Here is a 57,671-nt window from a genome sequence, read left to right as displayed (position 1 = left end):
AGCTGCGCGCGACATCAGGACAGTTCTTCATTTGGCGGTTCTGGGCGCACGGACTCTGGTGGCAGGCGCACCCGTTTTCCCTGTCCTCCGCCCCGAGCGGGCGGGGCCTGCGCATCACCGTGCGCGGTCTCGGGGACGCCTCCCGGCAGCTGCCCCAATTGGCGCGCGGCACCCGGGTGAGCTTCGAAGGCCCGTATGGCCTGTTCACCGAAAACGCCCGCACGTCGCCGCGGGTCGTGCTGATCGCGGCCGGCATCGGCGTGGCGCCCATCCGCTCCCTGCTGGAAACCGTCTCGTTCGCGCCGGGCCACGCCACCGTGCTGCTCCGCTCGCACTCCGTCGGCGACACCTACCTGGTCGACGAACTGACGGACCTCTGCCGGTTGCGCGGCGCCCAGCTGCGCGTCATCGCCGGCAAACGACCCAAGGGAGTCAGCACCTGGCTGCCAGCGGATGCCGCCAAAGCCGGGATCACCCTGAAGAAGATCGTGCCGGAACTGACCAGCAGCGACATCTATATCTGCGGCCCCCGGCCGTGGACCGACGCCGTCGTGCGCGACGCCCGTTCCGGCGGGGTTCCCAAGAAGCAGATCCACTACGAAAGGTTCGACTGGTGAGAGCACGTGCAGTAGCCCTGGCCACCCTGGCCTCCGTCTCGATCGTCGGAATAGGCTGGCAGCTGGGCTCCCAGGCGATCGACGCCTCGCAGAGCCTGACCGCCTCCACCGGCGGCACCGCGACGGCTGCGACAGTGACCGCCACAACGGATGCCGCGGCGCAGGCCGCCGCCACCGCCAAAGCGGCCGCTGATGCCGCAGCTGCCGCGAAGGCTCAGGCCGCCGCCGCGAACACTGCAGCGTCAGCCCAGGCTGCAGCGGATGCCGCTGATGCCGCCACCGCCGCGGCGAACACTGCCGCCACAGCCCAGGCCGCCGCGACAGCCGCTGCCGCGTCAGCGGCCGCGCAGTCCGGAACCTTCACCGGCGCGGTGGTGCAGACCCAATTCGGCAACATGCAGGTGTCGGTGATCATCGCCAACGGCGCGATCACCGAGGTCACTCCGCTGCAGCTGACCAACCGCGGCGGCCGATCGGTCGCCATCAGCAACCAGGCCGCGCCGATTCTGCGATCCGAGGTGCTCGCCGCGCAGTCCGCGAACGTGCAAAGCGTCAGCGGCGCCACCTACACGACCCAGGGCTACCTGCGGTCCCTGCAATCCGCCCTCGACACGGCGGGCTTTTAAACGTGGCCGCCATCGGATCCGATCACGAACGCACACTCGCCAGCTCGCCGGTGCGTCCCACGCCCGTGCTGCCGCACGCGGTGGAGTTCGCCCGGGTGGCAGCCCGCACGGCCGCCCGCGCATCGGTCGATCGCACCTGGCCAGCGCTGACTTTCGAGACGATGGGCACGATGGTGAGCCTGCGGCTGGCCGATTCCGATGCGCACACAGTGGGGGAGAGCGCTCGGGTCGAAGCCGCAGAACTCGCCAAGGCGATGTTTCGGCGCTGGGATGAGCGGTTCAGCCTGTACCGGGACGACTCGGAGCTGAGCCGGATCGCGCGTGGGGACATCCGTTTGACGGATTCGAGTGCGAGTGTGCGGGACGCTTACGCGCTCGCGCTGACCTGGCGCGACCGCAGCAATGGCGTGTTCACACCGCATCGCGCCGATGGTGTGATCGACCTCTCCGGGGTGGTGAAGGCGCTTGCGATAGCTGAAATCGGTGCGGCGTTGACCTCTCGGGGTCTGCTCAACTGGTCCATCAATGCGGGCGGCGATGTTCTGGTCAGCGGCGAGCCGGAAGGTCGGTTTGAAGCGTGGGAATCCGCCGACGGCGCGATGTCGACCGGGCACCGGATGGCCGCTCCGGCAGTGGTCACCGAGCATCCCGAGTGGGTCGTGGCGATTGTCAATCCGGCCGACCGAGGTGACGTGCTGGCCAGCGTGCCGCTGCGGCATCCGCTTCGCGCGGTAGCGACGTCGGGCAGCGCGGAACGCGGCGAACACATCTGGACGGCGCTGAACGGGGAGTTATCGCCGTTTCGTCAGGTGAGCGTGTTCGCCGCCGACATTGTCACGGCAGATGTGCTCGCGACGGCGATCGTGGCCGGCGGCGAAGCGACGCTGAACGAGATGACCGCGCGGTTCGCCATCGACGTGCTTGCCGTGCTGCGCGACGGCCAATTGCTCGCGACACCGGGGCTGCGCCGTGCCGAGTAGACCGGCCCGGACAGATAGCTCGCCCTGCTTGAAGCCCCATGGGCGTGAGGCGCCGTGACTTGCGAAATATCCGCGCTCACGTCAAAGAGAGGCAGATCATGAGCGATGCCAATGAGTTCTGGAGCGACGAGAACCGGGAAATCGACGATCTCGACAGTGACCTGGAGCGGGAGAACTACGACAAGGATCTGGCAGGGCCGGATTGAGCAAGCACACGCAGGAGAATATCCTTGCGCAGCCGGGCGTCGCCATGTCGGCCCAGGCCAACCAGTCCAACTCTGACGTGCTGCAGCTTCTCCAGCGGCTGCGGTGTGTTCCTGCCACTGCCCCGTCGACTTCGGTCGGCGGGGTAGTGGTGTTCCTAGGGTGGTATTTCTGCGTGCTACCGATGGCTGTCGTCTACGCTGAATGATATGGCCGACTTGTCGAAATACCTGCCGCTCAGCCAGCGACGTGTCGGTGACGAATCCGGTGCCAACTCGAACTGGCGCGACTATCTGGTGACCACGCTCACGGCGAGCGCCGACCTGCTCGCCGGGCTCACTGCCGAGCAGTGGGAGACGCCCAGTCTCTGCAAGGACTGGCGGGTTCGGGATGTTGCCGGCCACATCGTGTGGCGGGTGGGTAGCTCCAACCGCGAGCTGGTCAGCACCGCGGCACGCGCCTATCTCGGACACTCAATCAACCCCAACCGAGCCATCGATGTGCTGAGCCGTGCTGCCGCCGAAGCATCCCCGGCCGAACTCGTCGCGCAGATCAGACAGATCGCCGCGGACAAGGCTGCCGGCCACGGGCGCCACGGCATTACCGAGCTCACCGAGGCCGTGGTGCACGGCCTCGACCTGGCGCATCCGCTCGGCCTCACACTGTCGGTGGCGCCGACGGTATCGGGCGCGGTAGCCCTGCGTCAGAGCTTGATCGCGCCGACAGCGATCAAGGCCATACTGCGCGTTCGCACGTTGGTGGCGACGGATGCTGACTGGCGCGTCGGTCGCGGCCCCGAACTCCTCGGAACGGCAGAGGCGCACCTGCTGTTCCTGTTCGGTCGCCCCGGCGGTTCGCTTGCAAGGTCGCTCTAGAAGGGTGTGCTGGCCCAGTCGTGGTTGGGGTCGGTGAGGTCGGCCCAGATATCGACGGGCTGCTTGGTGGTGTCATCTGCTGGGCTGCGTTCGCTCGCGGCGGCGGCGGAGTTGGGACCGAGCCGGGTGGCGGGGTGGGTCGCGTAGTGTTTGCCGGCTGGGCTGATCCAGTGCAGGATGCCGTCGTTGCCTTGCTGCACGTCCCAGCCGGACTCGGTTTTGAGGCGGTGTCCGCGTTTGCAGAGGTGGGCGAGGTTGTCCCAGCGGGTTTCGCCGTTGTATTGCCAGTCGTGGGTGTGGTCGACTTCGCTGTGCCGGGCTTGCCGGGTGCAGCCGGGGAACCGGCAGGTGCCATCGCGAATCTCCAGCCACTTTTTCAGGTCGGCCGGGACCTTGTAGCGGGTTTTGCCGACGCTGAGCACGACGCTGGTCTCCGGGTGGATCAGGATGCGGGTGAAGCTCTTCGCGGTGGCGGCGACTCGGCGGGCGGTTTCCGCGTCGATGGGTCCGAACCCGTCGAGAGTGCCGGGCTCGTCGCTGAGGCCCATCAGGGTCAGCACCGGCACGGTCACGTTCACCAGGCCCTGTACTCCGGCGCCGAGCCCGGTCTCCGTGACTCCGGTCAGCAGGAGGTCGACGGCCACGTCGAGGCGTTGCTGGCCGAGCGTTCGGCTGTCGACGGGCTCCACTGCGGCGGCGTTGTGCAGGCTGCGCGCCACGGTGTCGACGCGGTCGCTAATCGCGGCGGCGTCTTCCTGGCTGAGGATCATCTCCAAACAAGCCATGCCGTCCTGGGCGGGAAGGACCGAGAACCATCGCTCGCACAGTGCTTTCTTGTGCCGCTTCACGATCGACTCGGGGTGGGAAAGTTCCCGCACGGTGATCGCCCGCTTCTTCAACTGCCCGACCGTGAGGTCTTCCACCCCGGTGAGGGCGTCGGCTTCGAAGGTGGCCCAGGCGCCGTCGGGCAGCGACAGGGCGTTATTGACAATGATCTCCACATGTCGGTAGCTGATCGTGCCGTCGGCGAGCCTGGCCCGGGTAGCGGGGAGGTCGTGCTGCAGCAGCTTGCTGACACACAGCAGATTTCGCGCCGTGTTCTCATGCACCCGGAGCAGACAGCCGAGCTCAGCGACAAGGCCCTCCTCGGCCGCCTTCTTCTCCGACCAGCGCTGCAACGGCCGGCCCTCCTCGCCGGCCGCCTGGGCCTCCCGCGCCAGGAGCGCGTGTGGCAGCGGCCGGCCCGTGACAGCGGTGTTCGCCACCCGCCGGGCGACCTCGTCAATCGCCGCCGCCCGCGCGGCGTGGGCCCGATTGATCGCGAGGTCACACTCCCGCACCGCGTCGAGCAGCCGCACCTGCTCCGCATCCACCGGACGCGCCTTCCAATCCTGCAGCGACGCCGAGACCACATAATCCAGGGCTTTCACCCCAGAGATCGTCTTTCCCCCCACCGACCGCCTCGCCCAGGAAGACTTCGACGCCGGGCCCTTTTCGGCAGCAGCGACCGATCCCGCAGCGACCGGCTCATCAACTCCCCGCTCAGCACCTGCCCGCTCAGCAGCTCTCGAATCGGCCACTCTCGATTCAGCAGCTACCGATTCACTCCTCGCGCCACTGTCCGCTTGAGCTACCCCATTTTCGACGCGACTCGCGCTCGGAGGCTCCGGACTCGGAGGTGGATCGTCGTTGATCTCCATGCCTTCATTATCCCACTAATCGAACAAAAAAGCGAGACTTCCTGACCTGTTCTAGGAATATGCGCTCGCGAGTCTCGTAGGTAAAGACGAGAAACCGCGGCGAATTAGCTGGGGTGGGGCATCCGTCACAGGGAACGCGACGGACCAGCAGATCAGGCCGGGGCGGGCATCCGTTTGCGAGAGAACCGACGCACCAGCGCGGCGATGGCGCGCCAGCCGAGCAGGAAGATGCCGAGCACGATGGTCGTGACGATCGCGAAACTGAGCTGAACGCCCTGGCCGCCGGCCAGGCGCAGCAGGAGGCCGCCGGCCACGGTAGCGATCCAGATGCCGAGGCCGGTCCAGACCACGCTGAGCGGGTGGCGCCAGGCGCGCAGCAACAGCCAGCCGATGATCAGCCCGCCGAGAAATGGCCAAGCAGTCACGCCCAGGCCGGCCAGGGTCTCGCCGTGGCTCAGCCGACCGATCGCGGCGAACAACAGCACGAGGGCGGCGTCGAGCACACCCGCGGTGACGATGGATTGTCGAGACATGGTTTCAGCCTAGGTGCGCTAGACGTTGCCGCCGATCAGTGCACCGATGACATAGGTGACCGCGAGGGCGAGGATGCCGCCGATGACGATTCGGGCGATCGCGCGCGGCTTCGGGCTATTGCCGAGGTGCGCGCTGAGCCAACCGGTGACAACGAGGGCGATCAGCACCGCGACGAAGGTGGCCGCGATGCGCCATTCGGCCGGGGGCAGCAGGACGGCGAGCAGGGGGAGCGCCGCGCCGACGGTGAAGGCGATAGCGGATGCGTATGCTGCGTGCCAGGGATTGGATACGTCCTGCTCGGTGATGTGCAGTTCAACCTCGAGGTGCGCGGCGAGGGCATCATGCTCGGTCAGTTCGACCGCGACCTGCTGGGCAGTCTGGGGCGACAGGCCCTTGGCCTGGTAGAAGCCGGCGAGTTCGGCGAGTTCCTCGTCGGGCTCGTTTTCAAGTTCCCAGGTTTCCTTCGCGATCAGGGCGCGTTCGGAGTCGCGCTGGCTGCTCACCGACACGTACTCCCCGAGCGCCATCGAGATCGCCCCGGCGAGCAGGCTCGCGACACCGGCGATGAGGATGACGTGGGAATCCGTGGTCGCGGCGGCGACACCGACGACGAGGGCGGCGACAGAGACGATGCCGTCATTCGCGCCGAGAACTCCGGCGCGCAGCCAGTTCAACCGTGAGGCAAGGCCGGCGGCGTGTGGTTCCACCACGTGAGACAAATTGGTCATGAGTAAGGATAGGCAGGGTGTCGAGGCCTGGTCCAGCAAGGTGTGGCTAGCCTTGCGCGGGCGGTTGGCGTGGGCGGACGCGGATTCAGGGTGCGACCCGACGCCTGATTCACGCGATAGAGTTTCAGATGGTCGGTATGTCTTGATGTCGAGCTATTTTGCGGCAACGACTGCTGTCACCAACAATCTCAATTACCCATCATCATGTAGCGATCTACCGGCACCGGCAGGTGATCGCCACGACGCGGATTGGAAGAGCAGCGTGGACCTTTACGAATACCAAGCGAGAGACCTCTTTGAGGAATATGGTGTACCGGTTCTGCCGGGCATTATCGCCGATACCCCCGCCGAAGTGCGTGCAGCGGCCGAGAAGCTCGGCGGCGTTGTCGTCGTCAAGGCGCAGGTCAAGGTCGGCGGCCGCGGCAAGGCCGGCGGCGTCAAGGTAGCCAAGACTCCGGATGACGCCGAGGCCGCAGGCCAGGGCATCCTGGGCCTGGACATCAAGGGCCACACCGTGCACCGCGTCATGGTGGCGGGAGGCGCCCGCATCAAGCAGGAGTTCTACTTCTCCGTGCTGCTGGACCGGTCCAACCGCTCCTACCTGTCGCTCGCCAGCTACGAGGGTGGCGTCGAGATCGAAATTCTCGCCGTCGAGAAGCCCGAAGCGCTCGCCTACACGGCCATCGACCCCGCGGTCGGCATCGACCTCGCCGTCGCGAAGCAGATCGCGATCGACGCAAAGTTCCCGGCCGAGCTCGTCGACAAGGTCGCTCCGGTCTTCGTCAAGCTCTACGACGTATTCACGGGTGAAGACGCGACCCTGGTCGAGGTCAACCCGCTCGTCCTCACCGAAGAGGGCGACATTATCGCCCTCGATGGCAAGGTCACGATCGACGAGAACGCCGATTTCCGTCACCCCAAGCACGCCCTCCTCGAGGACGCTGCCGCGGCTGACCCGCTCGAAGCCAAGGCAAAGGCCGCCGGCCTCAACTACGTCAAGCTCGACGGTGAAGTCGGTATCATCGGCAACGGTGCAGGCCTGGTCATGTCAACCCTCGACGTTGTCGCCTACGCCGGCGAGAACTTCGGCAGTGTCAAGCCGGCCAACTTCCTCGACATCGGGGGCGGAGCATCCGCTGAGGTCATGGCTGCCGGCCTCGACGTCATTCTCGGTGACCCGCAGGTCAAGAGCGTGTTCGTCAACGTCTTCGGCGGCATCACCGCCTGTGACGCTGTCGCCAAGGGTATTGTGGGCGCGCTCGCCGAGCTCGGAAGTGCCGCCAACAAGCCGCTCGTGGTGCGCCTCGATGGCAACAACGTCGAGGAGGGTCGTCGTATCCTCGCCGAGGCGAACCACCCGCTCGTAACACTGGCCGCCACCATGGACGAGGGCGCCGCCAAGGCCGCCGAACTCGCCCACGCAGCGAAGTAAGGGACAACAATGTCAATCTTCCTCAACAAGGATTCCAAGGTCATCGTTCAGGGCATCACCGGAGGTGAGGGCACCAAGCACACCGCCCTCATGCTCAAGGCCGGTACCCAGGTCGTCGGTGGCGTCAACGCCCGCAAGGCCGGCACCACCGTCGTGCACGGCAACGTCGAACTCCCCGTCTTCGGCACGGTCAAGGAAGCCGTCGAGAAGACCGGCGCCGACGTGTCGATCATCTTCGTACCGCCGGTGTTCACCAAGGACGCCGTTATCGAAGCGATCGACGCCGAGATTCCGCTGCTCGTCATCATCACTGAGGGTGTCCCGGTGCAGGACTCGGCCGAGTTCTGGGCCTACGCCATCAAAAAGGGCAACAAGACCCGCATTATCGGCCCGAACTGCCCCGGCATCATCACGCCCGGAGAAGCACTCGTCGGCATCACTCCGGCCAATATCACCGTCAAGGGCCCGGTCGGACTCGTCTCCAAGTCGGGCACCCTGACCTACCAGATGATGTACGAGCTGCGCGACCTCGGCTTCTCCACCGCGATCGGTATCGGTGGCGACCCCATCATCGGCACCACGCACATCGATGCCCTCGAGGCCTTCGAGAACGACCCGGAGACGCTCGCCATCGTCATGATCGGCGAAATCGGCGGCGACGCTGAAGAAAAGGCCGCCGAGTACATCAAGGCGCACGTCACAAAGCCGGTCATCGGCTACGTGGCCGGTTTCACCGCCCCCGAGGGAAAGACCATGGGCCACGCCGGCGCCATCGTCTCCGACGGAGCCGGAACCGCTCAGGGCAAGAAGGAGGCCCTTGAGGCCGCCGGAGTCAAGGTCGGCAAGACGCCGAGCGAGGCTGCGACCCTGCTGCGCGAGGCACTTGCCGCACTGTAAGTAGAACGTTTGAGGGGCTCGCCGGGTGACCGGCGGGCCCCTTTCTACGTGCGGCCTTGGCAGGCATTGCCACCGGGGCGATATAGGCTCACAACGGATGAACCGCATAACGACCGCCCTGCTCGCCGCTCTTGAGGCATTACTTGTTGTTGCCATCGGCATCGGCATCGCCATGGTGCCGCTCACCGTACTCTGGGCCGCCCACTTCGGCCTGTCCGTCGAATGGTTCGTGTTCTGGCGGGCCGCGGCCGATATCTGGCTGCTCGGCAACGGTGTCGACCTCACGGTGCAGCTCGGCCCGGACGTGGCGGCCGCGCTCGGCCTGGCGGGTGCCGACACCCCTTTTCTGGTCACCGTCGTGCCGCTCGGCTTCGCCATGCTCTCCGTGCTCATGGGCATGCACACCGGCCGTCGCGCCGCCGAAACCCCGCACCGCTGGACCGGCGTCGGCGTCGCCGTGGGCACCTACGCCGTCCTCGCCGCGCTGGTGACCCTGTCCGCCGTCTCGGAGACGGTCACGCCCAACCAACTGCAGGGGCTTCTGCTGCCGACGCTCATCTATGCGGTCGGCGTTGTGGTCGGGGCGGAACTGGGGCGGCGCCAGACCGTGGAAGTGGCGGAGCGTCTGGATCCGGTGAGCCGGCGCATCCGCTCGTGGTATCGAAAGCTGCCGCAAACCACCCGCATCGTGATCGCCGGGTCCCTGCGCGGCGGAACCGCTGCCGCCGCGGGGGTGCTGATCGTGTCGGCCGTGACCGTGGCCGTGCTTATCGCTCTCAACTATGCGACCATTATCGGGCTGTATGAGGCGGTGCAGGCCGGGGTGTTCGGCGGCGCCACGATCACCCTCGCGCAGCTCGCGCTCATTCCCAACCTCGTCATCTGGGCCGCAGCCTGGTTCATCGGCCCGGGAATCGCGATGGGAGTCGGCACCAGTGTCTCGCCGATCGGCACCGTGGTGGGCACCTTGCCCGGCCTGCCCATCTTCGGCGCGCTGCCACAAGGCACGCCGGCCTACGGATTTATCGGGCTGCTCGTTCCGGTGTTGATCGGCTTCGCATTCGCGGTCGTGACCCGGCAACGGCTGGATCTCCCCGATGTGCCCGAGCGACGGGTGGCCGAACGAAGTGCGATCGAACACATTCTCACCGGCCTCGGCATGGGCGTGGTCGCCGGAGCGCTGCTCGGGCTGCTCTCCTGGTGGTCGGCCGGCGCGATGGGCCCCGGCCGCCTCGTCGAGGTCGGCCCGAATCCGCTGCTGGTCGGCGCGCTCGCCGCAGCCGAAATCGGTGTCGCTGCGGCCCTCGGCATGCTTGCCGGCCGGGTGCGAGTCCCGTCGGGGCTCCCGGTCAAACGGTAAGCTCAAACGGTGCTGTCTATTGTCGTGCTGATCTCCGGCGGAGGATCCAACCTGCGAGCCCTGCTCGAGGTGTCCGAAGACGCCGAATTTCCGGCGCGAGTCATCGCGATCGGCGCCGACCGCGACGCCGACGGGCTGGAGCTCGGGATCGAATTCGGAATCCCGGCCTTCTCCGTTCCCTTCTCGTCGTTTAAAGACCGGGCGGCCTGGGGCGACGAACTGCTCGCCCAGATTCAGCAGTGGCAGCCCGACCTGGTCATACTCAGCGGCATGATGCGACTGCTGCCGCCCCGCGTCGTCGCCGCGCTGTCGCCGAACCTGATCAACACGCATCCGGCCTATCTGCCCGAATTTCCGGGCGCCCACGCCGTGCGTGACGCCCTCGCCGCCGGCGCCGTGCAGACCGGCGCGAGCATCATCGTCGTTGATAACGGCGTCGACGAGGGCCCCATTCTCGTCCAGGAACGCGTCGATATCGAGCCCGGCGACACCGAAACTTCCCTGCAGAATCGCATCAAGATCGTCGAACGACGCCTACTCATCCAGGCCGTGCTCGATATCGCAAACGGACATATGAACCTCAAGGAGAACTCCAAAGCATGAGTGGACACACCAACGCGCCCAGCACGTACCGTAACCGGGACCAGATCACCATCGAGCGCGCACTCATCTCCGTGAGCGACAAGACCGGCCTGCTCGACCTGGCCGCCGCCCTCAAAGCGGATGGCGTCGAAATCGTTTCCACCGGATCCACCGCGGCCACGATCCGCGCCGCCGGCTACGACGTCACCGACGTGTCGGCCGTCACCGGGTTTCCGGAATCACTCGACGGCCGGGTCAAGACCCTGCACCCGGGCGTGCACGCCGGCATCCTCGCCGACCTGCGCCTCGAAACCCATGAAGCGCAGCTGGCCGAGCTCGGTATCAAGGCCTTCCAGCTCGTTGTCGTCAACCTGTATCCGTTCGTGGAAACCGCCGAGAGCGGTGCCGAACCGGCCGATGTGATCGAGCAGATCGACATCGGCGGACCGGCGCTCGTGCGGGCATCCGCTAAAAACCACGCCAACGTGGCGATCGTCGTCGACCCGGCCAGCTACGGTGAGATCATCGAGGCCGTCGCTGCTGGCGGTTCGACTCTCAAGCTGCGCCAGAAGCTCGCCTCGCTCGCCTTTGAGCACACCGCCGATTACGACCTGAGCGTGTCGGCCTGGTTCACCGAAAACGTCTACGACCAGTGGCAGGACGACGTCGAGGCGCTCGATGAGGACGTCGAGTTCGCGGCGGCCGACGACGACGAGGATGAGGAAGAGGCGCCGTTCCCCGAGGGGCTCGGCATCGAGGTCACCCGCGAAGCAATTCTGCGCTACGGCGAGAACTCGCACCAGGCCGCCGCGCTCTACGTCGGTGAGGGTGGCCGCGGCATCGCCCAGGCCCGACAGCTGCACGGCAAGGAAATGTCGTACAACAACTACGTCGATGCGGATTCCGCGGTGCGGGCCGCCTTCGACTTCAGCGAGCCGGCCGTCGCGATCGTCAAGCACGCCAACCCGTGCGGAATCGCCATCGCCAAGCCCAACGCGCCGGACGGAATCGCTTCAGCCCACCTGCGTGCGCACGCCTGCGACCCGATCTCCGCGTTCGGCGGCGTGATCGCTGCGAACCGCGTCGTCACGCTCGCCATGGCTGAAACGGTCAACGGAATCTTCACCGAGGTGCTCGTCGCCCCGGGATTCGAGCCAGCTGCGGTCGAGCTGCTCACCCAGAAGAAGAACATTCGCCTGCTCGAGCTGCCGGCCGACTACGAGCGTTCCTCGCTCGAACTGCACCAGATCTCGGGCGGCCTGCTCGTGCAGCAGACCGACAGCTTTGAAGAATTCAGCTCGGCCGGCTGGACCCTCGTGGCCGGCCCCGAAGTGGATGCCGCCACTCGCGCCGACCTGGAATTCGCGTGGAAGTCCTGCCGTTCCGTGAAGTCGAACGCCATTCTGCTCGCGCATGCCGGGGCATCCGTCGGGGTGGGAATGGGCCAGGTCAATCGGGTCGACTCCTGCCACCTCGCCGTGAGCCGCGCCGGCGAGCGGGCCGAAGGATCGGTCGCCGCCTCTGACGCATTCTTCCCCTTCGCTGACGGGCTCGAAGTTCTGCTCGCCGCCGGAATCAAGGCCGTCGTGCAGCCCGGCGGATCGGTGCGCGACCCCGAAGTCATCGCCGCAGCCACCGCGGCCGGCGTCTCGATGTACTTCACCGGAGAGCGCCACTTCTTCCACTAGAGCGCGCGCAGAGCACCCTGAATCTCGCAGTCAGGGTGCTTTTTGCGTACCCGGGCCGCGCAGGTGTTCCCCCCGCAGCGCGTGCCAGTTATCCTGTTCGAGGTGGTGCCACATAACGGCGCCACCGCATTCGGCTCACAAGGCCCGACACAACGGAGTTTCCATGACCCTCACGCACCCAGCCGCCGCCCTCGATTCCCTCGCGCAGATTCCACTTTCCCACGAGAAAGTGCTGATCACGACGGGAGAACGCTCAGGGCTCCTGATCACGGTCGCCGTTCATTCCACCCGGCTCGGCCAGGCCCTCGGCGGTGCGCGCCTGTGGCAGTACGCCACCTGGACCGACGCCGTAGCCGACGCCCTGCGCCTTTCTGCCGCCATGACCCTCAAGAACGCGGCCGCGGGCCTCAATCTCGGCGGCGGCAAATCGGTCATCTACTTGCCGCTCGGCACCGTGCTGACCGATGCCGAGAAGCGCCTGGCGATGCTCGATCTCGGCGACGCGATCGAGAGCCTGAACGGCGCGTACATGACCGCCGAAGACGTCGGCACGAGCGCCGAACTCATGGCGATCGTCGCCGAACGCACGAACCATGTCTGCGGGCTGCCCGCCGCGAGCGGCGGCGTCGGCGAACCGGCCGATGCAACGGCGGCCGGTGTCTACGCGAGCATCGAATCCACCCTGGAGGCGCTCTTCGGCAGCCGGGAGGTACGCGGCCGCCACCTCGTCGTCTCCGGACTCGGCCAGGTTGGCGGACGCCTGGCCCGAGCCCTCGCCGCGGCCGGCGCCACGCTCACCGTCACGGATATCAACCCCGACAAGCACGCCCTGGCCGAAGAGCTCGGCGCGAGCTGGGTGTCGGTCGCTGACGCGCACCGCGTGCACGCCGACCTGTTCGTGCCGTGCGGCCTCGGCGGCGTGCTGACGTCCGGCGTTATCGCGGAGTTGAACGTGCTGGGCGTGTGCGGCGCCGCCAACAACCAGCTCGCGGTGCCTGCCGGAGCGGCCCAGCTGGATGCGCGGGGCATCCTCTGGGCGCCGGATTTCGTCGTCAACGCCGGGGGAGTCGTCTACCTCGCCATGGCGAGCGAGCCGAACGCCGACCTCGGCCAGATCGCGGCCCGCGTCGCTGCTATCGGCACCGTGCTGACGCAGATCTTCACGGATGCCCGCGCGAGCGAGATCACGACGCTCGCGGCCGCCGAGATGCTCGCCGCTGCACGTCTGCACGCCGCCCGGTAGCCTCTTCAGTCCTTGGGTGTTTTCAGGACTGCGCCCGAAACGGGTGGCCGCTACGCCGGTTAACGTAGCGGCTGCCGATATCGGGCGCGGCCACGGGCGCGGCGCGGGTTCCGGCCACGAACGGGCCTGCGGACGGCGCCGCCGGCGACTACTCGCGCAGGTCGGCCGGGATGGTCGGTAGTACCCGCGCGGCAGCCCGGCGCTCCTTGAGCGTCGTGCGGGCAGCCTTGGCCAGCTCCGTGAGAATAGGAATGCCGGAGAGCAGAATGATGCCGATGATGAAGAACTCGGAGTACTTGGCGACGAATGCGAACTGGCCGAGGAAGTAACCGACCAGGGTGAGGCCGACGCCCCAGGCGAAGGCACCGATCGCGTTGTAGGTCACGAAGCTGCGGTAGCGCATCTTGCCGACGCCGGCAGCGACCGGCACGAAGGCCCGAAATATGGGCAGAAAACGGGCCAAAATGATCGACTTGCCGCCGTGCTTGGCGAAGAAGGCGTTGGTGCGCTCGACGTTCTTCGGGTTGAAGAATCGGTTCTTCTCTCGCGAAAAGACCGCTGGCCCCGCTTTTCGGCCGATGACATAGGCGAGCTGATCGCCGGCGAACGCTGCCACGAATACGACCAGACAGGTCACCCAGATCGGCAGCGGCACCACCCCGGTCGCGGTGAGCAACCCCACCGTGAACAGCAGCGAATCACCCGGCAGGAACGACAGTACGATGAAGCCGGTCTCGACGAACACAACCACGGCAACGCCCAGAAGCACGAACGATCCAAACGAATGGATCAGCCACTCAGAGTCAAGAAAATCGATTCCGAACAGGGTGGGCAGCATGAAGAATCCTTCCGGGACTCGCGATGGCACAGAAATTGGCATGCCCGCGATAGACGTTGCACCCAGACTACGGGACACCCGCCTGTGAATTGCCGAGTGGGCGACGCGGGGCAAGCGGATGCTGCCGCACCAGAAAATACTTGCCTTCAGCCCCAGGTTCCCATATTCTGGAAGGCTGCCTGATCCGGGGGGCATGAGACACACATAACTTCCAGGCGCCCAGGAGGCAGACATGACAAAGACAGCACCGATCACGCTCGCACTGATTGCGAACGACGGCGCTCACTTTGGCGCCGGTGCCCCCGTCCCCGCCGCAACTGCGTCCCTCGTCGACTAGCCACCTTCTCGTCGCGCTCGGCCTGGTGCCGACGCCGGCATCGATCTTGTCCCGTCAGCATTCACTGATCACGGCCGCTGGGCACCCCGCTGACGCGTTCGTAGCGCCGATAAGTGTCGTCGTTTGCAATTTTCCTGTCGCCGGTACTGTTTGGTCTGGCGACCACAGTCATTCGCTGCACCGCCCACTCTGAAATTCAGGGGGCGCAGCCGCATCATCATCAGGACTGGACCATGACCACCACCGCTCCACTCGTACCGCCGTCCGAAGCAGACGTCCCCGCAGGCCGGGCCAACACGTTCCGCAGCCTGCAACGGCTCTACCCCTACGCCAAGCCGGCCCTGCCGCGCATCTACCTCGGCATGGTGGCTGCGCTGCTCGCTGGTCTCGTAGCCCTGGCCATCCCACAGGTTCTGGCCTGGCTGGTGGACGGCCCGCTGAGCCGGGTCGGCAACGGCGACAGCGCATCACAGATCTGGCCGGCCGTGTGGATCGTGCTCGCTCTCGGTGTGCTCGAGGCCATCATGATCGCCCTGCGCCGCTGGTTTGTGCTGACCCCCGGCACCCACATCGAGGCGCGCATGCGCAACCACCTCTATGCCCGGCTGCAGGACCTGCCGGTGAGTTTTCACGATCGCTGGCCGAGCGGCCAGCTGCTCTCGCGGGCCGTGAGCGACCTCAACCTCATTCGCCGCTGGGTGTCGTTCGGACTCGTGCTGCTCGTCGTCAACTTTCTCACCATCGTCGTCGGCGTCGCCATTCTGCTCTGGATGCACTGGCTGCTCGGCGTGATCTTCGTCGTCTGTTCCATTCCGATCTGGATCTACGGCTACGTCTTCGAGGAGAAGTACTCGGTGATCGCGCGCCGCAGCCAGGATCAGGCCGGCGACCTCGCGACCGCCGTCGAGGAGTCGGTGCACGGCATTCGCGTCCTGAAAGCGTTCGGGCGCGGCTCGTTCGCGCTGAAGAACTTCGCCTCGCAGGCCGAAAGCCTGCGCGGAACCGAGATCGAGAAAGCGCGCGCTATCGCCGGAATTTGGCTCTGGCTGCTGCTCGTTCCCGACGTCGCGTTCGCGCTCTGCCTCGTGACCGGCGTCTGGCTCACCAGCCAGGGCGACCTCAGCGGCGGCGAACTGCTGGCGTTCTTCGCCACCGCAACCGTGCTGCGGTTTCCGGTGGAGTCGATCGGGTTTCTGCTGTCGATGACCTTCGACTCGCGCACCGCAACCGACCGATTCTTTGACATTCTCGATACCGCGAACGAGATCACCGACCCCGACAAGCCGTCCACCCTGACCGCGCCGCTCGGCCGACTCGCCTTCGAGAACGTGCACTTTCGCTACCCGGATTCGCCGGAACGCTTTCCCGACCTGCTCGACGGCATCGACCTCGTTCTCGAACCGGGGGAGACCATGGCGCTGGTCGGGCTCACCGGCTCCGGCAAGAGCACCCTGACCGCGCTCACGACCCGCCTGTACGACGTGACCGCGGGCGCTGTGACGCTCGACGGCGTCGACGTGAGGGCGCTCAGTCGCGAGGAGTTGCGCAGCCACCTGGCCATGGCATTCGAGGATGCGACGTTGTTCTCGGCATCCGTCCGGGACAACGTTCTGCTCGGGCGTGCCGACCTGTCCGAAAACACTCCCGAAGCGGATGCCGCGCTCGCGCAGGCCCTGCAGATCGCGCAGGCCGGTTTCGTGCACGACCTGCCGCTCGGCGTGGACACCCTGGTCGGCGAGGAGGGTATGAGCCTGTCCGGCGGGCAACGGCAGCGCCTGGCGCTGGCGCGCGCGGTCGCGGCGCGGCCATCCGTTCTGATTTTGGATGACCCCCTGTCGGCGCTCGATGTGAACACCGAATCGCTCGTGGAGAACGCACTGCGCGAGGTACTCGTCGACACCACGGCGCTCATCGTGGCGCACCGTCCGTCGACGGTCATGCTCGCCGACCGGGTGGCGCTGCTCGAGAACGGCCGTATCACCGCGGTCGGCACGCACTCGGAGCTGCTGCGCACCAGCCCGCACTACACCTTCGTCATCTCCAGCCTCGAAGACGAAGAACGCAGAGAATCGAACCGAGCGGGAGGATCGCTGTGAGTGTCAGCGGCGTCAAGGGCGAGGAACGCCACGACTTCACCAAGGCCGAAAGCAAACAGATTCGGGCTCGTTCGCTGCGGCTGCTTGGCTCGTTGCTGTTTCCGGTGCGCGCCAAGGTCGTGCTCGCCATGCTGGTCGTGGTCTTCTCGACCGCCGCCCAGGTGTCCGGCCCGGCGCTGATCGCGTTCGGCATCGACCGCGGCTTGCCCGCATTGCTCAAGCAAGACTGGATGCCGCTCGCCGCGACCGGCGCCATCTATCTCGTCGCCGGGGTGCTCGGCGCGCTGCTCATCGCCTGGTACACAGTGTTGAGCGCCCGGGTGAGCCAGGCCGTGCTGATCGACCTGCGCAAGCGGGTGTTCCTGCACACCCAGAAGCTCAGCCTGGAGTTTCACGAGTCGTACACCTCGGGCCGCATCATCTCGCGCCAGACCAGCGACCTCGACGCCATTCGGGAGCTGCTCGACTCGGGCATCAACCAGCTGGTACAGGGCATCCTCTATATGTCGTTCACCGCGATCGCTCTCGTGCTGCTCGACGGCACCAGCGGACTCGTACTGCTCGGCGCGCTGCTGCCGCTGGTCATTCTCACCCGCTGGTTCCAGGTGCGCTCGCAGAGCCTGTTTCGACAGTCCCGGGTCGCCTCGGCGAGCCTGATCGTGACCTTCGTCGAGACCATGACCGGCATTCGCGCGGTGAAGGCGTTTCGCACCGAAAAGCACAACGAAACGGTGTTCGGCAAACTCGTCGAAAGCTACCGCATGGTCAACGCGCGCGTGATTCAGCTGTTCGGAGTGTTTGATCCGGGGCTCGTGCTGATCGGAAACGTGACGGTCGCGGCCGTGCTGCTCGTCGGCGGTTTTCGGGTGGCCGATGGCCAGCTGGCCATCGGCGCGCTGCTCGCGACGCTGCTCTACACCCGCCGGTTCTTCGATCCGATGGAGGAGATGGCGATGTTCTACAACTCCTATCAGTCTGCTGCGGCGGCGCTCGAAAAGATCTCGGGTGTGCTCGAGGAGCGCCCGGGCGTGCCCGATCCGGTCGCCCCGGTCGACCTCTGGGAGGCTCGCGGGCGGGTGCGATTCGACAATGTGCAGTTCGCTTACCAGGTCGATCGGGAGATTCTCCCGCACTTCGACCTCGACATTCCGGCCGGGCAGACCATCGCCCTGGTCGGATCGACCGGAGCCGGTAAATCCACCCTCGCCAAGTTGATGAGCCGCTTCTACGATCCAACGGATGGCCGGGTGCGGCTCGACGACGTCGACCTGCGCGACCTGCACCCCAAGGACCTGCGCCGGGCGATCGTCATGGTCACCCAGGAGGCCTACCTGTTCAGTGGTTCAGTCGCCGAGAATATCGCCATCGGCAAACCGGATGCTTCGGCGACAGAAATTCGCGCCGCCGCGGCCGCCGTCGGTGCTCACGACTTCATTGAGAGTTTACCGAACGGGTACGACACCGACGTGAACAAACGCGGCGGGCGGGTGTCGGCCGGTCAGCGCCAGCTGATTTCGTTTGCTCGGGCTTTTCTGGCGAACCCGGCGGTGCTCATCCTCGATGAGGCCACGTCGTCGCTCGACATTCCCAGCGAACGGCTCGTGCAGGAGGCGCTGCAGACTCTTCTGGCCGATCGCACGGCCGTGATCATCGCGCACCGGCTGTCGACGGTCGCGATCGCCGACCGGGTACTCGTGATGGAACACGGCCGCATCGTGGAAGACGGCACCCCGAACGACCTCATCTCGGGGACCGGCCGCTTCGCGACGATGCACGCCGCCTGGCGCGACTCCCTGGTGTAAGGGCCTCCGGGGCGACGAGCCTCCTCGTCGCCCCGGCCAACGAGTTTGTGCCGCGCTACGGTTGCGCCAATGCGCGGGCCTTCGGGTCCGGCCAGAGCTCCCGCGCCTCGCGAAGCCGGGCAAGTTGTGTAGTCGAGCAGGGCGGGACTCGTCGGGCAGGAGGCCGAGGTATTCATGGGTTTCGGAGATGCGTCTGGCGACATGACGATTATGTCGTGAAGTTTGTATTAGCTAGACACGACATAACTTCATACATAGACATACAGATATGAGCACTTTCTCGTTGATCGATTTAACCAATTTGACGACGTGCACACTGGTGGCGATCGCAATCGTTGCGGCGGCGGCGGCTGTTGCTGCGAGCGACGGAGTGCTGGGCGAGCTGGCGCACCGCATTTTGCGGCTCGTGGTTCACGTTCCCGACGCTCAGCTCGTTGCTGTCACTGTGGGGTGGTGGCGGAGAAGGCTGGCCGGAATGGCAGGCGGTGTTCTTGTCGGAACGGCCGCCGCAAGCACATTTGTCTGGTGGGTCGGCGCGAACCGCAGCCACCCAGTTGTTGATCTGATCGTCGCAGGTGGGATCGCCGGAGGCATCGTTTGGTTCGACGCGCATCCGTCTGGCCCGTTTGTAGGCCTGCTTGGTATTCATCCCCGGCACCTCCATCAGAAGTACCCGCCAGGCCGCGGCGAGTTTCTCGGCGGTGATTGCCTGTTCCAGGGTGCCCAGGCCGCGCAGCAGGGCGTCACCGACCAAGGCAGAAGGTTCAGCGCGAGATGCCGGTGCCGGGCCAGGATTGGGGCCCGGCACCGTTATGTGCGCGGCGACCGCTGTGATTGAGCCGAGCGCGCGGCGCGGCAATCGTGCGCGCTACGTGGGCGGTGACCAGCGCGCGGCGCGGTAATCGACGCGGTAGGCGGCATCCGCTTCGATGGTGCTGGCAGCGGCAGACCGCAGCAACGGCGTGTTCTCGGCCTCGTAGTGCGGCAGCGCCTGGGCCGCATGACCGATCGGCGGATGCCCGCCGGCGCGAATCACGCGCCACCAGGCCACGTCGGAACCGTAGCGGGCCATTACCTGGCCGACGGCACGGGCGGCGCGGGAACCGAGCTGCGCGGCCACGCCGCCGTAGGTCATCACCCGACCCGGCGGGATCGAATCGACCACGCCGAGCACCCGGGAGACGAAGTCCGCGGGCCCACTCACTAAGGAAATTAGAGCTGCAGGGAGCCGATGACCTCGCCGAACTGGGTTTCGCCGACATCGACGAAACCGAGCCGGTGGAAGAAGGCCTCCGGGCCGTCGGCGCCCGGCTCCCAGATGACGTTGACGTGGTCGAATCCGCGTTCACGGGCTTCAGCGGCGAGGGCTTCAGCGGCGAACTTGCCGACGCCCTGGCCCTGGGTCTCCGCGTTGACGTTGATGCGCCAGATGCAGGCGCGAAATTCTTCGTGCTCGGAGTTGGGGTCGAAATTGCCGTGGATGAAACCAGCGACGACGCCGTCGAGGAGCACCACGCGCTGCCACGAGGTGGCCGGGTTGATCACCGAGGCGGCGACCGAATACGAGACCGGTGCAATGAATTGTTCCTGGCCAGGCTTAAGGCTCAGATTGTTGGCCGCGACGATGTTTCGTGCGGATAATTCTTCCAGCTTCAGCTCACCCATGTGTTCAGGCTAACGTGCGTCCGGGGTAGCCGGTAGTCGAGAGGGCGTTTGGCCCCCGCAATTCACCTCGCAAATTTATCTCGATGTCAAGATAGTTGCCGGCCTCTAGTAAGCTTGACGGTGGTCGTGACGGCCACACTGAACAAAGAGGAGATATTTTTGTCGAAGATCAAGGTTGAGGGAACAGTTGTCGAGCTCGATGGCGACGAGATGACCCGTATCATCTGGCACGCGATCAAGGAAACGCTCATTCACCCGTACCTCGATATCGACCTCGAGTACTACGACCTCTCCATTCAGAAGCGCGACGAAACCAACGACCAGATCACGATCGACGCGGCCCACGCCATTCAGAAGCACGGCGTCGGCGTGAAGTGCGCGACCATCACGCCCGACGAAGCGCGGGTGGAAGAATTCGGCCTCAAGAAGATGTGGCTCTCGCCGAACGGCACCATTCGCAACATCCTCGGCGGTACCATCTTCCGCGAGCCGATCGTCATCTCCAACATCCCGCGCCTCGTGCCGGGTTGGAACAAGCCGATCATCATCAGCCGTCACGCTTACGGTGACCAGTACAAGGCCACCAACTTTCGTTTCAAGGGCAAGGGCACGCTCAGCATGACCTTCACCCCGCAGGACGGCAGCGAGCCGTCGACCTTCGAGGTGTTCGAAGCTCCCGGCGACGGCGTCGCCATGGGCATGTACAACCTCGACTCGTCGATCACCGACTTCGCCCGCGCCACCCTGGCTTACGGCCTCGAGCGCAACGTGCCGGTCTTTCTCTCGACCAAGAACACCATCCTCAAGGCCTACGACGGCCGGTTCAAGGACATCTTCCAGGACATCTTCGACGCCGAGTTCAAGACGGCGTACGAAGCGGCCGGTCTCAGCTACGAGCACCGCCTCATCGACGACATGGTCGCCTCGGCCATGAAGTGGGAGGGCGGCTACCTCTGGGCCTGCAAGAACTACGACGGCGACGTTCAGTCCGACACCGTCGCACAGGGCTTCGGCTCGCTCGGCCTCATGACCAGCGTGCTCTCCACCCCCGACGGCAAGATCGTCGAGGCCGAGGCAGCCCACGGTACTGTCACTCGTCACTACCGCCAGCACCAGCTCGGCAAGCCCACCTCGACCAACCCGATCGCGTCGATCTACGCCTGGACCCGTGGCCTGTCGCACCGCGCCAAGCTCGACAATAACGCGGCCCTGGCTGAGTTCGCCCTGACCCTCGAAGACGTCGTCATCAAGACCGTCGAAAGCGGGAAGATGACCAAGGACCTCGCACTCCTGGTCGGCCCGGACCAGACGTACCAGACCACCGAGGAATTCCTCGCCTCGCTCGCTGAGAACCTGCAGACCCGCCTGGCGTAACCCGAACCAGCCCAAAGGACCTCGACCGTTTTCGGTCGGGGTCCTTTTTGCGTACACGAGTGGATGCCGACCCGCTGCGGTACCCGAATCTGCGCGCTGGTGGTGAGCCGGCGGTGCGTCAGCCGGCGAGTGCGCCGGCCGCCTGGGAAACGTCGGAGGTTGTGCAGAGCTGACCCAGACTCCCCGCCTGCGGGACCTGGGGACTGCCCCTATCCGGGGGTCGCCGAGCGCGCTACGGTCACGAGCGAACTGTGCATCGGAACAGTTTTTGTTTCTGTTGTGGAACGAGACCACCTCGCACCCTTATCGGATTGGACACCCACGTGAGTTCTTTCTTCAGGCGCACGATGTCGTCGCCGGATGCTGCGCTGAAGCCAGCGTCAACATCTCGCACACGCCGCCGCGCCACAATCGCCGCCGCCGTCACCCTTGCCCTGGTGGGCGCATCAACACTCGTCGGCGGGGCTCCGCCCGCGCTGGCAGCGTCAGCCGCAACCGGCCTCGCCGGAAGCATCGGCTCGCCCAGCGGGCAGCGGATGGACTTCACCGCGGGCCGTTACATTGTGACCCTGAGCGACGATGCTGTCGCCCTGTATCGCGGCGGAGTCAACGGGTTCTCGGCGACGATGCCGGGCCTGGGCGCCAAACTGGACGCGCAGAGTCGCTCGGCCGAAACCTACCGGGACTACCTGACTCGCCTGCAGAGTGAACTGGCGGCATCCGTTGACGCCACGGTGGGGGCGTCGTACACGCTCGGGCTCAACGGATTCTCGGCAGAGCTCAGCGGTAAGCAGGCGGCGGCGCTCGCCGCGAAGAAGAACGTGGTGTCGGTGGTTCCCGACACCCTCCTGCACCTGACCGCCGAGTCGTCGACCGACTATCTGCGGTTGAGCGGCCCGACCGGGGTCTGGTCCAAGCTGGGTGGCCCGAGCAAAGCCGGCAAGGGCGTGGTGATCGGGGTGCTCGACTCGGGAATCGCGCCGGAAAACCCGTCATTCGCCGGCGACGCGCTCGGCACAACGCCCGGCGACGAGCCGTGGCTCGACGGTGACACGATCACCATGAACAAGGCCGACGGCAGCACCTTCACCGGCACCTGCCAGACCGGCGAGCAGTTCGCTGCGAGCGACTGCAGCACCAAGATCGTCAGTGCGCGGTACTACCTCGACGGGTTCGGCGCCGACCAGATCGGCACGGCCGCGACCGGAGAGTATGTTTCCCCGCGCGACGGCGACGGGCACGGTTCGCACACGGCGAGCACCGCCGGCGGTAACTTCGAGGTCGCCGCCAACGTCAACGGCGTCGACTTCGGTTCCATCTCGGGTGTCGCTCCGGCCGCCAAAATCGCGGCCTACAAGGTGTGCTGGTCCGGCCCCGATGCCACGACAGCGGATGATGACGGCTGCGCCGGCTCCGACATTCTGGCAGCCCTCGACCAGGCGATCGCCGATGGTGTCGACGTGATCAACTTCTCAATCGGCGGCAGCCCGGCTCAAACGACGTTCTCGCCGTTTGACCAGGCATTTCTGGGAGCGGCGGCGGCGGGAATCTTTGTGGCGGCATCCGCTGGAAACGCCGGCCCTGGCCCGTCGACCGTCGACAACGTCGCCCCGTGGATCACCACGGTCGCGGCGAGCACCATTCCGGCCTTCGAAGCCACGGCCACCCTTGGCAACGGTTCGGCCTACGCCGGAGCGTCGATCACCGTGGACCGTACGCCGGGAGCGACGCCGCTGTCGGGTTCCCTGGTTCGGGCCGATCTCGTGTCGGTCGGCGGTTTCGAGCCGGCCGACGCGCTGCTCTGCGCGCCGAACTCCCTCGATACGGCCAAGGTGGCCGGCGCGATCGTGTTCTGTGAGCGCGGCGTCTACGACCGGGTCGCCAAATCGGCCGAGGTTCTGCGGGCCGGCGGCAGCGGAATGGTGCTGGTCAACCGCACCCCGCTCGACGTCGACCCGGACGGGCACTCGGTGCCGAGCATCCACCTGGATGCGCCAGCCTTCGACCCGATCTTCGCCTACGCGGCGACCGACGGTGCCACGGTCACATTCACTCCGGACAACACGACTGCCGAGCAGACTCCGGTGCCGCAGGTTGCCGGATTCTCCTCGCGTGGACCGGTGCTGGCCGACGGCGGTGACCTGCTCAAGCCCGATATCGCGGCCCCCGGCGTGGGAATTCTCGCCGACGGTGCCAACGCCGCCGGGGAAGACCCGACGTTCCAGTTCCTCTCGGGCACCTCGATGGCCAGCCCGCACATCGCCGGCCTGGCCGCGCTCTATCTCGGGGTGCGGCCGCTCGCGACGCCCGCCGAGATCAAGTCGGTCATGATGACGACCGCGCTGGACACCGTCGATTCCGCCGGTGTGCGCGTGACCGACCCGTTCGCACAGGGTGCCGGACAAGTCACCCCGTCGGCAATGGACTTTCCGGGGTTGATCTACCAGAGCGGTCCGGCCGACTGGCTGGCCTACCTGCAGGGGATCGGGTTCGATGCCGGCGTTGCACCGATAGACGCGAGCAACCTGAACCTGGCGTCGATCCAGATCGGTGCCCTCACGGCGCCGGAGACGATCACCCGCACGGTGACGGCCGTCCAGGTCGGCACCTACACCGCCACTCCGATCGAGATTGCCGGCATCGATGCGGTCGTTTCTCCAGCCGAGATGACGTTCACGAACGTCGGTGAGACGCAGAGCTACACGGTGACGTTCACTCGAACGGATGCCCCGCTCGACGTCTTCGCCACCGGCTCGCTGGACTGGGGCTACGGCGATGGCGGTTCGGGTGACCCTGGCGACTTCTTCTCCATCGTGCACAGCCCGATCGCGGTTCGTCCGGTCACCGTCATCGCCCCGACCGAGGTGGCTGGCGCCGGCGTGGACGGCACTGTCGATGTGACCGTCGCCCCCGGCGGGTCGGAGCCGGTGGCGCTGAACCTCAGCGGCCTGGCCAACGGGGTACACCAGAACAACGCCGACGACCCGTCCAGCCCGCACACCGATGCGGGCACGACCGGCGACCAGTTCGCCTACGAGGTGGAGATTCGGGGCGACCGGCTGGCACGGTTCGACCTGAACGCCGTGGATGATTCTTCCGACCTCGACCTGTTCGTGCTGCTGCTCGACGGCCCGGGTGGCAACCCGATCGCCGGCTGGCAGTCGGCCACCGGATCCGCCGATGAGCATGTCGATCTAAGTGACCCGGAGGCTGGCTTCTATCAGGTCATCGTGGACGTCTTCTCGGGCACGACCGCGTTTGACGTGAACACGTTTTCGGTTTCGTCTGGCGAGCCCACGAACGGGTTCGCGGCGACGCCGCCGACGATTCAGGGGCCGCAGGGTGTGCCAATCACGTACGCGCTGAGCTGGGCCGGCCTGGTGCCGAACACGCCGTATCTGGGCGTGGTCGACTATGGCGACAGCTCGGCGTCAACGGTTCTCGCCATCGCGGCGAGCGAAGGCAGCGAACCGGTACTGAACACGGTGGCGCCGAGCATTTCGGGCACGCCCGAGATTGGTTCGGTGCTGACGGCTGACCCCGGCCAGTGGACCACCGCGGGTTTGACCTTCGGCTTCCAGTGGCAGAGCGACGGCGTCGACATCGCCGGCGCGACCTCGGCGACGTTCAAGCCGACGGCGGCGCTCGCCGGAACGACACTGACCGTGCTGGTCACTGCGTCGGTGCCGGACGGGGCCAGCGCAACGGCGACCTCGGCCGGGGTCGTGCTGAAGTACGCCGCGAAGGTGGCGGTGAGCCTCAACCACCGAGCCGTGTTCTTCTCCAGTCGCGTCACCGCGTCGATCACGGTCACCAGCAAGGGTGAAGTGGGCGACACTGCCACCATCACGGTCGACACGCGCCGCTTCACGGTGGCGCTCGATGAGAACGGGCGCGGCAGCGTGACGCTGCCGAAGCTCAGCCGTGGCTTCTACAAGGTCGCCGGGCAGTACGCCGGCAACGACCTGGTCGCGGCCGCGAAGAGCGCGTCGCGCTCGCTGCTGATCGTGCGGTAGCCCCCGCGGCAGTGGTGCCCGGTCCCTGACCGCACTCTGGACGGGGCCCGGGCCCGGAAACCGGGCCCATGATGGATCATGGGCCCGCTTCCCTAAGGTGGGCCCGGCGACGTGGGGGCGACTGATCAAGCATCAGTCACCCCCACTCGTGCTTCCGCGTTGCTCCCGCTCCGGTGCTTTCCGGGCCCGGGCCCGGAAACCGGGCCCATGATGGATCATGGGCCTGCTTCCCTAAGGTGGGCCCGGGGCCGGGGCCGGGAACGGGTTGCGAGGCTGGGCAGTTTAGGCTGGAGGGATGCGACTGGCGGGATGGATGCGGGGGCGACTCCGGGCATCCGCTGTACCCGAACCGGGCGTCAGCCCGAAACCGCGGCTGAACCGCGACGTGATCGTGCTCGGCGTCATCGCCTTCTTCGTGATGGTGGGCTTCGGCGTCGTCGTTCCGGTGCTGCCGGTCTACGTGCAGAGCTTCGGTGTCGGCAACCTCGAGGTCGGCGCGGTTGTCTCGGCCTTCGCTCTCATGCGGTTCGTGTTCAGCCCGGCCTGTGGTCGCCTGATCGACTGGGCCGGGGAACGAACCGTGCTCGCCGTCGGAATTGGCATTGTCGCACTCTCGAGCGGACTGGTCGGGGCGGCCGACAGCTACCTGCAACTGTTGCTGTTGCGCGGGGCCGGCGGCATCGGCTCCGCCATGTTCTCCGTGTCGGCCATGACGCTGTTGCTGCGCACGGCCGAACCGGGCCGCCGGGCCCGCGCGATCGGCTTCTACCAGGGCGGATTCCTCATCGGCGGCATGGCCGGCCCGGCTATCGGCAGTCTGCTCGCGACCATCTCGCTGACCGCACCCTTCTTCTTCTACGCCGGAACCCTCACCGTGGCCGGCCTGGTCGGGCTGTTCCTGTTGCGCTCGGGCGGCCGGGGCAGCGCGCTGGCCGGCGCCGACGCATCCGCTGTGCGCACGCCGTTTCGCACCGTGCTGCGGGACGAGCGCTTTCGCGCGGCCTGCCTCGCGAATTTCGCTCAGGGCTGGACCTCGCTCGGGGTGCGCACCACCCTCATTCCACTGTTCGTGGTCGTCGTGCTCGGGGGGACGAGTTCGTGGACCGGAATCGCGTTGGCGGCCGCAGCCGTCGCCCAGGCGCTCGCGCTCGCTCCGGCTGCCCGGTTTGTCGACACCGTCGGCCGTAAACCGGCCATTATCGGGGCTTTCGCTGTGGCCGGGCTCGCGATCGTCGCCATCTCGTTTGCGCCGAACATCTGGGTCCTCGGCGCGCTGCTCTGCGTCTACGGGGTCGCCGCCGCCTTCATGGGCACCGCTCCCGCCGCGGCGGTCGGCGATGCGGCCGGCGCGCGCGGGGGCCGCCCGGTCTCGATGTTCTCCATGTGCGCGGATGCCGGTGCGATCGTCGGTCCGCTGGTTGCCGGCCTGCTCGTCGACGCTTTTTCGTTCTCGGCTGGATTCGCCGTCGGCGCCGTGTTCCTGCTGATCGCCGCCGCCTATGCGCTGCGGATGCCGTCCGAGTGTCGCGTCGCCGCCTGAGTCCGATGGGGCGGCGTCAGGTCGGTCGCGCGCGCGTGACTTATTCAGGACAGGCCAATGCCGTACGCCGAACTTCCGCATGATTGCGGGGCGCTCGCAGGGCGGCGGTGGCCGATTTTCCGAAATAGCCACAGGAAAGCGCGCGTGAGCGGTCGGGTTGGGAATACCGCGGCACATTCATGCGTTTGCATGAATAACAAACTCGCCAGGAGGGCCTCATGACCGTACAGACCACCGGACTGCACCACGTCACCGCGATTGCCGGTGCCCCACAACGCAACATCGACTTCTACGTGACCGGGCTGGGACTTCGTCTCGTCAAGAAGACCGTCAACTTCGACGACCCGGGCACCTACCACCTGTACTACGGCGACGATTCCGGCCGGCCCGGCTCGCTGCTCACCTTCTTTCCCTGGACCGGCATTCGCAGCGGCCACACCGGCGCCGGCCAGTCGACCACGACCGCGTTCTCCGTTCCGGCCGGCAGCATCGGCTGGTGGAAGGACCATTTCGCCAAGCTCGGTGTGGAATCCGCCGTGACCGGGCGCTCGTCCCACGAGGAGCGGCTCTCGCTGCGCGACCCCGACGGGCTTCAGCTCGACCTGGTGGCATCTTCAACGGTGGATCCGCGCAATCCCTGGGATTCCGCATCCGTTCCCGCTGAATTCGCGGTGCGTGGGCAGCACTCGTCGGTGCTCACCGTCGCCGACCCGGCGAAGACCGTGCAGGTGCTCACGGACGACCTCGGCATGCGCGTCATCTCTGAAACGGATGGCCGCACTCGCGTTGGTGCCGGCGATGGCGCGCCCGGAAACCTCGTCGACGTGCTCGCCGACCCCTCCGGAACCCCCGGCCTGACCGCCGGCGGCAGCGTGCACCACGTGGCCTTCCGGGTGCCGGACCGCGCCACCCAGGCCGAATGGCGTGAACAGCTCGCCGATCGCGGTTACGGCGTGACCGCTATCCTGGACCGCCAGTACTTCACCTCGATCTACTTTCGCGAACCCGGCGGCGTGTTGTTCGAACTCGCCACCGACACCCCCGGCTTCGACATCGACGAGCCGCTGCTCGAACTTGGTCGCTCGCTCAAGCTGCCGCCGTGGCTCGAGCCGAGCCGCGAGGCCATCGAGAACGCGGTGGCGCCGATCGTGCTGCCGCCCGAGAATAACCCGGCGGTAGTGGATGCTCCAGCGCCGGTCGCCGCCTCGGTCGCCGCCTCGATCACCGAATGAGCGACGCGACGCCGCAGGCCGAGTGGCCGCACCTGTTTCACCCGGGCTCGGACGACGCCCGCGTGCTGCTGATGTTGCACGGGACCGGGGGCAACGAGCAGGAGATCGCCGGGCTCGCCAGCGCGCTCGATCCCACCGCTGCGATACTCGCCCCGCGCGGTCGGGTGCAGGAGAACGGCATGAATCGTTGGTTTCGGCGACTGTCCGAGGGTGTGTTCGACACCGCGGACGTGGCCCGACGCGCTGACGACCTCGCCGCGTTTCTGACCTGGGCGCGCGCCACCTACGCGCTCGGCGACCGGCCGATTGTTGCCGTCGGCTTTTCCAACGGCGCCAATATTGCCCTGGCGACGGCGCTTCTGCACCCGAAGGTGCTGCCGCGCGTGATTGCGTTCTCCGGCATGCATCCGCTCGCCCCCTCGCTCGACGCCGACCGCGGGATCGACGCGCGGGTCGCTGACGGAGATCTGAGCGCATCCGCTGTGTTGCTACTGAATGGTCGAACCGACCCGATGGCTCCGCTCGGCAGTGTGCAGAAGCTCGCGACCATGCTCGAGCAGCGCGGTGCGCAGGTGCAGTCGGAGCTGCGCCCCGGTGGCCACGGCATCACCGAAACGGATGTCGCCGCCGCGGTGGCCTGGTTGGCCTAGCCTCGCGAGAGCGCAAAAAGTGCCCGTTTGACACGTTCAATCGGGCACTTTTTGCGCTCTCGCGCAACGGGTTAGCGCAGCTCTGTGCGACCGGAGATGACGCCGCTGACCGTCGCGACGACGGCGAAGATCACCGTGATGATGGGGAATCCGAGGTCCCACCAGGCGATGGCCGCCGCGCCGAAGATGGCGATTTCGATGAACGCCTTGCCGAACGGGTCGAGGCGGAACACCGCCTTGGGGGAGCGGAACAGCGCCCAAACCAAAATGGCGAAGGCGGGGGCGGCGAGTCCGACCAGCACCCCGGGCCAGGGGAGCGGCCAGGCCAGGAAGCCCCAGATGCCGAGGCTGATGAAGGCGAAGAGTTCGAGCACGAACCGGAGCATGTCGTTGGGGCCGATTTTCGGCAGGGCGCGCGTGTCTGTCACCAGTCAATCTTACCGATCCGTCGTGCCGTCGCTTTCCGGGCCCGGGCCCGGAAAGCGGGCCCACGATAGATCATGGGCCCCGGACCGTAAGGTGGGCCCGGGCCGCGCGAGGGTGCTGGGTGGTTCAGGCCGTGCCGGGCCTGGGCCCCGTCCCCGGCTACTTGAAGATAATCGTGCGGGCACCGTCGAGCAGCACCCGGTTCTCGGCGAACCACTTCACCGCCTGGGTCAGCGTGCGGCTCTCCTCGTCCTGCCCGATCGACACCAGCTCGGCCGGAGTGCGAGAGTGGTCGACGCGCACGACGTTTTGCTCGATGATCGGTCCTTCGTCGAGGTCGCCGGTCACGAAGTGTGCGGTCGCGCCGATGAGCTTGACGCCGCGGGCATGCGCCTGGCGGTACGGGTTGGCACCCTTGAAACCGGGCAGAAATGAGTGGTGAATGTTGATGGCGCGCCCGCCCAGCCGTGCGCACAGCTCCGGCGAGAGGATCTGCATGTAGCGGGCGAGCACGACGAGTTCGATATCGAGCTCGTCGACCGCCTCGATGACGCGAGTTTCAAAGTCGGCCTTGCTGGCCGCATCCGTTATGGGCAGTGATTCGAACGGCACGCCATAGAACCCGACCAGGTCACGCAGGGTGCCGTGATTGCTCAGCACGAGCGGAATCTCCACCGGAAGCTGGCCGCCGCGCTGGCGAAACAGCAAATCATTGACGCAGTGCCCGGCCGAGGACGCGAGCACGAGCGTGCGCAGCGGGCGCCCCACGACATCGACGATCGACGCCATCGCGTAGCGCTCGATCACCGGGGCGAGCGCCGCCTCGAGTTCAGGTCGGGTCACCGGGGACTGCACCTGCAGGCGGATGAAAAATCGTCCGGTGTCGGCGTTGGAGAATTGCTGGCTCTCCGAGATATTGCCGTGCGCCTGCACGATCGCGCCGGTGACGGCGTGCACGATTCCGGGCTGATCGGCACAGACCAACGTGATTACCCAGTGATGCGGAGAAGTCATCCGACCAGAATACCGGGCCGGCGAGCGGATGCTGCTGACCGGCCGATCCCGCCGGCACCACGAGCGGATACTGCTGACCTTCAGCCCCGGCCCGAGCCCTGCTCGATCCCGACGCACTGGCTGCCTGCCCGCCCAGTTGACCCGCCAGCACCGTCCGGTACACTCGACGTGGTCGCGCTGAACAAGCCGGCCCCGGGCGCGCACGTCGGCGCGCAGCCGGCTCCGGTGCGAACGACCGGACGCCCGCCGAGCTACCAGTATGAGTGCATCCATGACCAATACCGCCAACATCTTTCTGCCCACCGTGCCGCGCACCCCTGCCGCGAAGGCCACGCAGCCGTTCCCCTGGGTCGGCCTGATCACCCTCGCCGCCGCCGTTTTTCTGTCGGTCACCTCCGAGATGCTGCCGACCGGCCTGCTGCCGGAGATGAGCGAGAGCCTGAACGTCACCGAGAGCCAGATTGGCCTGCTCGTGTCGTGGTTTGCGTTCACCGTCGTCGTCACCAGCGCGCCCGTTGCGATCCTGACCCGCCGGTTTCCGCGGCACGGACTCATCATTATCGTGCTCGTCATCTTCGCGCTCAGTAGCGTGCTCACCGCCATCGCGCCGACCTACGAGCTGGTCGTCGCGGCGCGGGTGCTCGGCGGCGTCGCCCACGGCCTGTTCTGGTCGGTGGTCGGTGCCTACGCCGCCCACCTCGTGCCCAAGGCGCAAATCGGCCGCGCCGTGTCGATCACCGTCGCCGGCGGAACGCTCGCCTTCGTGTTCGGTGTGCCGCTCGGTACCGCGGCCGGCCACCTGCTCGGTTGGCGCCTCTCCTTCGTCGCCCTCGGCGTGCTCATGCTGATCGGCGCCGCCCTGGTCTGGAAGTTCCTGCCCCCGGTCGCCCGGCATTCCACAAGCACGTCCACAACGGATGCCGCCGCATCCGCTCCCCAGGGCGGTCGCCGCGACGCAACCATTCCCGCTGTCGTGCTGATCTGCTTCATCACCGGCATCACCATGATCGGCCACTACAGCTTCTACACCTACATCGCGCCGTTTCTGCTCGACGGTCTCGGCGTCGCCGCGAGCCAGCTGGCACCGCTGCTCTTCGCCTACGGTGTCGCCGGGGCGATCGGGCTGCTGCTCGTCGGCACCGTCTTCGGTCCGCGTCCGACGCTCGGCCTCGTGCTCGGTCTGGCGGCCAGCGCTGTGAGCGTCACCCTGCTCGCCCTGTTCAGTGCCACTCTGCCGGTCGCGCTCGCCGCGTTCGTGCTCTGGGGAATGGCCTTCGGAACCTTGCCACCGTTGATGCAGACCCGAATGCTGCATGCTGCGTCCCCGGAGATTCGCGACACCGCCTCCGCCTTCTATACCACCGCATTCAACGCTGGAATCGGTGGCGGCGCGCTGCTCGGCGCGGTGCTGATCGAGACCGTTGGGCTCCAGTTCGTGCCGCTGGTCTACGTGGGTTTGCTCGTCGTCGCGCTCGCGCTCGTGGTCGTCACCGACCTGGTCGGCCGCCGCCGCTCCTGACGTTTTCATCACTCTGACTTCGTCCAGGCCGGGGACCGCACCGGAGGCGACCGCTGCACGTTTGCGGCGCCGACGGCAGACCGTCCCCTGTCGGCGGGTAGACTAGACCTTCACACCCCGACCTGACAAGCCTGGAGGCCGCATGGTTCAATTCCTCCTCGCGTTTGTCGTTCTCTCGGTGTTCACGCCGTGGCTCACCCGGCGCGTCGGCACCCGCGTCTTCTACCTGATCGCCCTGCTGCCGGCCGGAGCGTTTGCGTACACGCTCACCCAGACCGCCACGGTCACCGAGGGTGGGGCCGTGACCCAGTCCATTCCGTGGATTCCGCAGCTCGGCATCAGCCTCTCCTTTCGGGTCGACACCCTGGCCTGGCTGCTCGCCCTCGTGGTCACCGGCGTCGGCGCCCTCGTACTGATCTATTGCGCGCGTTACTTTACCGACGACGAACCGAGTCTCGGCCGGTTCGCGGCGCTGCTGCTGGCCTTCGCCGGCACCATGTACGGCCTGGTCACCGCGGACGACCTGGTGATCATGTTCATGTTCTGGGAGATCACCAGCGTGCTCTCCTACCTGCTGATCGGGCATTACACCCATAAACGGGAGAGTCGCGGCGCTGCCCTGCAAGCCCTGATCGTGACGACCTTCGGCGGCCTGGTCATGCTCGTGGGCGTCGTGATGATCTCGGTCGCCTCCGGCACCACGAGCCTGGCCTATATCGTCGCCAACCCGGTGACCAGCACGATGGGTACCTGGGCGATTCTGCTCATCCTGGTCGGGGCGCTCTCCAAGAGTGCGCTCGTGCCGTTCCATTTCTGGCTGCCCGCCGCGATGGCCGCGCCCACCCCGGTCAGCGCCTATCTGCACGCCGCCGCGATGGTCAAGGCCGGCATCTACATCGTCGCCCGGCTCGCTCCCGGCTACGCCGACAGCGCTAGCTGGCTGCCGGTGCTGGTCACGCTTGGCGTCTGGACCATGGTCGTCGGGGCCTGGCGTGCGCTGCGCCAGTACGACCTCAAGCTGCTGCTTGCCTATGGCACGGTCAGCCAGCTCGGCTTTCTCATGATCGCGATCGGATTCAATACCCGCGACACCGCGCTCGCCGGGGCCGCCCTGCTGCTCGCGCACGCCCTCTACAAGGCCACCCTCTTTCTCGTCGTCGGCGTGATCGACCACCGCGCCGGCACCCGGGACTGGCGCAAACTGAGCGGCGTCGGCCGCAGCGCTCCGGCGCTCGCGCTGATCGCGCTCGTCGCCGTCGCGTCGATGGCTGGGCTGCCCCCGTTGTTCGGTTTCGTCGCCAAGGAAGCCGTCTTCACCTCGCTGCTTGACGCCGGCGTCGGGGGATCCGGCTGGGGCTACGCGGCCCTCGTCGGCACGGCCGTTGGATCCGTGCTGACGGTGGCCTACAGCATCCGTTTCTTCTGGGGTGCGTTTGGAACGCGCAGGGAACAGCCGGACACCGTGCTGCACGCGAGCCCGTGGGACACTCTGCTCGCCCCCGGCGTGCTCACCGTCGCGACGATTGGACTCGGCCTGTTCGCCGCGCTGCTCGACCCGCTGCTCGCGCCCTACGCCGACACCGTGCCGGGCGCCGGCAGCATCACCGAGCCGCCTTACCATCTCGCGCTCTGGCACGGGTTCGAGCCGGCGCTGTATCTCAGCGCCGTCGTTCTACTGCTCGGTGCGCTGCTGTTCCGGGCGCGCCGAGGAGTGTCGAAATTGCAGGCGAAGGTGCCCGACGTTATCGACGCCGGCCGCGGTTACGGCAAGGCCATCCGCAGTGTCGACCGGGTCGCCGCCCGGGTCACCCACTTCGCCCAGCAGGGAGGGCTGCCGCAGTACCTCGGCACGATTCTCAGCGTATTCGTGGTCGCCCTCGGCTTCGCAGCGTTCGTCAACCGTACCTGGCCCGAAACGATCGTGCTCTGGGACTATCCAGGCCAGGTATTGATTGCCCTGATCATGGCCATTTGCGCGGTGATGGCGGCTCGGGTCGGGCAGCGGATGACCGCGGTCATCCTCGCCGGCGTCACCGGCTACGGCCTCGTCGCGCTGTTCGCCTTTCACGGTGCGCCCGACCTCGCCCTGACCCAGGCCCTGGTCGAATCGATCACCCTTGTGATCTTCGTGCTCGTGCTGCGCCGCCTGCCGGCGAACATCGCCCAGCACAACAAACCGGTGCGCCGCAAACGCCGCCTGCTGATCGGCAGCCTGGTCGGCCTGGTCATGGGCACGATCGGTTTCATCGCCCTCGGCGCCCGCGACTTTGCGAGCATCGCCGGAGCCCTGCCGCGCCTCTCGGTCGACGACGGGCACGGCGACAATATCGTCAACGTGATGCTCGTCGACATTCGCGCCTGGGACACCATGGGCGAGGTGTCCGTGCTGATCGTCGTCGCGACCGGCGTTGCGAGCCTGCTGTTCGTCTCCGGCCGCAACTCGGTCGTGCCGCGCCTGAAGGAATCCCGCACCCTGCGCGCGGGCGCCAACCGGCGCCGCGTCGTCGCCGACCCGGAGCTGTCCAGCGAGGGGCACGCCGTCACCCGGCAGGCGTTCCTGCTCGCCGGGCGCAAGAACGACCCGCGCAACCGGTCGATCCTGATCGAAGTGCTCGTGCGATTGCTGTTCCACCCGGCCATGATCGTGTCGATCTACCTGCTCTTTGCCGGCCACAACCTGCCCGGCGGCGGCTTCGCCGGCGGGCTGCTCGCCGGCCTCGCCCTGGTGGCCCGCTACCTTGCCGGGGGGCGTTACGAACTCAGCGAAGCCGCACCGATCGACCCGGGCAAGATCCTCGGCCTCGGCGTCATCCTCGCCGTGGGAATGGCCGTCGTCTCGCTGTTCTTCGACGGGATCCCCCTCGAATCGGCCTACTTCACCGCCACAGTGCCCGTACTCGGCGACCTGTCCTTTGGAACCTCGACCATCTTCGACATCGGCGTCTACCTTGTCGTGATCGGCCTCACCTACGACATTCTGCGCAGCCTCGGCAGCGAGATCGATCGGCAGAGCGAGAACGACGAAATCGGCCCGCGGCCCGCGCCCGATGACACGGGTACCCCGGCCGAGCCCTCGACCGACACGGCTGCAGGGCTGAACATCCATCCCCTGCACGAGATCCCGAACGGAGGAGCCACCCGATGAGCGCCTCCCTCACCCTCGTCATCGTCATGGCCGTCATGTACGCGGCCGGCGTCTACGTCATGCTCGAACGCAGCCTGACCCGGGTGCTGATCGGATTTCTGCTGGTCGGCAACGCCACCAACCTGCTCATCTTCATCATGAGCGGACGTCCCGGCAGCTCGCCGATCGTCACCGGCACGAGCGTTCAGGACATGGTCGACCCGATTCCGCAGGTGCTCATGCTCACCGCGATCGTGATCAACTTCGGCATCACCGCGCTGCTGCTCGCCCTCATCTACCGGTCCTGGTGGCTGGCCCAGCTCGGCGACGAGGGCGACACCCTCACCGACGAGCACGCCACCGAGAGTGCCGGCGACGCCGACGCCACCTTCCGTTCCTCCTCCGACGATGACGATGCCATCGCCGAGTCCATCGACGAGTTCGAGCGCGGCGACGGCGCCACCAGCGATGAAGACACGTCGAAAGCGGATGCTGCCGGCCGCGCCGGCGCATCCGCTTCAGACGAGAGGAACGCGCGATGACCGCCCTGGTTCCCCTGATCGTCTGCCTGCCGCTGCTCGGTGCGGCGGTCGCCCTGATGCTCGGCCAGCGCCGCCGCCTGCAGGTTCTCGTGAGCGTTCTCAGCCTCGCGGCGGCGACCGTGATGAGCGCCGTACTGCTGGTCATGGTCGACCGGCACGGACCGGCCGTGGTGCAGGTCGGCGGCTGGGACGCGCCGTGGGGCATCGTGCTCGTCGTCGACCGGCTGTCGGCAATCATGCTGCTCATCTCGGCGCTCATGCTGCTCGGCGTGCTGCTGTTCGCCGTCGGCCAGGGCATCATCGACGGTGACCTCGAAACGCCGGTCTCGATCTTTCACCCGACCTACCTCGTGCTGGCCGCCGGCCTGTTCAACGCCTTCGTCGCCGGCGACCTGTTCACCATGTACGTCGGTTTCGAGATGCTGCTCTCGGCCAGCTATGTGCTGCTGACCCTTGGTGGTACGGGAGCGCGCATCCGGGTGGGTATCACCTACATCGTAGTGAGCCTGGTGTCGTCCCTGCTGTTTCTCAGTGCGATCGCCCTCATCTACGGCGCCACCGGCACGGTCACCCTCGCCCTCATCGCCGAGCGGATGCCCGATCTCCCCGCCGATATTCAGCTGATTCTCGGTCTGTTGCTGCTGATCGCCTTCGGGGTGAAGGCCGCGGTCTTTCCGATGTCGTTCTGGCTGCCGGACTCCTACCCGACCGCGCCCGCCCCGGTCACGGCGGTCTTCGCCGGGCTGCTCACCAAGGTCGGGGTGTACGCGATTCTGCGCACCCAGACGCTGTTCTTTCCCGACAATCAGTTCTCGACGCCGCTCATGGTCGTCGCCGCGCTGACCCTGCTGGTGGGCATTTTGGGCGCGCTCGCCCAGGCCGATATCAAACGGCTGCTGTCGTTCACCCTGGTCAGTCACATTGGCTACATGCTGTTCGGGATCGCGATCGGCACCCCGCTCGCCATCGCCGCGACTATCTTCTACGTCGTGCACCACATCACCGTGCAGACGACCCTGTTTCTGGCCGCCGGGCTGATCGATCGGGTCGGCGGAACCACCTCGCTGTCGCGGCTCGGCGGGCTGCTGAAATCGTCGCCGCTGGTGGCCATTTTGTTCTTTCTCGGCGCGCTCAACCTCGGCGGAATCCCGCCGTTCTCCGGTTTTCTCGGCAAGATCGCCCTGTTTCAGGCCGGCACGATCGTGGCCGACCCGCTCATCTACGTGCTGATCGGGGTCGGCGCGCTCACGTCGCTGCTGACCCTCTACGCCCTCGCCCGGGCCTGGAACCTGGCGTTCTGGCGGCCGAAGAAACAGGTGAAGGACTACACCTCGTCTATGTCGGCGCAGCTCGTGGAAGACCCGCAGGACGCTGGGCTCGTGCTGAAGAAGACGATCTCGCCGCTCATGGTCGGCGCGACCACCTCCATGCTCGTGCTGACCCTGGGGCTGACGGTGTTCGCCGGGCCGATCTTCGCCCTGGCCACCCGGGCTGCCGCCAATATCAGCTCGCCGTCGACCTACATTGATGCCGTGTTCCCGAACGGTACCGGTTCAATCGAAGAGAGCAACGTGGGCACCAACTTCGAGGGGGGTTCCCGATGACCACGCCGCGCGAACGGCGGGGCGCCGTCGGCAACCAGATTCCGCCGCTGATCGCCCTGATCGTGCTGTGGATGCTGCTCTGGGGCGAATTCTCCTGGCTCAATCTGCTCGTCGCGCTCGTCGTCGGTATCGTCGTTACCGTGGCGTTTTATCTGGTGCCGGTGCAGCTGAGTGGGCGGCTGCATCCGCTGCACACCGTCGTATTCTTCGTGCGACTGATCCTGGACATTGTGCGCGCCTCGATCGACGTGTCCTGGCTGGCCGTGAAGCCGCGGCTGGTCACGTCGAACGCCATTCTGGAGATTCGACTGCGCACCCGCAGCGACCTCATTCTCACCTGGACCGCCGTGGCCACGTCGATCGTTCCCGGCTCGATCGTGGTCGACATCGACCGGGAATCGTCGATCCTCTATCTGCACGTGCTCAATATGCAGAGCGCTCGCGATATTGAGAGTTTTCGCCGCCGGGTGCTGGACACCGAGCGACGCATTGTGCGGGGGTTCGGCTCAAGCGAAGACGTTGAACGGATGCGCGGGGTGCGGCCCGCAGATCGGCGCGCAGCTCGCCTGAAGGGAACCTCATGATGTTGCAGATTGTGGCCGTCGTCGCGTCGATCATGTTCGCGGTCGGCGCTCTCCTGGCCGTCTACCGTATCGTCGTCGGCCCGAGCGTGCTGGACCGGGTCATCGCCTCCGACGTGCTGGTCGCGACGATCATTTGCGCCCTCGCCGCGGAGATGGCGCTCAACCGGCACACCGACACCCTGCCGGTGCTGCTCGTGCTGGCGCTGTTCGCGGTGCTCGGATCGCTCAGCGTCGCCCGCTTTCTGCCGGCCAGGGACAGCGCATGAGCGCCCTGTTGCACGACGTGCTGACGGCTATTCTGGTGCTCGCCGGTGCTGCGATGTGCCTCGCCGCCGGAATCGGGCTGATTCGCTTTCCCGACGTTCTGTCGCGCCTGCATGCCGCGACCAAGCCGCAGATCTTCGGGCTCATGGCCGTGACAGCGGATGTCGCGATCAACAATTTCTCGGTCGGCACCGTCACCCTCGTGGTCGCCATCGTGGTGTTTCAGGCGCTGACCGCGCCGATGGCCGCGCACCTCGTGGGTCGGGCCGCCTACGAGACCGAGCACCTGCGGCCCGATCTGCTCATCGTTGACGAGCTGCGCGATCGCCGCGCTGCCCGCTGACCCGGCCCGCTCGCCCCAGCGTGGCTCGCGGCACTCATTAGCGATCGTGGCAGCCCGAGCTAGCGGTGCCGGCGAGGCTGCCGAGTGCCGCGACGACCGGAGCCGCGCCGACCAGCGCCACGAAAAGACGCGCGCGGCGGCATCCGCTGATATGCTGGTCGAGTCGCAACTGGCGTAGCACGAAGATGGGTCACCATCGGGGAGCGACTGACACGGTTAGTGGCCGCACGCCTGGGCCGCAACATCCATATATAAGGAGAACTCCGTGCCTGATTCCGCTACCGTCTTGAAGTCGACCTTCAACGAACCGCTCTCGGTCGTTGACCCCGAAATCGCCGCCGTGCTCGAGCAGGAGCTCGGCCGCCAGCGCGACTACCTCGAAATGATCGCGAGCGAGAACTTCGTTCCGCGCGCCGTGCTGCAGTCGCAGGGCTCCGTGCTCACCAACAAGTACGCCGAGGGCTACCCGGGACGCCGCTACTACGGCGGTTGCGAGTACGTCGACGTCGCCGAGCAGCTCGCCATCGACCGGGCCAAGAGCCTGTTCGGAGCCGCCTACGCGAACGTGCAGCCGCACTCCGGCGCCACAGCGAACGCCGCAGTCCTCTCCGCCATCGCAACCCCCGGCGACACCATCCTCGGCCTCGAGCTGGCTCACGGCGGCCACCTCACCCACGGTATGAAGCTCAACTTCTCGGGCAAGCTGTACAACCCGGTCGCCTATGGAGTCGACCCGGAGACCTTCCGCGTCGACATGAATGTCGTGCGCGACAAGGCACTCGAGAGCAAGCCGAAGGTCATTATCGCCGGCTGGTCGGCCTACCCGCGTCACCTCGACTTCGAAGCTTTCCGCGCCATCGCCGACGAGGTCGGCGCGCTGCTCTGGGTGGACATGGCCCACTTCGCCGGACTCGTCGCCGCCGGCCTGCACCCCTCGCCCGTGCCCTACGCCGACGTCGTGTCGAGCACCGTGCACAAGACCCTCGCCGGCCCGCGCTCGGGCTTCATCCTCTCGCGCGACATGACCCTGGCCAAGAAACTCAATTCCAACGTGTTCCCCGGCCAGCAGGGCGGCCCGCTGATGCACGTGATCGCCGCCAAGGCGACCGCGTTCAAGCTCGCCGCCGAGCCCGAGTTCAAGGAACGTCAGGAGCGCACCCTGCGCGGTGCCCGAATCCTCGCCGAGCGCCTGACCGCTGACGACTCGCGCGAGCACGGCATCGACGTGCTCACCGGCGGAACCGACGTGCACCTCGTGCTCGCCGACCTGCGCCACTCCGAGATCAACGGCCAGCAGGCCGAGGATGCCCTGCACGAGGTGGGCATCACGGTGAACCGCAACTCCGTTCCGTTCGACCCGCGCCCGCCGATGGTCACGTCGGGCCTGCGCATCGGCACGCCGGCCCTGGCCACCCGCGGATTCGGTGACGCCGAGTTCACCGAGGTTGCCGACGTCATCGCCGCGGCACTCAAGCCCGGCGCCGACATCGCCGCGCTCCGCACCCGCGTCGGAGCGCTCACGCAGGCGTTCCCGCTGTACTCCGGGCTGGAGCAGTAGCTCCTTCGAGAACGGATGCTGCCGGCCGGCCTGGCCGGCAGCATCCGTCTTCTCGTGCCCGCCTGCNTCCTTCGAGAACGGATGCTGCCGGCCGGCCTGGCCGGCAGCATCCGTCTTCTCGTGCCCGCCTGCGAGTTACTCGCGCAATGTACCTCCGCCGCACCTTTGTCCGGGGCCTGGGCCCCGTCCCTGGGCCCACGTTATAACCTGGGCCCGCGGACGGGGCCCGGGCCCCGACCGAGTGACCTGGACGACAGTACCGACCTGAACCACAACAGTAGGGAACCGCAAATGACGGCAATCACACTCGACGGCGTCAAGACCGCGTCTGATATCAAGGCTGAGCTTCGCGATCGCATCGTGGCCCTGCGCGCGCACGGTGTCGTGCCCGGACTGGCCACCCTGCTGGTCGGCAATGATCCCGGCTCGGAGACCTACGTCGCCGGCAAGCACAGCGACTGCGCCGAGGTTGGCATCGAATCGATTCGCATCGACCTGCCCGGCTCGGCGACCAGTGCCGACGTGCGTGCCGCCATCAAGGATCTTAATAACAGCCGCGAGGTGACCGGCTACATCATTCAGCTGCCGCTTCCGGTCGGCCACAACGAGAACGCGATGCTCGAACTGATCGATCCGTCGAAGGATGCCGACGGCCTGCACCCGACCAACCTCGGGCGTTTGGTGCTCGGGATCGAGGGCGAACTGCGCTCCCCGCTGCCGTGCACCCCGGCCGGAATCGTCGAGCTGCTGCGCCGCTACGACGTGCCGATCGTGGGCAAAAAGGTCGTCGTGGTCGGTCGCGGCCTCACCGTCGGTCGCCCGCTTGGCCTGCTGTTCACCCGCAAAGGCCTCGATGCGACCGTCACCCTGACGCACTCGCGGACCGTCGACCTCGCCGGTGAGGTGCGCCGTGCCGATATCGTCGTGGCCGCAGTTGGAGTGCCGCACCTGATCCAGGCCGACTGGATCAAGCCGGGCGCCGCCGTCCTGGACGTGGGAATCACCCGCGTGCACAACGAAGTCACCGGCAAAGGCCGCCTGACCGGTGACGTGCATCCCGATGTTGCCGCTGTCGCCGGGCACCTGTCGCCGAATCCGCGTGGCGTCGGCCCGATGACCCGCGCGATGCTGGTCTCGAACGTCGTCAAGGCCGCCGAGCAGTCGCTGCTCGCGTAACGAGCAGATTCCGAAGGGCGCGAGCCCGCCCTGGCAGACCGACTCAGTTGCCGAGTCGGGAGAGCTCTGTTGTGGCTGCGTTCGCAACGTGCTGGGCGATCTCGAGGGCGCTCGTGGCGGCCGGTGAAGGCGCATTGAGTACATGGATCTGGCGTGGTGCCTGCTGGATGATGAAGTCGTCGGCGAGTAAGCCGCACGCGGTGCCGATGGGGCCGGTCCGAAGGCGTCCGAATCAGCTGCTGAAACTGACGAACAGCTGAGTGTGGCATGTCTCACTGAACTTCGACGAACCCCTGTTCGGGGGCAAGCGCTAACAAGGTGGAGCATGCCAAGGTTCAGTCGTGAGTAAAGTTCGACTTCTCGTCAGCATGAGCGCGACGGTTGCATGCACATCTCAGTCATGAAGTTGTTCCCGCGTAACGAAGCGACAGGGCCGCTACTCCAACTTCCGCGCACAAAACTCGACAAGGCGGGCAATTATCATCGCAAAACTACGAATCGCCGTGATTGGCGCCGGATGCTGGGGGTCGAATCTGGCCCGGAATTTTGAGGCAAGCCGCCGCTGCGACCGGGAAGTATATCGAGCGCAGGTCGGCGCCGACCGCCATGGCCGGGCGACGGTCGTCACCGAGCTCGTGGAGATTCTCGCGGCCGGCGATATCGATGCTCTGGCAATTGAAGCCTCGACATGGGGGCACCGCAGCCACGACAAGTCCCTACAGCTCTCGGGAAGCCGCTCCCGATGACGCTCGTATCGAAGGGTGTCAAGGCAGCCCGCATCATCCGAACCGACGGTCCGCGAGGGCTCGCGCAGAGGCTCACCCGATATGCCTACGGCAGGCTGGATGCAGCAAGCCTGGACCAGCCGTTGTTCGACGACGACATCCCCGACTTGAGGCGCCTGGACCTGGTCGTTCCCCAACACCGTCCGCCACGGACGCAGCCGCTGCGGATCGGGTGGGTAATGACTCCTCCTCAGGCGGGCTCCGGGGGGCACACCACCCTGTTTCGGATGATAGAAGCGGTCGAACAGGCCGGTCATCAATGCGACCTATTTCTCTACGACCGGTACGGCGGCGACGCCCGCGAACACGAGCGGGTCATCCGTGACTGGTGGCCTAACATCCGCGCCGGAGTCCATGACGCCGCGGCCGGGATCTCCGGCGTCGACGCGTGCGTCGCTTCCTCGTGGGATTCCGCCCATGTGCTCGCTCGTCGCGGCACCTCGCCGATGCGGAGGCTTTACTTCGTGCAGGATTTCGAACCGTACTTCTACCCACGTGGGTCGATGTACTCGCTGGCAGAGGACTCCTACCGGCTCGGCTTCCGTACCATAGCCTTGGGCGAGATGGTCGCCCGGCTGTTGAGGTCGGAGGTGGGTATCTCGCCGGACGTGACCGAGTTCGGCTGCGATACGTCGGTGTATCGGCCGCTTCCCGACCGGGTGCGCACGGGGGTGGTGCTCTACGCACGGCCCGATGTGCCCCGCCGCGGCTTCTGGCTGGCGCGCCTCGCGCTGCAACAATTCCACGAGCGCCACCCAGACGTCGACATCCACCTCTTCGGGTCGGAGGTAACGGGGCTCCCATTCCCGGCCACGCAGCACGGCAGACTGTCCCCTGCCGAGCTCAACGAGCTCTACAACTCCAGCATCGCCGGGCTCGCCATGTCATTCACCAACATTTCCCTGGTAGCGGAAGAGATGCTGGCAGCGGGCACCATCCCCGTTGTCAACGACTTAGTGCACGCGCGAGCGGATCTGGTGAACGACCACGTCGCGTGGGCGAACGCAACGCCGCATTCACTCGCCGCCGCGCTCAGCGCGGTTGTGACGCGGCCGGATGGCAACGACGCGGCACGGGCGGCATCCGAGTCTGTCCGACAGTTCGGCTGGAGCCGGGCACAGTCCGACACCGTGCGGATCCTCGAAGACGAGGTGTACGGAACGCGATAGGGCCGGACCCCAGGCAGTCGACCAGGCCGCCCAGACCGTCAGCGCGCAAACGGCAGCAGGGGTGCTGCCGCCCGGTATGCAAGGAGCGACGGTTGCAAGCGTTGAACCCTGACTGTCGATCCTGACGCGCGATTCAGCGATACCTTCGCCGAGGAATACAGCTTTCACGTCTACCGCGTGAGCATCGTTTGAGCGGATGCCGGTACCGGGACCGTCGAGAAAAGTCGGAGTGCGGCGCCGGAGAGGCCCAGAAAGAGGAACAGCATTCCCGCTGACATCGGGAAGGATAGTCCGTCAAATAAGGCCAACATGATGGCCCCGGACAGGGTGGACGCGAGCAGGGCCAGGGCTAGCTGGCGGTCGATGCTAGTGGTCGCGCACTCGCGAGCCAGACCGGCAGAGACGAACGCGGTGACCACGAGCGCGAGAAAAGAGATGAGCCCCAGGAGACCGAGTTCGATGGCCAGCAGCAGGTACTGGTTGTCGAAGATGTGATAGCGGACCAAGAGCGTGCCAAAACCCTTTCCCACGAAGGGGAACCGGCTCACCAGCTCAGCTGCGGCCTCATAGCTGCTCGTGCGGGAGAGGGTGCTCGGGTCCGTCGCGATTCCAAGGAAGAGCCCGCGAATGGTTCCCAAGAGGCCCGGCACCAAAATGGCGATCACACCGGCAAGCGTCACGCCCAGGGCTCCCAGAACCAGTCGAGCCCTCGCGGAGATGCTGGGGAAGAGCACGACCAGACCGACGAGGAGTCCGACCAGCTCCGACCGAGATACCGAGAGCACCGAGGCGGTGGCGATTAGCGCAGCCGGAAGCCAGCGCGCGATCAGGGTACGAGTTCTGTCTTCCAGCGCCAGCACGATGGCGAGAGGAAACGAAAGGCAGAGCACCACGCCGTATTCCAATGGATGGATGGCGGTCGCCGAGGCTCGAATAAAACCGCCACGGGCGTCGAGAACGGTTAGGTCCTTGCTCATCCCGGGAATGGAGATCCAGTCGATTAATGGATTTCCCGTGAGAAACTGGGCGATCCCGACGACGGCCAAAACAGCGACTGCCCAGGTGATGCGTCGTAGTAGTCGGTGCAACGCGTCGACGGTGCGTAGGCCGTCATTGGCCACGAGAAGAATTCCGGCCCAGGCCGCCAGGCGCAGAATGCCGTTGTCGGCCGGGTTCGTTTCGTCCGCTGGAAGCCCACGCAACAGCGCGGTGGAATAGCTGAACGCGCCGATGATGAGCAAACCGAAGACGGCGAGTCGAACGGGCTGGGGTCGCCAGCCCGTTTGCGCCTGGCGTTGCACCTGCCACCAGCACCACCACATTCCGGCAAATAGGGCCCACAGAGATGCTGGCCGCCCGGCCGACCCCAGCGCAGTGAAGGTCAGGTTGGACGGCACCGCAAAGAGAAGAACTAGGTATACCGTGAGCACGGTGAGCCCGTCGAAACCTCGAGTCTGGCCGTCTGGTCGCTGCCGGGAGATGCTCAGGATGACTGCAGGCGAGGCGATCACTCGAGGAAGCTGGCGGGCAGGCCGCGCTGCCGAGATAGGAGTAGCCCGTCTATGAACCCCACCCCGAGCAGCGACAAGACTATGCCGCCGGCCGCCACCAAGGCCACCACCTGGAACTGATCCGTGAGCACAAGCACGCTCGTGGGCTCTTCGGTGAGTTGCAGGGCGTCGATCTGAGCCGTGGCCTGCACCTCCGCTTGAACTTGCAGCGCGGACAAAGTCTCGGAGATGGCTATTAGCGTCCTGTCCAGAACCGCGGTCACCGCCGCATCGCTCGGCCCCGACGCTGATACCGCGATGAGCGGGCCACTGCTGGCTGGGTCTCGAGCCATGGAGACCTGCGTGCTCGGGTAGTCGAGCAGAATATCCTGTCGTACCGAGCTTGCGTTCATCGCTGCCACCAGAATCTCACTGGCCTGGCCGAGGCCGCCGAGATATAGGTAGGGGTTTCCGCCGGTGGGAATGGTCTGTGTGCCCGGGAGCAGGATAACACTGGCCGCACGCTCGTAGGTGGGGGGCACGGCGGAATAGGCGAGGAGACACAGGCTCGTGGTGAGCGTGAGTGCACCGAGGAGTAGATGCCAGCGTCGGGCCAAACTCTTCAGAAAATTGCTGAGGGTCATTGCGTGTGCACTTTCTGCGATAGTCGGTCGAACATCACGGCCAAGAACGATGAGAGGGCCAGACCGACAAGAAGGAGTGAAACCAGTGCCCGGGTACGGGCACTGGTGGAGCTTCCGAAATAATCTACGGCCGTATCATTCGGCACCTGCTCGGTGTGAATAAAATCCACGACGGCCACTCCGCTGTTCTGCTGCCGGTCAGTGACCAGAGCATCGATGCGCGTGACCAGCCCGTCGACGGTTGTGATGACCCACTCCGGGCTGGGTCCCACTGCTCGAACCGTGAGCACCGGATCTGGAAAACTGTATTGCCATTGACCGCCGCGGTTGGGCAGCAGCACCTGGTAGCCCTGATCGACCCCGGCGCCGAAAAGAGGGGCCAGCTCAGCTAGCCGGTCGGTGGGGCGTCCGTTGTTCATTTCGCTCTCAATGGCGGCGGCGAAACTGACCAGGGTCTCCCTCCGCTGGTCGTTAAACGGCGCGAGAGCGACGTCTCCCGGGGCGACGAAGACAACCTGAACCTGGCTGGAATAGGAGCCAGGCCGCGCGAGGGTGAAATACACGAGGCCGGTCAGCATAAGCACCACGATCACGACATACCACCGCCGCGCGAGGATCTGCATCAGGCTGCGAGTCGTCATCGGACCCACCGAACGAACCGGAGTTTGATGTCTTCCAACCCGGCCGGACCGAACAGCCGCATGGTCACCCATTTCGCCCCGGCGCGTAGCGCCTGTCGCGCGTTTCTGCTTGGCACCGAGACCAGACGGTCGACCAGCATCCGTCGGCGCTCGGGCACGGTGATCGCGTTGAGCTGCGCCCCGAACAAATCGACGTAGGGCAGCGGAGAGACGAGTCGACCGCGCACCCAGTTGTTGGTATTCGAGCCGTGCACCACCTGGAGCCAGCCCGGGGCGCCCTCGATTTCGACCACTGACATGGACTGACCCAGGTGGGTGTGCCAGTCCGCCCAGCAGGAAACGGGATCGTCCCAACTCTCTCGCACGGAACAGAAGGCGTTGTGGGCATCCCGCCGCAAGTACAAACCGTTTCGACCCGCAAAGAGACCGGTCGTGATGTTTAGGGCAGCACGGCGCGCGGGGGCATCCGCGTGCTGTAGTCGATCCACAAAATTCGTGGCGAGGGCGCCATTAGGGTCCAGATTGGTGGTGATTAGCACCTGTCGCTCTCGATCAACGACCGCTCGGATATCGGTGAACAGTTCGGAGCGGCTCACCGAGGAACGAAATACCGCCTGAAAGATGCTGTCCGTCTGAAGAACGGCCACGTGCTCCCGCAGCCAGAGGGGACTCTCGGGATCGAAGTAGATGATCCAGGTGAAGTTTTGATTGGTCTGGGCTCGAACCGACGGCACACAGTAGCGTTCAAACAGGATGATCCGCTCGGCGAGCGAGTCTTCCTGCGCCCGCATCACCCGTTCCGGTCCTGCGGAGGGCAGATTGAACCGGGTCAACAGCACGTGCTCGATGCTGGATAGTACTTCCCTGCCGATAGTCGCGGCACCGGTCTGGGGCGCCTGTGGCAGTTCCTGCCAACGGCGACGGCGGGCCAGTATCGCGGCGGCATGGCGTTGGGCGGGTTGGTTCACTCGCAGGCAGGCATGGAGCAGAAGCGCACCTCGAATCCAGGCGGCATGTGTGCGCGTTCCCCATACCTGCGCATAGCGAACCCGGTTGACGGCCATGAGCGCCGTTTGACCGTCTGATTGGCCTGATCCGCCCTGCCGGTGGCGAATGACGGAAGCCGGTTCAAACCAGATAACCGCCCCATCCTGGCGGGCGCGTCGAAAAAAATCCGTCTCTTCCGAGTACAGAAAATATCTCTCGTCCCAGTCCCCGAGCCGTTCAGCGAGGTTTCCATCGATGAGAAGGGCAGCACCGGTCGCCCACTCCACCGATCGGGCAATCCCATAGTGTGACACCCTGCGGTCGATCTCGGACAACCAGCCCGGCCGAGTACCGAGGTGATCGCCGAAGAGCGCCTCGCCGAAAGTGCGTGAAATCGACGGTTCTCGACGGAGGGAAGGCTGGCGCACGCCGGCCGAGTCGTGCAGCAGCGGAACCACTATTCCCGCGCCGGTTTGAGCCATGCTGCCGTACATGGCGGCAATCGCGCCGGGCATCACCTCGACATCTGGGTTCAGGATCAGCAATGCGCGTGACTGGCCAAGGTCGCGACGAGCAATATTGATGCCGGCGGCATAGCCGAGATTGCCGCCGCTGCGCAGCACCCGAACCTGCCGGTGGGCCGCAAGTTTGAGCAGAGTCTCGTCGGTGGAGTCGTTGTCAACGACAACGACCCGCAGGCGCAGGTTCGGCGCCCCGGCCGGCAGACTGTTCAGCACGGCGTCGATATCCGCTGCGTTGTTGTACGTGACGATGACGATATCCACGTCGGCGGCACTCTCCGCGGCGTAATCGAATTGCCCGCTCAAAGCGGTTCCCGGCGGAGCCGTGGGCTCTTGCATAGAATCAGGGGGCGAGTCCACGTGGTTTCCTTTACCGGTCGAGAAGGCGTCGAATTTTTTTTCGTGCTAGCTCGGCAGAAATGTTGCTGAGCGATACTCATCCCGTACGACGATGAGACTAGCGTGCGGTGCGGGGCATGCGGACGCCCCCAAAGTGGGTGTAAGAACCATCGGCACAATGCGGTGCACGGCGATACGGCTGGAGACGTCCCCCTCCCACACCGGAGGAGAAGTTCGCGTCGCCCAGTGGGATCGCACCCGGGCCGTGGCCGTGAGAGTGGGACACAGCAGACATCCACTGAGCGCAGAGATTAGGGGTTGATGAGTCCAGCCAGTTCGGCCTGAGCCCTAAATTCAGGGATGACAGATACGAGATGCTCAAATGAGCCACTCGCCAGCACCCTGCCTTCAGAGAGATACGTAATGCAATCAAAATTGCGGATAGTAGAGAGGCGATGTGCAACTGCGATCACGGACAGTCCAGGGATCGAAGTAACAGAATTCATGATGTCTGCCTCCGTTTTCGTGTCCAATGAACTCGTTGATTCGTCAAGTATCAGGATTTCTGGCTTGCCGTAAAGAGCCCGCGCAATACCTAACCTCTGTCGCTGGCCACCTGAGAGCCGTATGCCGGCCTCTCCTATTGCGTTTGCAACGAGGGAGTCGCGTGTCTGTGAGCCGACTAATGATTCGAGTTGAGCGTCTCTGAGCGCGGCGTCCACGCGTGACTGGTCGAAATTCGCGTCCCAGACTAGGGCAACATTTTGCGCCAGAGTGCCGTCAAGAAGCGTGACGTTCTGGGGCACATAACCAATTCTGTGCTGCCAGGAGTGCAGCGCAGCCTGCATGGGAACACCATCCAGCAGAACGCGTCCCTTTTCCGGTTCGAGAAGTCCAAGAATTATATCTAGGAGCGTTGATTTGCCCGACCCCGACTTGCCGACGATAGCATGGCGCTGACCGAGTTTTACATTAAGGGAAAGATTCTGAAGGATGAGTTTGTCACCTTCAGCATATCGGAAAGAAACTTCCTGCAATGAAAATACTTCGGGAATCTTATTCAACCTATTTGCTGCTGTGTCAGCATCGACCTCTCGGTCAATGGAATTTGCGAATTCGATATCACTCAACACGCCCCTGACGTGTGACACGTTTGCCGAGACATATGTCAATCCACTTTGCAGGAGGGAAATAGAGGGGATCATTCGGAATCCTCCAACAGCAAAAATTACAATGGATGAGATGGCCGAATCAATTCCTCCGATGACGTACGTTATGCCACCCACCAAGACGAGCCCACCCACTAAGGCAATTTCAAAGACAAATTTCGGCAGGCCGTATAGAAACACAATCGTGGACTGGGCTTTCGTGCTCTTTTCGCGAAGATCAAAGATGATGCTCTCAGCATCATTGATTTTGCCAAGCAGAGTTAGTTCCTTCATCGACGCCACCATCTCTGTTATAAAAACATTAATCTTCTCGCTCATGGACCTATTTATGGCGCCAGCTGACTTGGCCCTCTTATTGACTAGGGCATAGAGAATTGCGGCGATGAGCCCTAGGTATGCAGCGATGAGAACGGCTGTCAACGGTTGAGCAATAACGATTACGGCTAGGACTGCAATAAGTGTCGACAATTGTGCGGGAATGCTAACCAGTGGGTACAAGAACCCGAGTACAGCATTGAATACGCTTACGTCGGCCGTTCGAACTAGTTCAGGAGAACTGGTTTGTGAGCGCAGAATCCAGGGCATGCGGAGGTAAGAAGCAAGCAGGTCAGCGCCGAGATGTAGTTGCACGTGCGCAAACCTACGAGCGGACAGCCACTGGAGGAATAGGCTGGCGACCGATTTGATTACTATCAGTCCGCAGATGGTCGCTATGAGTGCTACATAACTATTCTTCCCTAGTACACCAAAAGGTCCAAAATCGATCGGCATGCTGTTCAGCATGCTTGTGAGCGAAATTGCTAAAAGTCCTAAGGCAATCAGATCCAGCACCGCCAGGGCGCTGGAAAAAACGACAAAGACGTGAATAGAAGTTTTTGTGTTTGTGGGAAGAATTTTAAGCATATCTCGATAGAGCGAAGCGATCTCGGTCATTGTAGTCTTTCCATAGAATGCGTGATAGTTCAAAGAACGCAAAAACTTATCGAATGCGATGCAGAGCTTGTCGGCCAGGAAAATTCGCACTACGACACTCCCGCGTCTGGTCAGACACGCACCACACCTTGATAGGCCATGAATTCGAGAGGATGAATGTTGATTTTCGCATCTGCGTTTTCAACGTCAACTGGAGAAGAGGTGGTTTGATGCCGATCCATCTTTGCTGAGTGATGTGTATGCGTACTTTGATGATTCGTTTTATCAGATTGTTTTCGCTACGTCGGCGGTGTTCGTGACGGGCCAGTGGGCAGGCCTATTCGGTGGCACAGCTCTCGACGCTTGACTATCGATAGAAGGTGCTCTCTCAAAGCGGTTCCCGGGTGGGACCGTTGCTCATACATGAAGTTCGGAGTGCGTCCATGTGGATTCCTTGTCGAACGAATGGTTGTCAATGATGTTCTGGATGCTGGCGTCAGCAGGAGGTCCGCTGAGCGTTACTCATCTCCTGCGACGATGAGACTAGCGCGGGGCTCGGAGGTTTGTGGATGCCCCAAAGGGGGCGCAAGAGCCGGAGGGATTCGGCGGTGCACGGCTGTTCGGCTTGAGACGTCCCGCTCCCACAACGAGGGAGAAGCGCGGGTCGCCCAGCGCGATCGAACCCGGGCCGTCGCCGTGAGTGCGGTATACCAGCAGACATCCGCCGCGTCGGAGGGGCACCGCACCGAGGAAAGGAGCGCCATTAGTCGCTTCCGGGTTGATTCGGCGGCGGAGAGCTCCACGACGCCACGCCGCTGCCTGGTCAGCACAGCCAGCAGCCCGGCCGTATGGCGCGGCGTGCGCACGCGGGTCGGAATCGTCACCAGAACGAGTTTCTCGGCGCTGGTGAAGACGCCGTCAACGAATGCGTCGTCGGCCGTCAGTTCGGGAAAGCGGCCGAAACGGTCATGGCCGGTGGCATTGAGTGCGTATCCGCCGGCTCCCCACAGCGCATCCTTCGACACCGGGATGCGCATTCGGGCCCGGTAATAGCTGCGCACCGGTAAGGAGGCTCCGGTGGTGTCGTACGCGAAGGTGGGGCGGACGGCGAGAAGCGACTCCGACCGGAGCGCCTCGAATACTTCGAGCACCGCGGTGGGGGCGATCTCGATGTCGGCATCGAGATATAGACGAGGCCAGGAGTGCGCCACGTCATCGCCGCGATTCATTGCGGACGGTTTTGAAGCGGTCCCGATCTCGTGCACGACGACTCCGGCGAAGCGGCGGGCGAGTGCCGCCGTCTCATCCGTGCATCCGTTGCAGACCACAATGACCTCGACCTGGCCGTGTGCGGCCAACTCGGCGATCGACCCGAGGGTGCGTTCGATGACGTCGGCCTCATTGTGGGCCGGGATGATGATGGTGCCGTACGGAGTCCCCTTGTGTGTGCTGCGGGGAGACTCTGCGACGACGGGAAGCGGCGGCTGGGATGGGGATGGCCGGTTGGAGCCTGGATATAAGGCCCTGGTCCTGCTCGTGCGCCGCACCAGAAGGTAGGCTGCCGGACCGTCAACGAGGTAGCGAGAGGCAAGGCGGGTGGGCTCGATCGCCAGCCGCCAGGCCCACTCCAGACCGTAAGCAGAGATCCAGCGCGGAGCGCGCCGAATCCGTCTGGCCAGAAAATCCACGACGGCGCCGAAGGCAAGCAGCACGGTCGCCCCCGTTTGTGCGCCGTGTTCGGCGATCCACAATTCCTGCCGCGGCTTTCCGAGCCCGACGATCAGCAAGTCGACATCGGCACTCTTGATCTCCGCAGCGAGAGCTGCCGAGCGTACCGGGTCAGATACGACCTGGCGACTCGGCGCCCAGTAACCGGCCACCCGCATCCGTGGCTGCGAGAGCGCGAACTCGGAGCGCAAACGTTGATGCGTATCTTCCGTGCCGCCGAGGAAGCCGACACGAATACCCAGGTGCTCGGCTCGCTTGAGAATGGGCCCGATCAGGTCGCTGCCGGCGAGCCGTGGCCAGGCGCGCCCGGTCAAGCGTCGCGCGTGGGCGGCAAGCGGTGCTCCGTCGATTAGCTTGAGCCATTCGACCGGCCCCGAAGAAGTCTTCTGCGGCACACGGTGTAGGATTCCGGCCAATTGTGCACCGGTTCCGAAATGATGTACGTGATCGAGGTTCACCGAAGCCACAGCGAGGGGCGCACCCACTCTATTGGTGAGGCGATTTGAAATGCGTCCCAGCGCATCCTGCATTTCCAGCAGGTCGACAACCGACCCGCCCAGCACGATTCGAGATTCATTGACTGTCATCTGCATCTCCAAAGAGGTTGGCGTTCACGATGAGAACGGACGAGTCGGCTGCTCCGACGTGCGTGATGTCAGGTCACGGCCGCTCCTCTGTGAGCGAACCGTCGCGTTCGTAATACCTGTCGCCCGTGATTGGACAGACGATCTGCCGCCGCCGCCGCCGCCGCCGCCGCCGTCGTCGTCTGTCAGCGGGTTGCTGCTGCGACCTACCCAGCCGATGCGTCGGGCGGGCACCCCGGCGACCAGGGCGAAATCGGGTACATCCCGGGTCACGACGGCACCGGCAGCGACCATTGCCCATCGCCCGATCGTCAACGGAGCAATGCAGACGGAGCGCGCACCGATCGAGGCACCCGTACCCACGCGCACGCCGACGGCATTCCAATCTTCAGCGGCTTTACGTGTGCCGTCGACATTGACTGCCCGCGGAAAGGTGTCGTTGGTGAAGACCGCTCCGGGGCCGACGAATACTCCATCTCCCAGGCGTGCAGGTTCGTAGATCAGGGCGTAGTTTTGTATCTTGCAGTTGTGGCCGACGGTGACGCCGGGACCGATGTACGCACCCCGCCCCAGGATGCAGTTCTGGCCGAGAACGGCGTGCTCGCGCACTTGGGCGAGTGGCCAGATCAGCGTTCCCGGTCCGATGTCGGCGTGTTCGTCGACGTCGGCGGTGGGGGTGACGCTGGCCTCTGGGGGTGAGGCTCCGGAGTCCGTCACTCGTTCGTCAGTCGGGCACTCGCGTTCGGGGCGAGGTTAAGGGCGGAAGTAGCCAATATTGGGGGGTAGCAGAATGTGGTGGGTCGACGAGGTCGACGGTATGGTGCCTTCATGGATTCCCTGCAGTTCGGGGGAACAGGAGTTGCTGGAAGGCGCCGGTCGAGCGTGCTTCGGGGGATTCCCGCCGGAAGATGCCAGGCCTGCGGTCAACTTGAATTTTTCTCAAGTGCCAGTGACTGCACAGTATCGGGGCCGGGATATGTGTCGGTACGACCCATCCGGGGGGCTGGCCGCGGTCAGTCCGAGCGGCTAAGATTCGTCCATTCGGGCCCACTGATTTTTTGCCTGCCTGGCGGGCGGGCAACGCGCAGCATTCTCATCACCCGTGCACGGGTGATATTTTGTACTGCGGCCCTCTATACAGGGGACGGTCGAGACCAGGCCAGCCGCAGTGGCGAATCAACGGGAGAATTTCCGGGCCGTGCTTGCGGGAGCTGCCGGGTCAACTCAGTTTATGCCTAAGCTTCGGGGCGGGCGTTGTGGCTTTCTACTTGTATTGCTACTCTGTTGGGTCGGCTGCAGTGACGGTAAGCCAGGCGTGAATCATCAATACCTGAGCTATGAGCCGAGGTGAGCCCACGCTGGTCTGGTCTGGTCTGGTCTGTAGGTCGGCGCTGACCCGCTCTATGCGCGCCTCGGACGCCGATAGGCGCCACGTCGGCCTGCATCTCAGTGTCCGCGAACAGCTTCCGCCCTCGTCAGAAGAAAGCATGCCGTAGCCTGGAGGCCGCCCGGGCCGGACTAATCCCGGCATGACTCTGGTGAATACTTTCGCACCAGCACCTTGAGAATTCACCGACACTCGCCCAAAGTCCCCTGAACGTGCGGTTGGGTTTCTGTTTTTAGGCGAGGGCGGCGCGGTGCAGCTCGGTGTGTTCCAAATAGTTCTGCGCGTTGTGACGGATGCTGTCGATCTCGTCGTCGGTCAGCGGGCGTCGAACCTTGGCGGGAACGCCGGCCACGAGGGATCCGGGCGGCACCACGGTTCCGCCGAGCACGACGGCTCCGGCAGCGACGAGGGATCCGGTGCCGATGACGGCGCCGTTAAGAATGGTCGCGGCCATACCGACCAGCACATTGTCTTCGATCGTGCAGCCGTGCAGCACGGCGCCGTGCCCGACCGAGACGCCGGTGCCGAGGGTGAGCGGAAAGTCGGTGTCGACGTGGCAGGAGACGTTGTCCTGCAGGTTCGAGCCGGCCCCGATCGTGATCGGCTCCAGTTCGGCGCGCAGCACGGAGTTATACCACACGCTGGCCCGGTCGGCGAGGGTGACATTGCCCACGATCACCGCGCCCGGAGCGACGAACGCGCTCTCGGCGATGCTCGGGGCCGGCGTATTCGGCAGGACGATGATTCGGGCGGCGCTGGCAGCAGTCATACGCGCCAGCCTAGCCCGAGGCACCGAGGCACCGGGGCACCGAGGCACCGAGGCACCGAGGCGCCGAGGCACCGGGGCACCGAGGCGGCGGGCCAGCAAGGTGCGGCGACCCCCCCCGCGGTGAGCAGGCGGGCCGAGTTCGAGACCGAACTCGGCCCGGCGGGATCAGATTCCCTGTGCCAGCCGATAGTAGGCCTGGTTCCAGCGCACCTCGCGGGTGAAGTCGCGCAGGGTGGTGGACTTGTCGATCACGAGGAGCTCCGTGCGCGCGATCTCGGCGAAGTCCTGGAAGGCGTCGATGCCGACGGCCGTCGACATGACGGTGTGGTGGGCGGCGCCGGCGGTTAGCCAGGCTGCGGCTGACGTGGCGAAGTCGGGCTCCGGACGCCAGACGGCGCGGCCGACCGGGAGTTTCGGGAGTGCCTCGGTGGGCTCGACCACCTCGACGACGTTCGCGATGAGACGGAACCGGTCGCGCATGTCGCTCATCGCGACCACGACCGCGGGGCCGGGGGCAGCGTTGAAGACGAGGCGCACGGGATCCTCGCGGCCACCGATGCCGAGCGGGTGGATCTCGAGGGTCGGCTTCTCGGTCGCCAGCGCCGGGTTGACCTCGAGCATGTGGGCGCCGAGGATGAGTTCGGCCCCGGGGGTGAGGTCGTAGGTGTAATCCTCCATGAGGCTCGCACCGCCGGGAAGACCGGCGCCCATTACATTGGCCACGCGCACGAGGATGGCCGTCTTCCAGTCGCCCTCCCCGGCGAAGCCGTAGCCCTGCTCCATCAGGCGTTGCACGGCAAGGCCGGGCAGCTGGCGAAGCGCGCCGAGGTCTTCGAAGCTCGTGGTGAAGGCGCTGAAGCCGCCGGCCTCCAGGAAGGACTTGAGCCCGATCTCGATCGCGGCGCCGTAGCGGAGCGACTCGTGGCGTTCGCCGCCGGTGCGCAATTCGGGAACGACGTCGTAGCGCTCTTCATACTCGGCGATCAGGGCGGTGATCTCGGCATCCGTTGCCGCGTGCACTGCCTCGGCGAGTTCATTGACCGGCCAGGTGTTCACCTGCACCCCGAAGCGCAATTCGGCCTCGGTCTTGTCACCCTCGGTGACGGCGACGAAGCGCATGTTGTCGCCGAACCGGGCGAGTTTCATGCTGCGGCTGGCCGCCCAGCCAGCGGCAGCGCGGGTCCAGGTGCCGATGGTGCGAGTCACGGCCGGGTTGGAGACGTGGCCGACGACGGTCTTGCGGGATACCCCGAGCCGGGTCTGGATGTAGCCGAACTCGCGGTCGCCGTGGGCGGCCTGGTTGAGGTTCATGAAGTCGAAGTCGATCTCGCTCCAGGGCAGCTCCACGTTGGCCTGAGTGTGCAGGTGTAGCAGCGGTTTGGTCAGAGCGTCGAGCCCGGAGATCCACATCTTCGCGGGCGAGAAGGTGTGCATCCAGGCGATCAGGCCGATCACCGCGTCGTCGGAGTTCGCGTCGAGTGCCGCCCGGCGGATCGATTCGGAGTCCTTGAGCACCGGTTTCCACACGATTTTCACCGGGATATCGCTCGACGCGCCGAGCGCGTCGGCGATGGCTCTGGACTGGTCGGCGACCTGCCGCAGCGTCTCCTCGCCGTAGAGGTTCTGGCTGCCGGTGAGAAACCAGACTTCTACGTGGTCGAGGGTCGTGGTGAGAGAAGGCATGGGTTGAGTGCTCCTTGTGCTGCTAGCGGTTGAAGTATGAGGTGATCGCGGCGTCGAGGCAGGTGGTCACGCCGCCGCGCCGGCATCGCGTTTGAGGCCCTTGAGCCGGTGCATGACGTCGTTTGCGCCGCGGCCGAAGTAGTCGTGCAGCAGGGAATACTCGGCGAAGAGCTGGTCGTAGGCCGTGGCCGACTCGGCATCGGGCGTGTACACGTTCTGGTTGAGCTTGCCCATGGCCTCGCCCGCCGCGCGCACGTCCGGATACGCGCCGGCGGCCACGGCAGCGTGGATGGCGGAGCCGAGTGCAGGCCCCTGCTCGCTGTCAATCGTGGAGATGGGCATCCGCAGAATGTCACTGTAGGTCTGCATGAGGAACGCATTCTTGAGCAGTCCGCCGGCCACGATGAACTCGGTCACCGGCACTCCGCTGGCGTTGAAAGTTACCACGATGGTGCGGGCGCCGAACGCCGTGGCTTCGAGCAGGGCGCGGTAGATCTCCTCCGGGCGGGTGGTGAGCGTCGTGCCGAGCACGAGGCCGGAGAGCTCATGGTCCACGAGCACCGAACGGTTGCCGCTGTGCCAGTCGAGGGCGATCAGGCCGTGCCCGCCGACCGGCTGGTCCTTGATCAGCTCGGTCAGATACTGGTGCACGCTCAGGCCCGCAGCTTCCGCCGCGGCAAAGTACCGTTCGGGAACCTGGTTGTTGACGTACCAGGCGAAGATGTCGCCCACGCCGGACTGGCCGGCTTCGTACCCGTACAACCCGGAGACGATGCCACCGTCAACGACGCCGCACATGCCGGGCACCTCGGCGAGTCGATCCGAATTCATGACGTGGCAGGTGCTCGTGCCCATAATGGCCACCATCTGGCCCGGGTTCACGGCGCGCGCGGCCGGTGCCGTGACGTGCGCATCGACGTTGCCGACGCTGACGTGAATACCCTCGGGTAGTCCTGTCCAGGCCGCGGCTTCGGCCGTGAGGGTGCCGGCGGATGCTCCCAGCTGGCCGATCTCGTGGCTCACCTTGTCGAGGGCGAACCGGGAAAAAGCCGGATTGAGCGCCCCGAGAAACTTCTCGCTCGGGTACTCGCCGTCCTGCAGGATTCCCTTGTAGCCGGCGGTGCAAGCGTTGCGCACATACCGGCCGGTGAGCTGCCAGACGATCCAGTCCGCGGCCTCGACCCAGTGGTCCATGCGCTCGTACAACTCGGGATCTTCCTCGAGCAGCTGCAATCCCTTGGCGAATTCCCATTCGCTGGAGATGAGCCCGCCGTAGCGGGGCAGCCAGCTTTCGTCGCGCTCGAACGCGAGATCGTTGATGCGGTCGGCCTGCGGCTGCGCAGAATGGTGCTTCCACAGCTTGACGTAGGCGTGTGGACGGTCGGCGTACTCCGGCAGCTCGTTGAGCGGGGTGCCGTCGGCGATGACCGGAACCATCGTGCAGGCGGTGAAGTCGGTGCCGATGCCGATGACCCGGGCCGGGTCGATTCCCGCACTGGCTAGTGCTGCCGGAACGGCGCTCTTCAGCACGGCAACGTAGTCCTGGGGAACCTGCAGGGCCCACTCCGGTGGCAGCTTCGCGCCCGTGGCCGCGAGGGTGGTGTCCATGACCGCGTGGGGATAGTCGAGCACGGCCGAGCCGAGTTCGGCGCCGTCCGAGACGCGCACGACGACCGCGCGGCCGGATAGTGTT

The 57,671-nt window shown here is 65.5% G+C and carries 48 protein-coding genes and 1 riboswitch (1 of these 49 running past the window's edge); of the genes, 29 read left to right on the top strand and 19 right to left on the bottom strand.

What is annotated here, in order from left to right:
- From E3T43_RS08290 to E3T43_RS08275, 5 genes are all read left to right on the top strand, one after another.
- Positions 1 to 617, top strand: partial view of a ferric reductase-like transmembrane domain-containing protein gene (locus E3T43_RS08290; RefSeq protein ID WP_241978878.1) — the final stretch only. 784 nt of this gene lie to the left of the window's left edge; the window shows 617 of its 1,401 coding nt (coding positions 785-1,401); the start codon falls outside the window, past its left edge; its stop codon occupies positions 615 to 617.
- Positions 614 to 1,243 (top strand): FMN-binding protein, encoded by a 630-nt coding sequence (locus E3T43_RS19205; protein WP_241978877.1) that lies wholly within the window; start codon positions 614 to 616, stop codon positions 1,241 to 1,243. The genes E3T43_RS08290 and E3T43_RS19205 overlap by 4 nt, the downstream gene beginning before the upstream one ends.
- A 2-nt stretch (positions 1,244 to 1,245) precedes the next feature.
- Entirely contained in the window at positions 1,246 to 2,223 is a 978-nt protein-coding gene (locus tag E3T43_RS08280; protein ID WP_241978876.1) for an FAD:protein FMN transferase, read from the top strand.
- Between the two features lie 202 nt (positions 2,224 to 2,425).
- The gene (locus E3T43_RS19080) at positions 2,426 to 2,635 is read left to right on the top strand and encodes a hypothetical protein (RefSeq protein WP_206751396.1); all 210 of its coding nucleotides are present in this window, start codon (positions 2,426 to 2,428) and stop codon (positions 2,633 to 2,635) included.
- Position 2,636: 1 nt separating this feature from the next.
- Positions 2,637 to 3,302, top strand: a complete 666-nt coding sequence (locus E3T43_RS08275) for a maleylpyruvate isomerase family mycothiol-dependent enzyme (RefSeq protein WP_134441155.1) — start codon at positions 2,637 to 2,639, stop codon at positions 3,300 to 3,302.
- Here E3T43_RS08275 and E3T43_RS08270 read toward each other — a convergent pair.
- The 3 genes from E3T43_RS08270 to E3T43_RS08260 all read right to left on the bottom strand — a co-directional run bounded on the left by E3T43_RS08270 (position 3,299) and on the right by E3T43_RS08260 (position 6,264).
- Positions 3,299 to 4,732, bottom strand: a complete 1,434-nt coding sequence (locus tag E3T43_RS08270; protein ID WP_166791273.1) for an HNH endonuclease signature motif containing protein — start codon at positions 4,730 to 4,732, stop codon at positions 3,299 to 3,301. The two genes, E3T43_RS08275 and E3T43_RS08270, sit on opposite strands and share 4 nt — an antisense overlap.
- A 422-nt stretch (positions 4,733 to 5,154) precedes the next feature.
- A complete protein-coding gene (locus E3T43_RS08265; RefSeq protein WP_134472049.1) occupies positions 5,155 to 5,535 on the bottom strand; it encodes a DUF3054 domain-containing protein in 381 nt (126 codons plus the stop codon).
- An 18-nt stretch (positions 5,536 to 5,553) separates the two neighbouring features.
- On the bottom strand, positions 5,554 to 6,264 hold the full coding sequence (locus tag E3T43_RS08260) for a VIT family protein (RefSeq protein ID WP_134472048.1): 711 nt from the start codon (positions 6,262 to 6,264) through the stop codon (positions 5,554 to 5,556).
- Positions 6,265 to 6,526: 262 nt separating this feature from the next.
- On the opposite strand from E3T43_RS08260, the gene sucC reads away from it, so the two are divergent.
- The 6 genes from sucC (at position 6,527) to E3T43_RS08230 (ending at position 13,466) form a co-directional block, all read left to right on the top strand.
- Positions 6,527 to 7,696 carry an ADP-forming succinate--CoA ligase subunit beta gene (gene sucC, locus E3T43_RS08255; protein WP_134472047.1) on the top strand — a complete coding sequence of 390 codons (1,170 nt, stop codon included), beginning with the start codon at positions 6,527 to 6,529 and terminating at the stop codon, positions 7,694 to 7,696.
- Between the two features lie 9 nt (positions 7,697 to 7,705).
- Entirely contained in the window at positions 7,706 to 8,593 is an 888-nt protein-coding gene (gene sucD / locus E3T43_RS08250; protein WP_092449599.1) for a succinate--CoA ligase subunit alpha, read from the top strand.
- A 97-nt stretch (positions 8,594 to 8,690) separates the two neighbouring features.
- Positions 8,691 to 9,953, top strand: coding sequence for a DUF6350 family protein (locus tag E3T43_RS08245; RefSeq protein ID WP_134472046.1), 1,263 nt, complete (start codon positions 8,691 to 8,693; stop codon positions 9,951 to 9,953).
- 9 nt (positions 9,954 to 9,962) lie between these two features.
- Positions 9,963 to 10,556, top strand: coding sequence for a phosphoribosylglycinamide formyltransferase (purN, locus tag E3T43_RS08240; RefSeq protein ID WP_092449603.1), 594 nt, complete (start codon positions 9,963 to 9,965; stop codon positions 10,554 to 10,556).
- A complete protein-coding gene (purH, locus tag E3T43_RS08235) occupies positions 10,553 to 12,223 on the top strand; it encodes a bifunctional phosphoribosylaminoimidazolecarboxamide formyltransferase/IMP cyclohydrolase (protein WP_134472045.1) in 1,671 nt (556 codons plus the stop codon). The genes purN and purH overlap by 4 nt, the downstream gene beginning before the upstream one ends.
- Positions 12,224 to 12,386: 163 nt before the next feature.
- Entirely contained in the window at positions 12,387 to 13,466 is a 1,080-nt protein-coding gene (locus E3T43_RS08230) for a Glu/Leu/Phe/Val dehydrogenase dimerization domain-containing protein (RefSeq protein WP_134441046.1), read from the top strand.
- Between the two features lie 148 nt (positions 13,467 to 13,614).
- Here E3T43_RS08230 and E3T43_RS08225 read toward each other — a convergent pair whose 3' ends face one another.
- The gene (locus tag E3T43_RS08225; protein WP_092449610.1) at positions 13,615 to 14,304 is read right to left on the bottom strand and encodes a DedA family protein; all 690 of its coding nucleotides are present in this window, start codon (positions 14,302 to 14,304) and stop codon (positions 13,615 to 13,617) included.
- A gap of 570 nt (positions 14,305 to 14,874) precedes the next feature.
- On the opposite strand from E3T43_RS08225, the gene E3T43_RS08220 reads away from it, so the two are divergent.
- Positions 14,875 to 16,737 (top strand): ABC transporter ATP-binding protein, encoded by a 1,863-nt coding sequence (locus E3T43_RS08220; protein WP_134472044.1) that lies wholly within the window; start codon positions 14,875 to 14,877, stop codon positions 16,735 to 16,737.
- Entirely contained in the window at positions 16,734 to 18,539 is a 1,806-nt protein-coding gene (locus tag E3T43_RS08215) for an ABC transporter ATP-binding protein (protein ID WP_134472043.1), read from the top strand. The genes E3T43_RS08220 and E3T43_RS08215 overlap by 4 nt, the downstream gene beginning before the upstream one ends.
- Before the next feature lie 292 nt (positions 18,540 to 18,831).
- Here the strand turns inward: E3T43_RS08215 and E3T43_RS08210 are convergent, their stop codons facing one another.
- The 3 genes from E3T43_RS08210 to E3T43_RS08200 form a co-directional block, all read right to left on the bottom strand.
- Positions 18,832 to 19,293 (bottom strand): hypothetical protein, encoded by a 462-nt coding sequence (locus E3T43_RS08210; protein ID WP_134472042.1) that lies wholly within the window; start codon positions 19,291 to 19,293, stop codon positions 18,832 to 18,834.
- A gap of 114 nt (positions 19,294 to 19,407) precedes the next feature.
- Positions 19,408 to 19,743: an MGMT family protein gene (locus tag E3T43_RS08205; RefSeq protein WP_370449910.1), complete on the bottom strand. Its 336-nt coding sequence runs from the start codon at positions 19,741 to 19,743 to the stop codon at positions 19,408 to 19,410.
- Between the two features lie 8 nt (positions 19,744 to 19,751).
- Positions 19,752 to 20,204 carry a GNAT family N-acetyltransferase gene (locus tag E3T43_RS08200; protein ID WP_134441051.1) on the bottom strand — a complete coding sequence of 151 codons (453 nt, stop codon included), beginning with the start codon at positions 20,202 to 20,204 and terminating at the stop codon, positions 19,752 to 19,754.
- Positions 20,205 to 20,363: 159 nt separating this feature from the next.
- On the opposite strand from E3T43_RS08200, the gene E3T43_RS08195 reads away from it, so the two are divergent.
- The 5 genes from E3T43_RS08195 (at position 20,364) to E3T43_RS08175 (ending at position 29,016) form a co-directional block, all read left to right on the top strand.
- Positions 20,364 to 21,578, top strand: coding sequence for an NADP-dependent isocitrate dehydrogenase (locus E3T43_RS08195; protein ID WP_134441125.1), 1,215 nt, complete (start codon positions 20,364 to 20,366; stop codon positions 21,576 to 21,578).
- Between the two features lie 323 nt (positions 21,579 to 21,901).
- The gene (locus E3T43_RS08190; RefSeq protein WP_241978875.1) at positions 21,902 to 25,594 is read left to right on the top strand and encodes a S8 family serine peptidase; all 3,693 of its coding nucleotides are present in this window, start codon (positions 21,902 to 21,904) and stop codon (positions 25,592 to 25,594) included.
- Between the two features lie 295 nt (positions 25,595 to 25,889).
- Positions 25,890 to 27,134 carry an MFS transporter gene (locus E3T43_RS08185; protein ID WP_241978874.1) on the top strand — a complete coding sequence of 415 codons (1,245 nt, stop codon included), beginning with the start codon at positions 25,890 to 25,892 and terminating at the stop codon, positions 27,132 to 27,134.
- Between the two features lie 218 nt (positions 27,135 to 27,352).
- Positions 27,353 to 28,366 carry a ring-cleaving dioxygenase gene (locus E3T43_RS08180; RefSeq protein ID WP_134472040.1) on the top strand — a complete coding sequence of 338 codons (1,014 nt, stop codon included), beginning with the start codon at positions 27,353 to 27,355 and terminating at the stop codon, positions 28,364 to 28,366.
- Complete coding sequence (locus E3T43_RS08175; protein WP_134472039.1) at positions 28,363 to 29,016, top strand: alpha/beta hydrolase; 654 nt, start codon at positions 28,363 to 28,365, stop codon at positions 29,014 to 29,016. Before E3T43_RS08180 ends, E3T43_RS08175 begins: the two co-directional genes overlap by 4 nt.
- A gap of 71 nt (positions 29,017 to 29,087) precedes the next feature.
- Here E3T43_RS08175 and E3T43_RS08170 read toward each other — a convergent pair whose 3' ends face one another.
- Positions 29,088 to 29,444: a YrdB family protein gene (locus E3T43_RS08170; RefSeq protein WP_233195169.1), complete on the bottom strand. Its 357-nt coding sequence runs from the start codon at positions 29,442 to 29,444 to the stop codon at positions 29,088 to 29,090.
- Positions 29,445 to 29,601: 157 nt separating this feature from the next.
- Entirely contained in the window at positions 29,602 to 30,456 is an 855-nt protein-coding gene (gene purU / locus E3T43_RS08165; protein ID WP_092449632.1) for a formyltetrahydrofolate deformylase, read from the bottom strand.
- A gap of 271 nt (positions 30,457 to 30,727) precedes the next feature.
- Here purU and E3T43_RS08160 point away from each other — a divergent pair, with 271 nt between their 5' ends.
- The 11 genes from E3T43_RS08160 to E3T43_RS08110 all read left to right on the top strand — a co-directional run bounded on the left by E3T43_RS08160 (position 30,728) and on the right by E3T43_RS08110 (position 43,124).
- Positions 30,728 to 31,975, top strand: coding sequence for an MFS transporter (locus E3T43_RS08160; RefSeq protein ID WP_134472038.1), 1,248 nt, complete (start codon positions 30,728 to 30,730; stop codon positions 31,973 to 31,975).
- 142 nt (positions 31,976 to 32,117) lie between these two features.
- Entirely contained in the window at positions 32,118 to 35,120 is a 3,003-nt protein-coding gene (locus E3T43_RS08155; protein ID WP_134472037.1) for a Na+/H+ antiporter subunit A, read from the top strand.
- A complete protein-coding gene (locus E3T43_RS08150) occupies positions 35,117 to 35,641 on the top strand; it encodes a sodium:proton antiporter (RefSeq protein WP_092449639.1) in 525 nt (174 codons plus the stop codon). Before E3T43_RS08155 ends, E3T43_RS08150 begins: the two co-directional genes overlap by 4 nt.
- Positions 35,638 to 37,245: a Na+/H+ antiporter subunit D gene (locus tag E3T43_RS08145; protein ID WP_134472036.1), complete on the top strand. Its 1,608-nt coding sequence runs from the start codon at positions 35,638 to 35,640 to the stop codon at positions 37,243 to 37,245. The genes E3T43_RS08150 and E3T43_RS08145 overlap by 4 nt, the downstream gene beginning before the upstream one ends.
- Positions 37,242 to 37,829, top strand: coding sequence for a Na+/H+ antiporter subunit E (locus tag E3T43_RS08140; protein ID WP_134441058.1), 588 nt, complete (start codon positions 37,242 to 37,244; stop codon positions 37,827 to 37,829). The genes E3T43_RS08145 and E3T43_RS08140 overlap by 4 nt, the downstream gene beginning before the upstream one ends.
- Entirely contained in the window at positions 37,826 to 38,095 is a 270-nt protein-coding gene (locus tag E3T43_RS08135; protein WP_233195173.1) for a monovalent cation/H+ antiporter complex subunit F, read from the top strand. Before E3T43_RS08140 ends, E3T43_RS08135 begins: the two co-directional genes overlap by 4 nt.
- Positions 38,092 to 38,436 (top strand): monovalent cation/H(+) antiporter subunit G, encoded by a 345-nt coding sequence (mnhG, locus tag E3T43_RS08130; RefSeq protein WP_092449645.1) that lies wholly within the window; start codon positions 38,092 to 38,094, stop codon positions 38,434 to 38,436. The genes E3T43_RS08135 and mnhG overlap by 4 nt, the downstream gene beginning before the upstream one ends.
- Before the next feature lie 46 nt (positions 38,437 to 38,482).
- Positions 38,483 to 38,614, top strand: coding sequence for a hypothetical protein (locus E3T43_RS19505; RefSeq protein WP_255454195.1), 132 nt, complete (start codon positions 38,483 to 38,485; stop codon positions 38,612 to 38,614).
- A riboswitch (ZMP/ZTP riboswitch) is annotated at positions 38,592 to 38,680 on the top strand. Its footprint overlaps the gene before it by 23 nt.
- A gap of 21 nt (positions 38,681 to 38,701) precedes the next feature.
- A complete protein-coding gene (gene glyA, locus E3T43_RS08125; RefSeq protein WP_277870975.1) occupies positions 38,702 to 39,994 on the top strand; it encodes a serine hydroxymethyltransferase in 1,293 nt (430 codons plus the stop codon).
- Positions 39,995 to 40,285: 291 nt separating this feature from the next.
- Positions 40,286 to 41,170, top strand: coding sequence for a bifunctional methylenetetrahydrofolate dehydrogenase/methenyltetrahydrofolate cyclohydrolase (locus tag E3T43_RS08120; protein ID WP_134441059.1), 885 nt, complete (start codon positions 40,286 to 40,288; stop codon positions 41,168 to 41,170).
- 742 nt (positions 41,171 to 41,912) lie between these two features.
- Positions 41,913 to 43,124: a glycosyltransferase family 4 protein gene (locus E3T43_RS08110; protein WP_134472035.1), complete on the top strand. Its 1,212-nt coding sequence runs from the start codon at positions 41,913 to 41,915 to the stop codon at positions 43,122 to 43,124.
- A gap of 170 nt (positions 43,125 to 43,294) precedes the next feature.
- Here the strand turns inward: E3T43_RS08110 and E3T43_RS08105 are convergent, their stop codons facing one another.
- From E3T43_RS08105 to araB, 10 genes are all read right to left on the bottom strand, one after another.
- On the bottom strand, positions 43,295 to 44,635 hold the full coding sequence (locus E3T43_RS08105) for an O-antigen ligase family protein (protein WP_134472034.1): 1,341 nt from the start codon (positions 44,633 to 44,635) through the stop codon (positions 43,295 to 43,297).
- Positions 44,632 to 45,258 (bottom strand): hypothetical protein, encoded by a 627-nt coding sequence (locus tag E3T43_RS08100; RefSeq protein ID WP_134472033.1) that lies wholly within the window; start codon positions 45,256 to 45,258, stop codon positions 44,632 to 44,634. The genes E3T43_RS08105 and E3T43_RS08100 overlap by 4 nt, the downstream gene beginning before the upstream one ends.
- On the bottom strand, positions 45,255 to 45,899 hold the full coding sequence (locus E3T43_RS08095) for a hypothetical protein (protein WP_134472032.1): 645 nt from the start codon (positions 45,897 to 45,899) through the stop codon (positions 45,255 to 45,257). Before E3T43_RS08095 ends, E3T43_RS08100 begins: the two co-directional genes overlap by 4 nt.
- Positions 45,896 to 47,746: a glycosyltransferase gene (locus E3T43_RS08090; protein WP_134472031.1), complete on the bottom strand. Its 1,851-nt coding sequence runs from the start codon at positions 47,744 to 47,746 to the stop codon at positions 45,896 to 45,898. Before E3T43_RS08090 ends, E3T43_RS08095 begins: the two co-directional genes overlap by 4 nt.
- 311 nt (positions 47,747 to 48,057) lie before the next feature.
- A complete protein-coding gene (locus E3T43_RS08085; protein ID WP_134472030.1) occupies positions 48,058 to 49,938 on the bottom strand; it encodes an ABC transporter ATP-binding protein in 1,881 nt (626 codons plus the stop codon).
- A 407-nt stretch (positions 49,939 to 50,345) separates the two neighbouring features.
- Positions 50,346 to 52,142 carry a WecB/TagA/CpsF family glycosyltransferase gene (locus E3T43_RS19200; protein WP_241978873.1) on the bottom strand — a complete coding sequence of 599 codons (1,797 nt, stop codon included), beginning with the start codon at positions 52,140 to 52,142 and terminating at the stop codon, positions 50,346 to 50,348.
- Between the two features lie 24 nt (positions 52,143 to 52,166).
- The gene (locus E3T43_RS08075; RefSeq protein WP_134472029.1) at positions 52,167 to 52,856 is read right to left on the bottom strand and encodes an acyltransferase; all 690 of its coding nucleotides are present in this window, start codon (positions 52,854 to 52,856) and stop codon (positions 52,167 to 52,169) included.
- Between the two features lie 902 nt (positions 52,857 to 53,758).
- The gene (locus tag E3T43_RS08070; protein WP_134472028.1) at positions 53,759 to 54,295 is read right to left on the bottom strand and encodes a gamma carbonic anhydrase family protein; all 537 of its coding nucleotides are present in this window, start codon (positions 54,293 to 54,295) and stop codon (positions 53,759 to 53,761) included.
- A gap of 165 nt (positions 54,296 to 54,460) precedes the next feature.
- Positions 54,461 to 55,978: an L-arabinose isomerase gene (gene araA / locus E3T43_RS08065; protein ID WP_134441061.1), complete on the bottom strand. Its 1,518-nt coding sequence runs from the start codon at positions 55,976 to 55,978 to the stop codon at positions 54,461 to 54,463.
- Between the two features lie 66 nt (positions 55,979 to 56,044).
- The coding region (gene araB / locus E3T43_RS08060) for a ribulokinase (RefSeq protein ID WP_134472027.1) at positions 56,045 to 57,671 on the bottom strand (1,627 nt) is incomplete at its 5' end.

This window comes from Cryobacterium sp. Hh7, assembly GCF_004403155.1.
GTDB classification, from domain to species: Bacteria; Actinomycetota; Actinomycetes; order Actinomycetales; family Microbacteriaceae; genus Cryobacterium; species Cryobacterium levicorallinum.
Note: the sequence above shows the minus strand (reverse complement) of the source record. Positions and strands in the feature narration are given on the sequence as shown.

What these genes read in the sequence shown, in the direction of transcription:
- E3T43_RS08275 (WP_134441155.1), top strand. Translation starts at nt 2,637, where the DNA reads ATGGCCGACTTGTCGAAATACCTGCCGCTCAGCCAGCGACGTGTCGGT.
- E3T43_RS08265 (WP_134472049.1), bottom strand. Translation starts at nt 5,535, where the DNA reads ATGTCTCGACAATCCATCGTCACCGCGGGTGTGCTCGACGCCGCCCTC.
- E3T43_RS08260 (WP_134472048.1), bottom strand. Translation starts at nt 6,264, where the DNA reads ATGACCAATTTGTCTCACGTGGTGGAACCACACGCCGCCGGCCTTGCC.
- sucD (WP_092449599.1), top strand. Translation starts at nt 7,706, where the DNA reads ATGTCAATCTTCCTCAACAAGGATTCCAAGGTCATCGTTCAGGGCATC.
- E3T43_RS08245 (WP_134472046.1), top strand. Translation starts at nt 8,691, where the DNA reads ATGAACCGCATAACGACCGCCCTGCTCGCCGCTCTTGAGGCATTACTT.
- purH (WP_134472045.1), top strand. Translation starts at nt 10,553, where the DNA reads ATGAGTGGACACACCAACGCGCCCAGCACGTACCGTAACCGGGACCAG.
- E3T43_RS08230 (WP_134441046.1), top strand. Translation starts at nt 12,387, where the DNA reads ATGACCCTCACGCACCCAGCCGCCGCCCTCGATTCCCTCGCGCAGATT.
- E3T43_RS08225 (WP_092449610.1), bottom strand. Translation starts at nt 14,304, where the DNA reads ATGCTGCCCACCCTGTTCGGAATCGATTTTCTTGACTCTGAGTGGCTG.
- E3T43_RS08220 (WP_134472044.1), top strand. Translation starts at nt 14,875, where the DNA reads ATGACCACCACCGCTCCACTCGTACCGCCGTCCGAAGCAGACGTCCCC.
- E3T43_RS08200 (WP_134441051.1), bottom strand. Translation starts at nt 20,204, where the DNA reads ATGGGTGAGCTGAAGCTGGAAGAATTATCCGCACGAAACATCGTCGCG.
- E3T43_RS08185 (WP_241978874.1), top strand. Translation starts at nt 25,890, where the DNA reads ATGCGACTGGCGGGATGGATGCGGGGGCGACTCCGGGCATCCGCTGTA.
- E3T43_RS08180 (WP_134472040.1), top strand. Translation starts at nt 27,353, where the DNA reads ATGACCGTACAGACCACCGGACTGCACCACGTCACCGCGATTGCCGGT.
- E3T43_RS08175 (WP_134472039.1), top strand. Translation starts at nt 28,363, where the DNA reads ATGAGCGACGCGACGCCGCAGGCCGAGTGGCCGCACCTGTTTCACCCG.
- purU (WP_092449632.1), bottom strand. Translation starts at nt 30,456, where the DNA reads ATGACTTCTCCGCATCACTGGGTAATCACGTTGGTCTGTGCCGATCAG.
- E3T43_RS08160 (WP_134472038.1), top strand. Translation starts at nt 30,728, where the DNA reads ATGACCAATACCGCCAACATCTTTCTGCCCACCGTGCCGCGCACCCCT.
- E3T43_RS08155 (WP_134472037.1), top strand. Translation starts at nt 32,118, where the DNA reads ATGGTTCAATTCCTCCTCGCGTTTGTCGTTCTCTCGGTGTTCACGCCG.
- E3T43_RS08150 (WP_092449639.1), top strand. Translation starts at nt 35,117, where the DNA reads ATGAGCGCCTCCCTCACCCTCGTCATCGTCATGGCCGTCATGTACGCG.
- E3T43_RS08145 (WP_134472036.1), top strand. Translation starts at nt 35,638, where the DNA reads ATGACCGCCCTGGTTCCCCTGATCGTCTGCCTGCCGCTGCTCGGTGCG.
- E3T43_RS08140 (WP_134441058.1), top strand. Translation starts at nt 37,242, where the DNA reads ATGACCACGCCGCGCGAACGGCGGGGCGCCGTCGGCAACCAGATTCCG.
- E3T43_RS08135 (WP_233195173.1), top strand. Translation starts at nt 37,826, where the DNA reads ATGATGTTGCAGATTGTGGCCGTCGTCGCGTCGATCATGTTCGCGGTC.
- mnhG (WP_092449645.1), top strand. Translation starts at nt 38,092, where the DNA reads ATGAGCGCCCTGTTGCACGACGTGCTGACGGCTATTCTGGTGCTCGCC.
- E3T43_RS08120 (WP_134441059.1), top strand. Translation starts at nt 40,286, where the DNA reads ATGACGGCAATCACACTCGACGGCGTCAAGACCGCGTCTGATATCAAG.
- E3T43_RS08110 (WP_134472035.1), top strand. Translation starts at nt 41,913, where the DNA reads ATGACGCTCGTATCGAAGGGTGTCAAGGCAGCCCGCATCATCCGAACC.
- E3T43_RS08100 (WP_134472033.1), bottom strand. Translation starts at nt 45,258, where the DNA reads ATGACCCTCAGCAATTTTCTGAAGAGTTTGGCCCGACGCTGGCATCTA.
- E3T43_RS08095 (WP_134472032.1), bottom strand. Translation starts at nt 45,899, where the DNA reads ATGACGACTCGCAGCCTGATGCAGATCCTCGCGCGGCGGTGGTATGTC.
- E3T43_RS08090 (WP_134472031.1), bottom strand. Translation starts at nt 47,746, where the DNA reads ATGCAAGAGCCCACGGCTCCGCCGGGAACCGCTTTGAGCGGGCAATTC.
- E3T43_RS19200 (WP_241978873.1), bottom strand. Translation starts at nt 52,142, where the DNA reads ATGACAGTCAATGAATCTCGAATCGTGCTGGGCGGGTCGGTTGTCGAC.
- E3T43_RS08070 (WP_134472028.1), bottom strand. Translation starts at nt 54,295, where the DNA reads ATGACTGCTGCCAGCGCCGCCCGAATCATCGTCCTGCCGAATACGCCG.
- araA (WP_134441061.1), bottom strand. Translation starts at nt 55,978, where the DNA reads ATGCCTTCTCTCACCACGACCCTCGACCACGTAGAAGTCTGGTTTCTC.